This is a genomic window from Flavobacterium sp. 2755 (assembly GCF_031455715.1).
Lineage (GTDB): Bacteria > Bacteroidota > Bacteroidia > Flavobacteriales > Flavobacteriaceae > Flavobacterium.
In genome coordinates, this window is record NZ_JAVDTG010000013.1 from 115,344 (window position 1) to 157,189 (window position 41,846).

30 protein-coding genes (1 of these 30 only partly in view) are annotated in these 41,846 nt (G+C 37.4%); 12 read left to right on the forward strand and 18 right to left on the reverse strand.

The genetic code is table 11. The features are described from left to right. Window positions 1-490, forward strand: partial view of a mechanosensitive ion channel domain-containing protein gene (locus J2Y38_RS22915; RefSeq protein ID WP_309847270.1) — the 3' portion only. 371 nt of this gene lie to the left of the window's left edge; the window shows 490 of its 861 coding nt (coding positions 372-861); its start codon lies beyond the left edge, outside the window; its stop codon occupies window positions 488-490. 376 nt (window positions 491-866) lie between these two features. Here J2Y38_RS22915 and J2Y38_RS22920 read toward each other — a convergent pair whose 3' ends face one another. From J2Y38_RS22920 to J2Y38_RS22930, 3 genes are all read right to left on the reverse strand, one after another. Continuing rightward, window positions 867-1,625 carry an SDR family oxidoreductase gene (locus J2Y38_RS22920; protein WP_309847271.1) on the reverse strand — a complete coding sequence of 253 codons (759 nt, stop codon included), beginning with the start codon at window positions 1,623-1,625 and terminating at the stop codon, window positions 867-869. 140 nt (window positions 1,626-1,765) lie between these two features. Next, a complete protein-coding gene (locus J2Y38_RS22925) occupies window positions 1,766-2,242 on the reverse strand; it encodes a CinA family protein (RefSeq protein WP_309847273.1) in 477 nt (158 codons plus the stop codon). A 22-nt stretch (window positions 2,243-2,264) separates the two neighbouring features. Next, on the reverse strand, window positions 2,265-2,921 hold the full coding sequence (locus tag J2Y38_RS22930) for a DUF6766 family protein (RefSeq protein ID WP_309847275.1): 657 nt from the start codon (window positions 2,919-2,921) through the stop codon (window positions 2,265-2,267). Between the two features lie 551 nt (window positions 2,922-3,472). On the opposite strand from J2Y38_RS22930, the gene J2Y38_RS22935 reads away from it, so the two are divergent. The 4 genes from J2Y38_RS22935 (at window position 3,473) to J2Y38_RS22950 (ending at window position 7,845) form a co-directional block, all read left to right on the forward strand. Continuing rightward, complete coding sequence (locus J2Y38_RS22935) at window positions 3,473-3,847, forward strand: STAS/SEC14 domain-containing protein (protein ID WP_309847277.1); 375 nt, start codon at window positions 3,473-3,475, stop codon at window positions 3,845-3,847. After that, a complete protein-coding gene (locus J2Y38_RS22940) occupies window positions 3,831-4,553 on the forward strand; it encodes a DUF2071 domain-containing protein (protein WP_309847280.1) in 723 nt (240 codons plus the stop codon). Before J2Y38_RS22935 ends, J2Y38_RS22940 begins: the two co-directional genes overlap by 17 nt. 30 nt (window positions 4,554-4,583) lie before the next feature. Next, window positions 4,584-5,318, forward strand: coding sequence for a DUF72 domain-containing protein (locus J2Y38_RS22945; protein WP_309847281.1), 735 nt, complete (start codon window positions 4,584-4,586; stop codon window positions 5,316-5,318). Between the two features lie 352 nt (window positions 5,319-5,670). Continuing rightward, window positions 5,671-7,845, forward strand: a complete 2,175-nt coding sequence (locus tag J2Y38_RS22950) for a hypothetical protein (protein WP_309847284.1) — start codon at window positions 5,671-5,673, stop codon at window positions 7,843-7,845. A 173-nt stretch (window positions 7,846-8,018) separates the two neighbouring features. Here J2Y38_RS22950 and J2Y38_RS22955 read toward each other — a convergent pair whose 3' ends face one another. From J2Y38_RS22955 to J2Y38_RS22970, 4 genes are read right to left on the reverse strand one after another with little or no spacing between them, the layout of a single operon-like run. Next, entirely contained in the window at window positions 8,019-9,155 is a 1,137-nt protein-coding gene (locus J2Y38_RS22955) for a Gfo/Idh/MocA family oxidoreductase (RefSeq protein ID WP_309847287.1), read from the reverse strand. Between the two features lie 24 nt (window positions 9,156-9,179). Continuing rightward, on the reverse strand, window positions 9,180-10,289 hold the full coding sequence (locus tag J2Y38_RS22960) for a catalase family protein (RefSeq protein ID WP_309847290.1): 1,110 nt from the start codon (window positions 10,287-10,289) through the stop codon (window positions 9,180-9,182). 23 nt (window positions 10,290-10,312) lie between these two features. Further along, window positions 10,313-11,272 carry a gluconolaconase gene (locus tag J2Y38_RS22965; protein ID WP_309847291.1) on the reverse strand — a complete coding sequence of 320 codons (960 nt, stop codon included), beginning with the start codon at window positions 11,270-11,272 and terminating at the stop codon, window positions 10,313-10,315. A gap of 2 nt (window positions 11,273-11,274) precedes the next feature. Next, window positions 11,275-12,165 carry a PQQ-dependent sugar dehydrogenase gene (locus J2Y38_RS22970; RefSeq protein WP_309847295.1) on the reverse strand — a complete coding sequence of 297 codons (891 nt, stop codon included), beginning with the start codon at window positions 12,163-12,165 and terminating at the stop codon, window positions 11,275-11,277. 584 nt (window positions 12,166-12,749) lie between these two features. Between J2Y38_RS22970 and J2Y38_RS22975 the strand changes: the two genes are divergently transcribed. Next, window positions 12,750-13,175, forward strand: a complete 426-nt coding sequence (locus J2Y38_RS22975) for a response regulator (RefSeq protein ID WP_309847297.1) — start codon at window positions 12,750-12,752, stop codon at window positions 13,173-13,175. 290 nt (window positions 13,176-13,465) lie between these two features. On the opposite strand, the gene J2Y38_RS22980 is transcribed toward J2Y38_RS22975, so the two are convergent. Further along, complete coding sequence (locus J2Y38_RS22980; RefSeq protein WP_309847300.1) at window positions 13,466-14,878, reverse strand: MFS transporter; 1,413 nt, start codon at window positions 14,876-14,878, stop codon at window positions 13,466-13,468. Between the two features lie 710 nt (window positions 14,879-15,588). Between J2Y38_RS22980 and J2Y38_RS22985 the strand changes: the two genes are divergently transcribed. The 6 genes from J2Y38_RS22985 to J2Y38_RS23010 all read left to right on the forward strand — a co-directional run bounded on the left by J2Y38_RS22985 (window position 15,589) and on the right by J2Y38_RS23010 (window position 21,919). Further along, on the forward strand, window positions 15,589-16,005 hold the full coding sequence (locus J2Y38_RS22985) for an SDR family oxidoreductase (protein WP_309847351.1): 417 nt from the start codon (window positions 15,589-15,591) through the stop codon (window positions 16,003-16,005). Between the two features lie 750 nt (window positions 16,006-16,755). Beyond that, on the forward strand, window positions 16,756-17,262 hold the full coding sequence (locus tag J2Y38_RS22990) for a Crp/Fnr family transcriptional regulator (RefSeq protein ID WP_309847302.1): 507 nt from the start codon (window positions 16,756-16,758) through the stop codon (window positions 17,260-17,262). A gap of 59 nt (window positions 17,263-17,321) precedes the next feature. Further along, on the forward strand, window positions 17,322-18,062 hold the full coding sequence (locus J2Y38_RS22995; protein WP_309847305.1) for an SDR family NAD(P)-dependent oxidoreductase: 741 nt from the start codon (window positions 17,322-17,324) through the stop codon (window positions 18,060-18,062). A 634-nt stretch (window positions 18,063-18,696) separates the two neighbouring features. Then, entirely contained in the window at window positions 18,697-20,244 is a 1,548-nt protein-coding gene (locus J2Y38_RS23000) for a hypothetical protein (RefSeq protein WP_309847307.1), read from the forward strand. A gap of 4 nt (window positions 20,245-20,248) precedes the next feature. Further along, window positions 20,249-21,283, forward strand: coding sequence for a hypothetical protein (locus J2Y38_RS23005; protein ID WP_309847310.1), 1,035 nt, complete (start codon window positions 20,249-20,251; stop codon window positions 21,281-21,283). 24 nt (window positions 21,284-21,307) lie between these two features. Continuing rightward, the gene (locus J2Y38_RS23010; protein ID WP_309847311.1) at window positions 21,308-21,919 is read left to right on the forward strand and encodes a porin family protein; all 612 of its coding nucleotides are present in this window, start codon (window positions 21,308-21,310) and stop codon (window positions 21,917-21,919) included. Between the two features lie 2,602 nt (window positions 21,920-24,521). Here J2Y38_RS23010 and J2Y38_RS23015 read toward each other — a convergent pair. The 10 genes from J2Y38_RS23015 to J2Y38_RS23060 all read right to left on the reverse strand — a co-directional run bounded on the left by J2Y38_RS23015 (window position 24,522) and on the right by J2Y38_RS23060 (window position 41,612). Beyond that, window positions 24,522-26,324 carry a glycoside hydrolase family 2 TIM barrel-domain containing protein gene (locus J2Y38_RS23015; RefSeq protein ID WP_309847313.1) on the reverse strand — a complete coding sequence of 601 codons (1,803 nt, stop codon included), beginning with the start codon at window positions 26,322-26,324 and terminating at the stop codon, window positions 24,522-24,524. 31 nt (window positions 26,325-26,355) lie between these two features. Further along, on the reverse strand, window positions 26,356-27,777 hold the full coding sequence (locus tag J2Y38_RS23020; RefSeq protein ID WP_309847316.1) for a hypothetical protein: 1,422 nt from the start codon (window positions 27,775-27,777) through the stop codon (window positions 26,356-26,358). A gap of 113 nt (window positions 27,778-27,890) precedes the next feature. Beyond that, window positions 27,891-28,790, reverse strand: a complete 900-nt coding sequence (locus J2Y38_RS23025; RefSeq protein WP_309847318.1) for a PKD domain-containing protein — start codon at window positions 28,788-28,790, stop codon at window positions 27,891-27,893. 165 nt (window positions 28,791-28,955) lie between these two features. Then, window positions 28,956-30,050 carry an endo-1,4-beta-xylanase gene (locus J2Y38_RS23030; RefSeq protein ID WP_309847320.1) on the reverse strand — a complete coding sequence of 365 codons (1,095 nt, stop codon included), beginning with the start codon at window positions 30,048-30,050 and terminating at the stop codon, window positions 28,956-28,958. A 75-nt stretch (window positions 30,051-30,125) separates the two neighbouring features. Next, window positions 30,126-31,718, reverse strand: a complete 1,593-nt coding sequence (locus tag J2Y38_RS23035; RefSeq protein ID WP_309847323.1) for a RagB/SusD family nutrient uptake outer membrane protein — start codon at window positions 31,716-31,718, stop codon at window positions 30,126-30,128. 34 nt (window positions 31,719-31,752) lie between these two features. Next, complete coding sequence (locus tag J2Y38_RS23040) at window positions 31,753-34,779, reverse strand: TonB-dependent receptor (RefSeq protein ID WP_309847326.1); 3,027 nt, start codon at window positions 34,777-34,779, stop codon at window positions 31,753-31,755. Between the two features lie 427 nt (window positions 34,780-35,206). Continuing rightward, the gene (locus tag J2Y38_RS23045; RefSeq protein ID WP_309847329.1) at window positions 35,207-39,337 is read right to left on the reverse strand and encodes a two-component regulator propeller domain-containing protein; all 4,131 of its coding nucleotides are present in this window, start codon (window positions 39,335-39,337) and stop codon (window positions 35,207-35,209) included. Between the two features lie 556 nt (window positions 39,338-39,893). Then, window positions 39,894-40,496, reverse strand: coding sequence for a hypothetical protein (locus J2Y38_RS23050; RefSeq protein WP_309847332.1), 603 nt, complete (start codon window positions 40,494-40,496; stop codon window positions 39,894-39,896). Window positions 40,497-40,550: 54 nt separating this feature from the next. Beyond that, a complete protein-coding gene (locus J2Y38_RS23055; RefSeq protein ID WP_309847334.1) occupies window positions 40,551-41,201 on the reverse strand; it encodes a hypothetical protein in 651 nt (216 codons plus the stop codon). Between the two features lie 63 nt (window positions 41,202-41,264). After that, on the reverse strand, window positions 41,265-41,612 hold the full coding sequence (locus tag J2Y38_RS23060; RefSeq protein ID WP_309847336.1) for a hypothetical protein: 348 nt from the start codon (window positions 41,610-41,612) through the stop codon (window positions 41,265-41,267). Window positions 41,613-41,846 lie beyond the last annotated feature (234 nt).

Here is a 41,846-nt window from a genome sequence, read left to right on the forward strand (position 1 = left end):
GGATTACATTGAAGCGCAGGGCGAAGCGGGCACTGTTGCTGCTATTTTTATTTTCAGCACTAAAATCATTACGCCCAACAACCAGTCGGTGTATATGCCTAACGGCGCACTCTCCAACGGCATTATAAGGAATTTTTCAAAGGAAACGCTGCGCCGCACCGAAATTACGCTGAGCGTTCACCACAGTAGTGATATCTCATTTGTCAAGACCATTATCTCTGATACCCTTAAAGCGGACAAAAGAATCCTGCACCATCCAGAGCCAGTGGTAATGGTCAAGGATCTGACCGCAGAAGCCGTACTTCTTTCTGTCTTTGCCTGGACATCCAATGCCGATTATGGATGGGCAGTTTCGGATTTTTACCAGACCATTAAAAAAGCCTTCAAGGATAACCAGATTGAAATACCGGCTTCCAAAACCTATGTTACCCTAGAGAGTATCAGTCCGCTGCAGAGAGCAGATGAGAATAAAAAAACTGCCCGTGCATAACGCATCTGGCGATTAGTGCCTGCAAACCACGGTGATCCCCATTCTATCTCCCTTCATAAAGTCCTGGACGGTTAATAACAGGGCTTGTTGAGCAGGGATCTGCATTGGATAACCCTGGGCTGGATACTTGCCGTGCAGCCGCCGGGAAATTATTTTGTACAACCAGCACAGCAGCGGCACCGTTATTTAAAAAATAGGCAAAACCTTACACACCTTATCTTTTAAAACCTTCTGCCAGATTCTGCACGAGGTCTGCCTGCCTTAATCATTGGGATGACAGGCGCAGAGTCCAGTGCAAGATATCACGGGTACCGGAGGAATTAGATATTTTATTGTCCCCAGATCTCTTATGCTGTCAGAGAGCGGCCGCTCTTGTTTAAATAAGCTGCAGGTGAGGCCTTACCTGCATACTGATAATATCACATCTTGGAGCCTGGGATACAGCAAACAAAATACTCATTGCAATGTCTTGTGGATGCAGCATTTCCAGTTCTGCGATTTTCTCCCGGTGCTCTTCTTTTGTTCCAGGCTGCAGGTCGGTCATTACGCTTCCCGGTTCGATGAGTGTCACCTTGATGCCAAGCGGATTGACCTCTTTTCGAAGTGCGGCCGTAAAGCCGCGGATTGCGGCCTTAGTGGCCACGTATATGGTACCAGTTTGCTCTCTTGTCTCGGCGCTCATTGAGCCGATGTTCACAATATGTCCGGATTTCTGAAACTTCATTCTTGAAACGGCCTGCTGGGCAAAATCCACATAACCAATGAAATTGGTCTGGATAATATATTTCCATTCATCCCTGCCGGTGTTGGTAATACCCTCACCGGGCACTGCCGCATTATTGATAAGAATATCAATGCTTCCCATCTGCAGGTCCACAATATCCATTATCATGTTAATATCGTCTTCATTTGTCACATCCGCAGGCGCTCCGAAAAGCTCAGCTTGGGGAAACCTGCCTGTTATTTCATCGAAAGCCTGCTTAAAGTCAGCGGCATCCCTGCCGAAAATCAGTACACGTGCCCCCAGCGAAATTAAAAGTTCAGCAGCGGCCTTGCCTATACCGGTGGTACCTCCTGTGATCACTATATTTTTATATCTTATACCGGATCCCAAATATTCTTTTAGATTTATCATAGTATTTATTATATTAAAATCATGCCGGGCAATTTTGATACTGCTGTCTGCCGGTATCATAATAAAGCACGGAAGGGTTGGAAAGCTTAGGGCAGGTGAAAAACTTTACACCAGTGAAGCCCGTAATTTAGTATTTACCACTACCTTATTTTATCGTGAATCAGCGCCGCTGCCATGTCAGCTGCCTGCAGCACTATTTCTTCCTGGCTTCCGGAAAATACTTCCCTGCGGCTAACATCCCCCAAGGGCGTCATAATATATAAAAAGATGGTACCGACAGGTTTTTCACTGCTCTCACTTCCCCCGGGGGTGGTAAGACCCGTCAGGGCAACTGTAATGTCGGAGTTGAAAATATAGGCAGTGCGCTCCGCCAGTTCCCTGGTTACCTCAGGTGATTCCGGGGTGTAGGTCTCTATCAGGCTGCGGCGCACGTGAAGAATCTGTTCCTTGACAAAAACTTCGTAACATGTAATACCTCCCCGAAGAATTTTCCCAGAATGTTCAGTGAGCGAGAATTCGGCGCTGAGCCTTCCCGCTGATGCGCTTTCCGCAAAGGCAATGTTCCAGCCATGGTCGGCAATAACTTTGCTGCAATTGATAATAATTTCTGATGGCATAAACTGTTTTTTTAGTCAATAATTATTCCCCTGTTTCCATATTGGGAGCATCGACGGGTTTGGACTGTGAGGAGCCAATCTGACGCAAATAAATGGACAGGATCACGATGGCAAATACCGAGAGAAATTCACTCTGCCAGTTTTGAAATGATTCAAACCAAAATCTCGAATCCCCAATATAGCTGCCAGCTGTTTCAAGAGGAAGACCTTTTAGAGAAAGCTCCTGGTTTTCATCTTTTAAACTGCCGTAAAAATGGACTGCAAAAAAGAGCATGAACAGCAGAAACAAAACAATTGTTAATGAATGCTTATAAAATGCCAGAATCAGTCCGCCTTTCTTGACCGGCCATGGTGCATCTTTTGCAGCTGGCGAAGGTTCGCGGTCGACTTCCTGGGGCTTGTCAAAATCCTTGGATTCCGATGAGCCTTTCTGCTGCAGGAAAATGGTCAGCATCACAAAGAGCGCCATCTGCAGAAATTCACTCTCCCAGTTCTCAAAGGTGGACTGCAGAAAATGCCCAGAGGTTAAGTAAATACTAAAATCAACAGAAGAGGCGCCCTGCTGGAGAAGTTCTTTATTATGTTCTTCAAATCCAAAAACGACCTGCCCTGCCAGGGTCAAAATAAACAGCAGTAAGAAAACGATGGAGAGTCCGTTGTTGCGAAAAAATGTTTTCATAACTTATTTTTATTACAAATTTGAAATTTTTCGAGTAACTTTTTCTTACATTATTATTTTATCGTTTTATAAAATTTTATTATCTAGTAACAGTTCCGCGAAAAAAAAGATTATAAATCCCGGAGCTTGCAGATCAGCTGCGAACTAAGAATGTTATTTATAAACTGACATATATTTATAAAATTTCTCACAGCATCACGTGTATATATGAATCGAAAAATTATAGATTGGTCATAAAATAATGTAATGCTTATAAAGATTCGAGAAATAAAAATCCTGAAATCATCCAAATTCCCTGCTTCACCAGCAATTAAAAAAATCCGATTGGAAAAAAATGTACACATGATTTTCTCATCAAAGTCACAGATAGGCCTAACCTTATTATTTTTCGGCGCAGTTTACAAATCATCGTCTCATAATGTAAAAAATATAAATCTGGATTTTAATTCTGTAAAAAAAATACAGGCTTTAATTTGAAATTTATAGTACCAGAACAAATTTGCATCCTAAAAGAACTTTTGCATTTATAACACACATTTAAAACCTTATTTATGATAGAGATTATACGAGCTCCTGAGAATGTTGCCGCGTTCAGGGCATCCGGAGAAGTTACGGCAGATGATTATAAAACAGTTCTGGTTCCCGAGGTAACAAAACTGGTTAAGAGAAGAGATGAAATCAATTTTTTGTTTTTGATCGATACCGAAATTAAAAACTTCACCGCACAGGCCTGGATGGAAGATGCCTTGCTGGGTCTTAAGAATCTTGGAAAATGGAACCGCGCCGCAATTGTTACTGATAATGAGCGCGCTATTTCTTTTACAAACGGTTTCAGCTTATTTGCTCCCGGAGAATTTAGAGGTTATAGAAAAGAAGCTTTTGATGAAGCCTTAAACTGGGTCCACGGATATGAACAAAATAGATGAATTATTGGCTCATACCGGCAACAGGCAGTATGAACTTCCTAAGGAAAAATGGAAATATTTTCAGCAATGGCATCATACTTTACTCCTGCACTGGCAGGTGCCTGTTCCTTTTTTAAAAGAAAATATTCCTTCGGGGCTACAGTTAGATACATTCAATAATGCAGGCTGGGTTTCTATTGCTGCTTTTGAGGTAAAAGATATGAGACTAAGAAACTTTCCCCTTTTGCCTTACATTTCTAATTTTCAGGAAATAAACCTCAGAACCTATGTTACCAGAAACGGGATTCCTGGTATTTATTTATTTTCAATTGAAACCAATAAACTGATCGAGGTGTTGTTTTCAAGGCTTTTTATCGGACTTCCTTATGAGAAATCCAAAATGAAACAACTGCCCTATCATATTGCCGCTGAAAATAAAAAACGGAATAATTTTTTAGACATTTTAATTTGGCAGAAAGGCAATGTGATACAAAAAACAGCTTTGGATTTCTGGCTTACAGAACGGCATGCGCTCTATGAAGTTAAAAACAAAAAAATATTCCGTTTTGATATTCACCACAAAGAATGGAAACTTCGCAAAATAGACATCTCCATAACAGATATTCGATACAATTTTGGAAAATATAAAATTACCGTAAAGCCCGATAAAATACAATATGCAGAAAAACTTGATGTCGTTTTATGGGGCAGAAAAATAGTCAGTTAAAGATTCAACTGCTTTTACTTCTGAATTATTATGGAAAAGCATTCTATTTATATCGGTACATCAGGCTGGCTGTATAAGCACTGGCGCAATACCTTTTATCCTGCAGATCTTAAGGTAAAGGAAGAGTTTGCCTATTATGCCGGCAAATTCAGTACTGTGGAAATCAATAGTACTTTCTACGGAGTTCCTTCTGACCAGACCCTTATGAACTGGAAGAAAAATTCTCCGCCACATTTTGTATACACCGTCAAAGCCAGTCGTTTTATTACCCATCTAAAAAAATTGCATAATACAACTCAGATTTTACATTCCTTTATTCACAAAATGGAACTGCTTGGCAGTAAACTTGGGGTTATATTAGTGCAGCTTCCACCCTATCTTAAAGCCGATACAAAACTTCTGGAAACCTTCCTGAAGGAACTTCCCAAAACAAACCGGTTTGTAATTGAGTTTCGAAATGCAGAATGGTATACTGCAGAAGTTTTTAATCTTTTAAAAAAACACAACGTTGGTTTTTGCATTTATGAATTGGCAGGACATCTTTCCCCTTTAGAAATTACTGCTGATTTTGTTTATTTGAGATTACATGGGCCCACTTCTGATAAATACAGGGGCAATTATAGCGGCCAAGCCTTAAAAAAATGGGCCGATCAATGCAAGATATGGCTACAAACCAAAGATGTGTATGTTTATTTTGATAATGATGAACAGGGTTATGCGGCTTTTAATGCCCTGAAACTGGAGCAACTTGTGAATTCAGAATGAAATCAAGATTTTCATTTTAAGTAAATAATTATGCAGAATGCTTTCGTCCAGACATTCAAACCGTCCTTGCCGGGCAACTTGATAATCAAGGAAAAGCGTTTCGGGATCGGTATCTTTAATCTTGTTTCGGATCACCATGAACTTAACCCTTCTTCGCCCGGGTATTGGAAAATTTTATAAATAAAGAGCAAAATTATATAAAAAAAGAGCCTCCTTTTTTCTGAAATTTGGAGCAGTCAGATAAATGGGCAATACACTTCGGGCGCTTGCAGCTCACAGTTATTCCGCTGGCTGATTTTGTACGCCGTTATCTGCTGATATCATTTTTTTCATTAACCTAAAACTGGTCATTATGCATGCAGTTACTCCGTGGAGCGCTACGGCTCAGGCAGATATAGAAAAGAGCGAAATACTTTTAGAGAGAAAAATACTCAATTACACCTATCAATTTTACAACACGGGAGATTCCCTGTGGATCGTTGCACTGATGCCGGAGAGCGGAAAGATAGCTTTTCGCGCCGCATATGCAATGAACAGCTGCTTTGAAGTGGGAAATCTTCTCGATGATGGGGATACCATTGTTATAGTCCTGAATTCAAGGCTGGGAAATTATGAAGTCCGCGTAAGCTTTCCCGGTTCACTATTGCATTATACCACGAAATTTACTGCCAATATGCCGCTGATGATTCCATTTTCACCTCGGGATATACTGCCCCTCACCCAGAATGGAAGCGTTGGGAACACCGCTGGGAAAATCCATATGGAACAGTTCGGGTCCCGGTCCGGATTACTCTTTGCAAGTGTCACCAGACCCCAGACAGGGTCCTTTTTTTATTTTCAAAATCTGACTTCGCTCTCTGAATATTGCGAAGTTACCAAAACCGAGTCAATGAATACCGTCGGCGGTACCTGGCCTGAAATCGGATTCCAGCTTCCGTCCACGGATGAATTGCCCCTCCCTGCAGGCAAAACCTTCACCATTTCAGATGTTTATGTAATACCTGATGCTGAAATTTTTGACAAGACCCCAATGATTTGTGAACGCTTTTTAAATAATCTGGTTGCCGTCTATAAAGTCCTTGAGCAGCCGCGGATAGAGTACCACAACTGGCCGGAAATCGCCCAAAGGGTTACAGCAGACTTAACCCGCAACAAAGGCTCCTGGACACAAAAAGATGGACTGTCTTATTTAAATGCCTACTTGTGCGACTACGAAACACCGCCTGAAAGCATGGTGCAGCTTGCCGTACTGACCCCGTTTAAGGAATATGAAAAATGGAGCTCGGTGAAACAGCCGATTTGCGATGATTTAATTAAAGGTCTGCCCGCTTTTTATGATACAAAAATAAACTGCATCAACCGCTGGCTTCCTTCCATGACAGAGAAGCTTGACCAGTCTGAAGAGCAGAAGAAAGAGATGGTAATGGATTCATGGTACCTGCATCATCCTTTAATGAATCTGGCAAGGCTGGCACTGGCCGGGGATAAAACGGCTGAGAAACTGGTACTGGATTCTGTCGAATATGTCATAAAAACCGCCCATCATTTCAAATATGAATGGCCTGTATTTTATAATATGCAGACCCTTGAGACAATCAAGGAAGAAACCGCGCCGGGTGCCGGAGGAGAAAGGGATGTTCCGGGATCTTACGCGCATTTAATGCTGCTTATTTTCAAGTTGACCAATGATAAACGCTATTTTAAGGAAGCAGAAAAAGCAGCGAAAAAACTGGAAGATCTGGGCTTAAACATTTTATATCAGGCAAATAACACGGCTTTTGCTGCTGTTGCACTGCTCGAATTATATAAAATTACAAACAAAAAATTATACCTGGAGCTAAGTTATACCTGCCTTACGGGATTATTTAAAAATATCCAGCTGTATGACTGCAAATACGGTTTTGGTAAGAATTATACCAATTTCTTTTCGATCTTTCCCCTTAATGACGCCCCTTATACTGCTGCATATGAAGAACTGGAAGTTTATGCCGCCTTATCGGAATACATGATCCAGGCCAAAGATGTGGAAATTTTACCGGCATTAAAAACACTGCTTCCGGAGTTTATCAAATATGCGGTAAGCAGAATGGCGTATTATTATCCCGAAATGCTCCCTCAGGAAATGCTCTCCGAAGAAGTAAAAACAGGAGAAATACAACGGGATTTATGGGTTCCGCTGGAGGATCTGTACAATGGCTGGAAAAAAAGCGGCCAGGTGGGCCAGGAAGTATATGGCGCCGGCATGCCCTTTGGGGTAGTGCCAAGGCAGTATATCAAAATTGAAGATGATTTTCTGCTTTTTATAGATTATCCCATTACTGAACAAAACAAAAGAGGAAAATCTATAACTATACATCTTGAAGGTGATCCACAGATGCACTGCAATTTAAAGATCATTAAGTTAAGGGATAAGAAAATTAAAATGAAACTTTTTCAGGATAAGGAGCCCCTGGACGCCTTTCATGAAAATGCCGGCATACAGGAATACAAAATTTCAGGCAGGGCCATAATTAAAGTGCAATGGTAAAGGTAAACTGCAATCATTGCGGGGTCATTTTTAAATCTGTTTTCTGCGGGATCCGCCGCTGAACAGAAAATATGTATCGTGGAGCCCACAATTACTGGAATCGTACTTTCTATGCATTAAAAATGAAACCGGGAGTAAATTTTATTTAAAGCTTTTTTAAGTTCTTCACACTGTCATTTAGATGCAAGCATGGCAGTTTTAAGTGCTTCAAACGCATCTTCCAACGTTATCTTAAGTATATGATCCTGATCTTCAATTTTTAAAATCATATCAGCGAGAATCTGTTGTACACAGCTGCCATACACCTCCCCTTTAGTAAGTGGGATTTCAAATGTTCCCGATACAATTTGGTCAACCTCGTACAAAATGCCCGATACGGAAGTGGATTCTCTGCCGGTCATGCCAGCAGATTCTGATGCGCCCCAGCCTTCGGGTCTTGATACATCATTGATTTTTTCAAAATCCTCAGCCTTCGTTTCAAACCATTTGGGTAAACTGGCAAGCTTTTTCCTGCTCTGCGTATTTACAAGTGCTTTAATGTGTCCTTTCATCGGCATCCATCCCTCTATTGTGACCCTTGCAAGATCAAAAACCAGTTTGATTGTCGTCTGCTCAAAAAAGCCAGGCCCGGAGAACGCATGGTAATAACTTGCTATCAGTCCCTCGCTGTATAGAACCATTGCCGCAACACGGTCACGCTGTAAATCATTTCTTTTATGGGAAACACCATATACTTCAGTATATTTTTGTCCACCAATTGCATTAATGATATCAAAAAAATGTACACCATGCTCTACCATAATTCCCCCAGACATACTTTCATCCCAGAACCAGTGCGTTTCAGGCAAGGATTCATCTTGTGCATAGTTGTTGACCACCGCATGACGGAGCCTGCCCAGCGACCCGTTTTGTGTCAAATCCACAACTGCATTTATTATGGGATTGTAACGGATCATATGATTAACTGTAATTACTCTCCCTGTCTTTCTCTGGACTCTGAAAATGTCTTCCGCCTGCTGTTCTGTTACTGACAGCGGCTTTTCAAGCAGTACATGCTTTCCAGCTTCCATTGCCGCACAAGCCATTTCACTATGAAGATGGGGAGGTGTTACAATACTTACAATGTCAATCTCCGGGTCATTCAGAAGCTCCTTCCAATCATAATACACCCTGCAGTTCTCCGTTTCCTTTATATGGGAACCGTGGTCTGCAACTGCTGTGACCTGCACATTTTCAAGTTTTGACCACCAGTGGTGCAGAAATTTTCCAAATCCTCCGTATCCAATAATTCCAACTTTATATTTTTTCATAATCTACATTTTATTTCATACTAATTAATCCGGCAGCTCTTCTATAATTTTTGGTTCCGTTATAGGCTGAGCATTCATATGATGCCGATACCGGGTCGAAGTTTCATAGGCCAGTTTTCTTATTCGCATTATATTTCCCAAAGGGCGATGTTCCACCAGACAGTGAAATGGGTTAAAACTCAGTACATCGTCTGCATAGACCCTGCGCTTCGGGCTAAAAGTTTCCTGAGGCAGAAAAGTAAGTTTTGCGACAGGCTGATACAGGCTTTTATCTTCTGGCCATTGTACCGATCCGTCTTCAACAGGCATAATGCTGAGATCTGTACAAAGCTGCGCGCTCATTTCATATTCTGCAATATTTGACTGGAAAAAGTCAGCTGTGATTTTAGTTAAAAAGGCATTTTCATCAGCTTCAATTATTTCCTTATCAATTTTCTTTCCGGATAATTTCCTGACATTTTCTGATAACGGTTTTACATTTATTTTGGCAATATAATCCCCATACCTCAGCGCCGCCATACTGAAATAAATATCACCCAGAAGATGCGGACCAGGAGCACTTAACTCGTTGGTATCATCTGCAAGACCTACTGCCGCCAGTACATTCTGGACTCCTACCGCGGCTTTTTGTGCAATTTGCTGGAATAACTCCCCGCTGTCTGCCTGCTTTTCCAGATTCTCCTGAAGCTTTAGATATTCATTTATGGTTCCGGTTGGAATAACAGGATAATTGACCAGCAAAAAATCTTGCGTCACGGCATCGGAGAGTTCCGGCAATAGTTTCTCGCCTTCCACTCCTATAATCTTTATAGCCATACCCCGAAATGCAGACATCTTATCGGGCATTATTGCGCCTTGTGCCGTAGAAAAACGGACAATAACCGGATAGGTTTTAGGCTCCGCAAATAATCCCTGCGCCAGATGCTCAGGCAGATTCTCGTAAACCTGCAATTGTCCTTTTAAGATGGCATGGCTTTTTGCATGTGCATCCCTGATGGCATGACGGTGTTTCTCGTACATTAATCGGTTTACCCTTGCCATAGAATCTACAATTTTCTGGCTGATTTCCTGCTCATCGGGCTGTTGTACTTCGATCGCATCACTGTATCGTATATAAGAGGTGGATTGTGTCATAAATATAATTTTAGTGGACTGATTTATTTTTTTACCGGATTAAACACGGCCAGCTGTAGTGAGAATTTTTTCGATGGTACGTTATTTCCTTCGACAAGTTCACTGAAATTGGCATTCATGATCCATGTATCTGAACCAGCCATGGCAGCAGTTGAGGGAAATGCAAAACGATCTTCTACAGAAGTGGATTCCGTCACTTGGGCCGAAGTCCAGTAATCAGAGGTTTTGATTTTAAAAACTTTATTTACTCCTCCATTTTGCACTAGCGTCAGCGTGTTGTTGTCATTTAGAAGCATTCCGTCTGCTCCTGGAAAAAACTGGTCGATCTTGACCTTTGTTCCGTTATTAGGACTGGCAATAGGTAATTTTATCAGTGCTCCTGTTCCATTATTGACGACAAGGAGAAACCCCTCGGGCTGGAACACAATACCATTGGGTCCCACTCCTGCTGTCTGCAGCAGTTCGCTTTTGCTGAAAACGGCAGCATTTCCTTTTACATCCACCTTATAAACTGCATCTGCAAAACTATCGGTAATATAAGCATTGCCCTCTTTATCAAAAGTAAGGTCATTAGGAAAATGCTCACCGGGAACTAATTGCGATAAATCAATATCATTAATTTTTTTACCGTTTTTCAGGTCAATGATAATGAGTCTTGCCATTTTCTTTTTGGTATCAGGGGTACTGAATTTGCTGTAATTGGCATCACCGGCGCACACAAAAAGCCTTATTCCATCTGGATGCACTTTAAGACCATAGGTAGATTTTAATGTTTTATCTGCATATAATTCAGAATATTTTCCTTCTTTGGTAACTTTTCCCACGGTTCCCAATCTTGCCGAGGAAACATAAAATACATTGGCGGCCTTATCAAAAGCGACTCCTTCAGGATAGGATTCCGGCGCTTCAAATTCAATACGTTTGGTTGGTTCCTGTCCCCAGGTCAGCTGGGATAACAACAGGAATATAATATACTTTTTCATCTTTATTTTTGTTTAAGGGCATAAATAATTCCATTTGCATCGTCAGATACATATACTACATCGGTACCAATCGCCAGTCCTGCGGGTCTTCCAAAACGTTGATTTCCAATCAGGAACCCCGTTAGAAAATCTTCAGAACCGGTAGGATTTCCTTTGCTGTCGAATTTGATACGCTCTACTTTATAACCGCTTGGGTTCTGCCTGTTCCATGAGCCATGCCAGCAGACAAGCGCATCGCCCTTATTTTTTCCGCTATCAAAAAAGGCAAACGCTATAGGGGCACTGTGGGCCGGGAATTCCAATACTGAAGGCTGTGTTTTTGAAGCCCAGCCTTCCTTCGTATTACCTACCGGATCTTCCCTGCTCTGGTCAACTTCACGCTTGGCGTAAGCAAACGGAAAACCATAATTGCCCCCCATAACAATATGGTTTAATTCTTCGGGCGGCCATTCATCTCCTTTTGCATCACCTCCATTATCTACACCCCACATTTCCTTAGTCTGCGGCTGCCAGTCAAAACCAATAGTATTGCGAAGACCTGAGGCATATAGAATTCTTTTCCATGTAATAGGATCTACCTGCAGCATTGTGGCGGTTTCCTTGTCACTTTCCTTGCAGTCATTACAAACGCTGCCCACTGAAATGTATAATTTCCCGTCAGGACCAAAATCCATAGTTCTGTTGGCGTGCTGTCCCCCGCTTGGCAGATCCTTGATCAGCGTATCGGCTGCTTTGCCTAAAGTGCCGTCTTCATTCATGGCATATCGAAGCACTTTGTTATTGTTGCATAAGTACATGTAATTATCTTTCGAAGTGATGCCGTGTACTCCGGGAAAATCTGCCACACGGGTCATGTCGTCAAACTTTCCATCTTTATTGGTATCGGTGAGCATCAGCACATCACCTGCATCCCGTCTGGTCACATACAGCTGGCCTTTTTTGCCGATGTAGAGCATACGGGGCTTTCCGAGTCCTGCTGCAACAGGAGTTATCTGCCAGTCCTTAGCTGTTTTAAGACCGGACGCCAGCGATGAGTTATATTCCAAATGTGTGGGATAATTAGTTATGGTTACTTTTTTGGTGTCTTCCTTCGGCGGAATTCCTTTTTGTCCATACGACAGCACGCCAACAAAACACAGAAGCGGTAAAAGTGTGTATTTAGTTTTCATAAATAATGAATTTATCGTGTAAATAGTTAACTCAATTACTTTTAAATGAACACATTGCCATTTTTAAGCGACCTCAAATATATTAACATCATCTTTTAATATTTTATAAGATATGCTGTGAAAATTATAGGATTAACATCGGATTGTTTTTACATTTTGGATTATTTACTTAAATATTACGACATACCGCTAAGACATTCCCGAATATTCATGAAGTGTAATTATAATTTTTTGAAGTGTAACATATACGCTGCCTTAATTATTTCTTAAACCTTGTGTCTTATCACTATTTGTATTATCTTTAAGATATGAGAAGAAACGGAGAAATAATAATTATAGAAGACGACGAGGACGACAGAATGCTGCTTCAGGATATTTTTGAAAGCCTGAACTATGCCAATAAAATAACATTTATTGAAGATCCTATGGATGCTTTATCTTATCTTGCAAATCCCCTTGTAACTCCATTTATCATACTTTCCGATATTAATATGCCAAAAATTAATGGGTTTGAATTGCGCGATCAGATTCTTGCCGATGATACGATCAGGACAAAGTGCGTCCCGTATATTTTCCTATCAACATCGAAGACCCATGAAAATGTCCTTAAAGCATACGGCTGTCGTGCCCAGGGCTACTTCAAAAAAGAAGATGACTTCATGACATTTAAAACGGTAATAAAAAATATAGTAGAGTACTGGCGCACAAGCCTTACTCCCACTAATTCTTTGTAGCTTGGCCAAATTCATAATGCAGCGGAAAAAGTACATTCAATACTATTAACGACACCTACTTAATAAGCGATAACCTAGACAAATTTATATTTAGGGTGTACAGTTTTAACTGGTGTTCCAACGTACGACAAATTGCCTCTTTTAAGAGTGATCTTCCACACCCTAGTCTCAAGACTGCAATATTTATGCGCCTAAAATCAACGCCGGCATCTTTGCCATGATGTTCATACTACCTTGAAAGCAGACCTGCGGGGTTCTCTTAACCGGCAGGCAGCCTCGAGATAATTATCTTACATATAACCCCGCCCGTCAGAATCACTAAGTCTGCGGAAAGCAGTACTGGAAAGAATCGTTACAACTGCCAATACAATAAATGTATAATGAAAAGATTCTGTAATACTAAATCCCATATGTTCCGACCCAAAGAAAGAAAGCACAAGACTGGCTGCAGAAACTCCAAAACTAATGGAAAGCTGCTGCATGATCACCAGCATGGTATTACCTCCGCTTTTGGTATTCTCATCTAAGTCTACAAGTGTAATAGTATTCATTGCCGACATTTGTATGGAAGTAAAAAAACCGTAAAAAACCATTAAGACAATATAATAGGCTAGTGGCGTGTCTCTTTCGACAAAACCTAAGATAATTAAAACAACTCCTAAAAGCACAGTGTTGCTGATTAATACATTTCGATACCCTAGAGATTTAATAATACGGACCATAAAAGGCTTAACAGCCACATTGGCAAGAGCCGACGGAAGCAGTAATAATCCCGAAACTGAAGCCGAATATCCAAAACCGGTCTGCAGCATAAGAGGCAGCAGTAACGGCAGTCCGCCAATTCCTAACCGGGTAATAAGACTTCCGGTAAGTCCCACTCGCAGTGTTTTAATATTTAGGAGTCTTAAATCAATAATGGGGTTTTCTGTTCTTTTATAATGATAATAATACAGCACAGCAAGGGCATTAAAAAGAAACAATCCTCCCAAAATAATGAACCAGTTCGTCAGACCGCTGCTTAAGAGTTCTAAAATCATTGTTATGACGATTAACGCAAAACTGAAATAGATCAGTCCGCGAAAATCAAATTTCCCGACGGCTTTCTTGAAATTGGGCATGATCCTTTTTGCCATCGAGATCCCTATAAGCCCGATTGGAACATTCACTAAAAAAATCCAGTGCCAGGAGAGATTATCAGAAAGAAATCCGCCAAGACTAGGCCCTGCCACCATACCCAAAAGGCCAAAAATGGTAATAAAGTTCATGGTTTTTAAAAGCCTGCTTTTGGGATATTGATACAATATGGCCAATCGGGCAATAGGAACCATCATCGACGCACCAATAGCCTGCAGCACCCGCGATAAATTAAAGGTCAGCAGACTTCCAGAAAGCGCACAGCATAGCGAGCCTGCGATAAATAAGGCAACAGCAGTCATGAACATGGTCCTTGTACCGAATTTATCGGCAAGCCAGCCGGAAAGAGGAATAAATAAAGCAAGAGTGAGTGCATAAGTTACTATTACCGAATGCATCTGGGTAGGAGAATATTCCATATCTCTGGCAATAGAAGGCAACGAAGTGTTGAGAATGGTCCCATCCAGCGATTGTATAAACATGGCCACAGCAGTCACCCACGGAAGTAAATGCACAGCAGTTCTTTTTTTCTTTTCTTTGGCAATTTTCTTTTCTTCTTTTGTAATCATAGGCAGTAATTAAAGGAAACAAACAGCACATTGTCACTTATAAAATTCCACAAATCAAATCCGTTAAAATTACAGTTTTCTGATTTTTCAATTATATAATTAACATCAGAATATTTACGCTTCAAATATGCAGTAAAGTAAATATGTTAAACTCCTATTACATTTGATGTTTTATAGTGTCATATGGGTATATTATATAAAAATGATTTATAATATAAAATACTGATATTCGGTTTCATTATTTTTATTTTATTAAAAACTTTTAATGAAAATAATTAAGACAATAAGAACAAAATTACAAGGCGATCGGCAATTAGCGCCATGGGCGCTATTTGTCTGACGACAGCTTTTACTCCTGTACTGGGAGCAGATTTTTCATCAGAAGAAAAAGGGACTTCAAAAATTCCTGAAGATCCACAAACGAAATACCCGCGCCCGCCCTTTAAAAAGCAAAACAGCCATGGCCGGGACTGGTAAGCAAAATGGATCCAAGACCCGATCATGGCGAAAAAAAAAAGTTATAAAGGTGGAAGGCTCAACGGCAGAAAAGCACTGATCACCGGCGGAGATTCGGGTATGGGAAGACTGCTGCTATTGTTTACGCCAGAGAGGGCGCAGATGTAGCGATCAACTATTACCCCACCGAAGAAGAAGAAGATGCTAAAGAAGTAATTGCGCTTTGAAAAGCTGAAGGAAGAAAAGCAGTTGCGATTCCGGGAGATTTAAGAGATGAAAATTTCTGCCGTTCACTGGAAGAACAGGCTGTAAAAGCACTGGGCGGTTTAGACATTGTAATTAATAATGCGGCAAGACAGCAGGCGCATGATTCCATTCTGGATATCTCTACAGAAGATTTTGATGCTACAATGAAAACCAATATTTATGCTCCTTTCTGGATTATTAAAGCAGCGCTTCCGCATCTCAAACCAGGCGCTTCCATTATAGGAACAAGTTCGGTTCAGGCGTATGCCCCTACTGAGGATTTATACGATTATGCACAAACCAAGGCGGCAACTACCAATTATATCAAATCACTGGCTAAACAGCTGGCTCCTAAAGGCATTAGAGTAAACGGCGTTACACAGGGACCCGTCTGGACACCATTGCAGGTAAGCGGGGCGCTTTGATGGAAAAATTAAAACAATTTGGAGGGCAAACACCTCTGGGCAGACCTGGACAGCCAGTCGAATTAGCTTCGATTTATGTCCAGCTGGCAGCCGAAGACGCAAGTTACGCAACGGTCCAGATCTACGGTTCCAGCGGTGGGGAAGGTAATCCTTAATATTTTAGGATTTTCTAAAACTATGTAAAAACAACTTAAATCATTGATCATGCCGTGATACAATGGAGATTACCCCCCATCTTATAAAAATCAGCCCAAAGCATTACGGGAAAAAGCGGTTGAAATAACCAATGCGCTGCTGATAGATGGCACCGAAGCAGGGATTGCAATTGCAACGGGACTTCAACAAGCCCGTGAACTTATAATCCAGCGCCGGATCGCAGCATAACACAAGCGCATCGCTAATTTTCATTATTTTTTCAACGCCGTGATAACTAAGTGTAAATCTTAATTTAATATACACTGCCTGAAGGGTTACGTATTTTGGAAAATGACATTTAGTATTCATTTTTTATTAGTTATGAAAACCAAAGATAAAATTTAGTCGTAGATGCGACAGAACCTCTTTTCCAAGATCGGCCGATAATTAATTTTTTCATAGTAGAAAATCAGAAAGTAAATAGTAATTGTATGGTCCCGCAAATATTTGAGTAATTTTGTGACAGTATATAAATGAGAAATTGTGGTTGAACCCTCGGAAATAAAAAGTCTTTTATCCCAAATAAATATTCCCGAAAAGGAACAGGAAGATTTATTGAGTATTTCCAAAATCAGACAAATAAAAAAAGACGAGTTTTTTATCTCCGAGGGGCAGGTGCCTAAAAAATTCGGAATTGTCATTAACGGACTGTTTCGCTATTATTACATCAGCGATAAAGGCGATGAGTTTACCAAAGGATTGATACTGAAGGGAAATGTACTGGCCGCCTATTCCGCAATGCTGCATCAGCAGAAATCGCTGTTTTACATTCAGGCCCTTGAGGATGCCGTTGTTCTTGAAATTGATTACAATTTGTGGTTGGAGCTGCAAATGCAAAATTCATTTTGGGATAAACTTTTAATCACTTTACTACAAAAGGGATATTGTATTAAAGAAAAAAGAGAAAGAGAATTGCTTCTGCTGGATGCTGAAGCGCGTTATAAAATCTTTCTGGAAGAATTTCCAACACTGGAAAAACAGATCAAACTGCAAATTATCGCTTCTTACCTCGGTATCAAACCAGAGAGTTTAAGTAGAATCAGAAAAAATATTTCCAGCTAACATAGGTCAATTTTTAAACGGATTGACCTAAATACCTTTGTATCATAAAAATATTCATTATGATACTAAAGAACAATGTAATACTGATTACGGGAGGTACTTCGGGGCTAGGGCTGGAAATGGCAAAACGGTTTGTTGGGCTTGGCAACCAAGTGATTGTCTGCTCAAGAGACCTTAAAAAATTGGAAGAAACCAAAAAGCTGCTTCCAAGCGTAAAGACCTGCCAGTGCGATATTTCCAATGAAGTGGAGCGGATACAGCTCTACAATCGGATAATGGGGACTTTCCCAAAACTCAATGTTTTGATTAATAACTCGGCAATCGTTTACAGAACAGACTTTATGAACGATGGACAAAGCTATGAAAAAGCTGTTGAAGAAATAAACACCAATTTAATTGCTCCGATACATTTATCCAAATTATTCTTGAGCCACTTATCTGCCCGGCCTAACGCAGCGCTCATCAACATAACAACGGGCCTGATTTATGTTCCCAGATGCATTTATCCATTCTACAATGCCACCAAGTCGGCATTGCACTCCTTTACCCAAACATTGCGGCACCAGCTGCAGGGCAGTCCAACCAGTATTATAGAAGTCCTTTTCCCTGCCGTAAATACGCCTTGGCATGCAGGCGCGCCTCCTAAAATTGCTATAAGCGCCGAGAAAGCCATTGACGAGATGATATTAGGGATTGGTAAAGGCAATACAGAGATTAAAGTTGCAGGTGTAAAAAAACTATATCTGCTATCGAGGCTTCTGCCTAAACTAGCATTTAAGAAAATAAACGCGTTAGAATAACAACAGCTATGATTTCAACCCCTACCAAAATGGATTGGCGATTTATTTGTAAATACACTTCGCACCAATGTCAAAGTTTTAGAAACCTCATACATCAGTCCCGCCTTTTTGAGGATAAAAAATTTTACCGGAAAAGGATTATCACAGGGCTGTAAAGCCCCCTCGGGACCTTCATGAGATCCTTCTTGTGCAGAAAATGTAAAAATGGCCTGCGCAGCTGCCGCAAGGATAAAATAAACGGATAACGCCGTGAACCGCACACCATTTTCAGACCCCGGCAGGCAGTACGTGTTATAACGCCCTGGTCCGCAAAAATATACAGGCTAATCCCAGCCTGGCCCCTTGGCCGGTTCGCTTATGCCCGGGTGGAAAACAGCAGAACCAACATCCCAAAATAGCGAGAGTGTTTTGCAGGCGGGCCACCTTCACTTCTACAAAGCCAGAAACTTATTAATCATACAATTTCAAAACTGATTTGCAGCAGATAAAAAAATATAAAATAAATAATATTTTATTATTTTTGAAAAATTTAACATATCAGACGTTAAAATGAATCCATATAAATCCATTGGATCTGCCATCAGCAATAGTGTATAACAATTGAAAAGGTGCTCTCGGAAAAAAAATAAACCATATGCAAAAGAAAATTTTCACTTTATTTTATCTCCTGCTGGGAACATTACCGGCTTTTGCGCAAAGAATAAACATTGCTGTTGAACAGGCCGATCCGCGTTTTACACTCTCGGTGCAGCGCAGCAGCTCCCTGGCCGGGGGAAGCGAGTATTATTATTTCAATGTCCAAAATAATACCAGCAGCGAATACGAATTAAATGTCCAGATTACCCTTGAACTGGCCTGCGCCGGAACCAAAACAGTCTCCCTGCGCTCCGGGGTTTCAAATGCCCTGCATTTACTGCCGGGCGGCAGATACAATTCAGAGAACCAGGCCCAATTTATATATTTCGGCAAAAAAGAGTGCGCAGTACCCTTGGGCAGTAATAATTATACGCTTTACAAAAGCATCAGCTACACCATTAGCAATGTGGTTGATATAAGCAGGGAAAAACAAGACGCGGGCGCAAAAAAGAAAACTGAAGATGATGCCAGAGCAAACGCAAGAGCAGATGCGAAGGCGCAAAGGGAACAGCAGGCCCTTAATGAGCCAAAAGCTGCAGAAAACAAAACAGACAGCCCGAAAAGTTCACAAAGCACCATTGCAGCAAAAAGCAATCCAGCAGAGATCACTAATGTCCAGTTTTCTCAAAAAGTGATGGTAAACGGACAATACATGCAGGTATTCAGGCAGAACGGCGTGCCTTATGTCCGAAATGCAGACGGTTCCTACCATAAGACAACAGAAGAAGCCTACAGCCGGATTCTGGCGGTTTCAGACAAGCAGACACAAACACGCGCCACACAGGAAATACCAAAACAGCAGAATGATCCCCAAGTACTAAAACTTTCTCAGGACTATGCCCGAAACCAGCAGTACCAAGCAGAACGCACTGAAATCATCACAAAAGGAGTCAGCGATCTTGGAAACCTTGTCGGAGGCTGGATCCAGCAGAATCAGGCAGACAAAGCAAGAAAGGAAGCCCTTGAGGAACAGCGCGCAGAAGAAGAACGCCAGCGCCAGTATGCTCTTTACCTAAAAACGAGCAGCCGCAAAAATGCTTTTGCTGAACTGCCTTCAAAGGATATACCTCTTTCTTCACAGGAAAAGGCGGCAAGCATCTATTTTTTCATTTATTCCTACAACAATTTAGACAGTGAATACGGAGCATCAGCCTATATTTCGAATGTTTTTGAAATCGGAAGGTACAATGACGGAACCCGCGCATACACCGCAACGGTAAAAAATGACATAGAAAACCTAAGCCCTTATGCCCAGGTCCTGCATGGGTATTATTATACTGCCCAGCTGGCAGAGCAGAAAAGACAGGAACTTATTGCCGTTTTGCAGAACACCGGCGTTACTGTAAATAATGTTTTCTACAAAGGAAAGGCCGCTGCAGCAAAAGCAGGCAGCGCCTCTGCCGATAAGCAGGAGTCAAATTACGGCACCGTGATCAGTGCGGCGGCAAAAGTTGACATGCGTCCAAATAACGGGACAGCGCCAAACCCGAAGCCAGATAATTCAAAAGAAAGCCAGCCAAAAAATTACGGAACAATTATTAAATAGCCCTATGAAGCAAGCACTACTTTATCCCCTTCTGTTATTGAGCATTAACATCTTCTCTCAGAATGCCCTGGCCGAGCTGAAATTTGAAGAAGCCGAGACGGCATTTAACAATGGTGATTATGAACTGACAATCCAAAAAGCCGGCGAATTTGAAAATACGCTGGGAGGCATCACCGATAAGTCACTGTATCTGCGGTTAGTATCTCAAAGCAAGCTCTTTAATGCTGCTGATTTTTACACAAGCGAAAAGCAATTCACGCTCTACAATTCATTGGCGGAAAACATCGCAAAATATCTGAAGGCCACTGAAAATAATGGGCTGGATGATAAATTCAAGGAAGTTTACGCTATTGGTGAAAACCTGAAAAAGCTTAATCTGCCAAAAGATAAAACAATTTGGAAAAAAGAACAACAGCGCATTGAAAAGGAAGAACTCGACAGACAAAACGCAAAACTTGAGCAGCTCGAACTCGCCAAAAAAACTTTTGAGGAATTTACAATAGATGATCTTCCATTTGGACAAACTATAGAAGAATTTCAAAAACAGCATCCAGATATTCTTCCTGAGAATTACAAAATGTCAAAAACCAAATGGGCGGCAGGCACAGAGCAAGACCTTATCTATGCCTGCCATTCCAAAAGTATTGGCTTTGAGAGCAAAGAAAATTTTCTGCTGCCTTACAATTCATCAACAGGTGCCCCAATTTATGATACCAGTATTCATCTGCTACTGGTAAAAAACGGCAGAATCGCCGGATTTCAGAAAACGATTTTCTACTGCAACAGCAAAGGCCAGGGCAGCCTGACATACCCAGAAGCGGTTTCGCAGACCGATAAATATGTTGAAGAATTTAAAGCGAAATTTCAGTCATACGGCAATAAGGCTGCCGATGTCATACCTTATTATGGTTCCCAAAATCAATGGAGCTGGATTATACCGGACATAAAAAGCGTGCATCTATACAGCGACTGCTATATGGACGAAAAAAATCCAAAAAGATGGAAGAGCTCCCTCACATTACGAGTATTCAAAAACTAAATAACTTTAAAAACAATTATGATTATGATGAGAAAACTATTTTTAGCCGCTATGTTAACGGTAACAACATTTGCATTTTCACAAGGTGAGCTTTTTGGCACGATAGGAATCACTAAATTCAGCGAAAAAGACAATGGGCAGAAATTCGACGGCCATAAAGGTACAATATCTGGTAAACTTGGATTTACCTTCTGGATACCTTTTGAGGATGCGCGATTTTCAATCAATCCCGGTATAACTTATGGCAGCATGGGAACCAAATTTAAGGATGGAAATGACGATACTACCATAACACTGGGATATGTTAGTGTTCCTGTTGATTTTGTATACAAAATCAAACCTATCGGAAGCACTTTCTTTTTCTCTGCCGGCGGTTATTATGGATATCTTGCTTCAGCTGAAACACAAGATGCCGAATTAAAGATAAATGATGGCGACTATTCATACAAAACAAGTGATTACGGTGTAAATGCAGGGGCCGGATATTTTTTTGACAATGGCCTTACGCTGCGTTTAACCTATACACAAGGTCTGGCTAATATTATGAATTATCCAAGCGGTTTGAATGACAGCCATATTAAAAATTCAAATATTGGATTATCGATAGGTTATATATTATTTAAAAAGAGAATCTGATAAACCATTTTTTTAGCTTAGCGGAACAAAATTATTAAGTGATCTTAAATTAATAATCTGATCATCGAATTTTGACTGAATAATCTCAGACACATTATTAATTTACTAAAAACTGATATGGATTGTTCTACCTATTAAGCTATTTATTTTATTTACTTATAATATCCGGGTCATTACAAAATTAACGTTAAATCCTATGATTTAGCGTTTTTTTATGCACTTTTAATTCATTTTAATCAGTTTAACCTATATCGGCAGGCATCCCGCAGCGGGCACCCAAAAGCCGCCTGCCTTTTCGAGGATAAAAAATTTTACCAGAAAAGGACCATCACAGGGATTTCCACCCCCTCGGAAAACCTTAATGAAATCCTGCTTGTGCAGAAAATGGAAAAATGGCCCGCGCGGTACCGCAGGGATAAAATAAACCAGTAAGGCAGAGAAGCAGGCCCACTTTCAGACACCGGCAGACAACAGCACCTATAGGGCGCCGTCATTTATCAAAAAAACGCCAGCCCACAAGCCCCGATAGCAGCGTAAATCCTTTTATGGCGGTGTTCTCCGTAAAAGATTGAAACGGATAGCGGGAAAAAGCTCCAAAAAAAAATTCCAGCCCTAAAAAATAACCTCAAGGACAACTGGCAGTGATGACCAATTGTATTGCATGCCATGCAGCGGTCCCTGTAAACGGAGCTCCCATATCGCTGGTTACTTATGAGCAGGTAAAAAATGCCGTTTTAAAGCGCAGTCTCATCATCCGGATTTCGCTGGAGAACGGCAATAATGTACTGATGCCCAAAGGAGGACCCAGAATGCCCCAGGAAACAATAGACATCGTTAAGAAATGGGAGAAGGACGGATTATTTGAACAGTAATTTTAATCCCTTGTACCTTTTTGCCACAAAAAGTTAAGGCGTTTTTTAAAGATATTTCTCCCGTCTAAGTTTTGTGGCAGAATCGTGGCGCATAAGTCTTGACCTAGTACTAAATTCATTAAAATCAAACTCTTCTCTACTGAGGTTCGAATGGCGGATCGATCGTCTCAAAAATTTGAAAATATGTAAATTTCCTAATACCATATGTGTTTTTTCTTTCAAAATACTTATTAATTTGCTGTTCTACTAAAGCTAATTTTGATTTATTTCCGTTTGAACCTGCGATAAAATCCAAGTGGGGCTCTGTGTTTTTTATAAAATTTTTCGAACGAAAATTGTAAATGCTATTAGCAAAATTTTATGCGAATTTTGGCAGAGTCGTTATCTATTTTGATTTCATTAGCCAGAAAACCGATCAGAGTAAATACAGTTAATTTTACTGCTGTCTAATTTCTATTTTATGATGTTGTGCTTATTCTATTATATCTTGTAGTGCTCAATCTATTAAATGCTGCTATTCTCTCGAAAAATTTCTTCTGTTTTTTTCGGCATATTCGCGCCAAATTCGCGCCAAAAGGGATACATTCACGCCAAATTAGAATAACTCATATCGTGTATTTTTACCAGTTCCAATCTTTTTAAAAACCTTAATTCAATTAAGTCATGTAGATCACGTGTAGCTGTTCGTGCAGAAGAAAATGTTTCTCCTTGATAAATCATATTTGTTATAAACCATTTTCTTTAACATAGTCCACCCCAGCCATCTGACGTTTATTTAATCCTAAAGCCACTAATAAATCCTGGCTCGTTTTAGATCTTATTTTTTTGTAAAATAAGCGCCTCTTAGATGCAAAATTTTGTGTAGAGCAGTTTTTTAAGGTTGATTGGCATGAAAATTTAACAACTATATCATTAGCATTATTGGATTTTTTCCATCAAAAGCATCAAACAGTTTTTAGTTGTAAAATATTTTCCAATAAGAATTAAAGTAATACTTTGTATGTATCAAAATAACTTTACAAGATGAAATTTACAAAATTAGAATTTTATCCCTGCAAAACCTCTCATGTTCAATTCGTTGAATATAGCCTAGCTGATTTGTTACCAAATTCGTACTGCTAATTTTAAAATCCTTAGTATTATAATGACTATGTCCATATATCCAGCACATTGGCTGGAGCCACTCAATAAGCTCTGAAAGCTCAACCGAAAAAGCTTCATTCACTCTATCATCAAACCCTGCACATAGTCCTTTATGCTTAAAAACTTAACAACAACTACATTCTATAAAAATTGACTCTACCTTAATAATATTCAAGGAAGTTGTTATAGTTTTTATATATTTTATTAGTACAGAATATAAAATATCCATATTTTTGTCTTATTACAAAAACAAAATTATAACCAGTTAAAAAACAAGGTATTACGCGCCAAATCAGCACATTTTAAAGTTCGTGGCAGAATCGTGGCGCGATAGAAAAAAAATATTAGAAATGCAGTATATGGGCGGGCTGCGGGCTTAAGGTTCGAATCCCTCTTTCTCCGCAGAACTTGAAACCCCTAACATCTGTTAGGGGTTTTGTTTTTTTTATCTTTTCTCTTTTACTGCAACTTTTGACATCTATTTAAATGAAGAAAGAGAGATTCGAATCCTCGGAGAAAATAAATCAAACAAAAAACCTCCAAAATCATTTCTGACTTTGAAGGCTCTTTAACTTTTAAACTTATCTCTACTTATACTCCTCTTCTTTCTGTTCATACCAATTTTTCATTACATAAAAAGCTTTCTTTTTAATTCCTGTGTTTGAAATTAAGCCTTTACGGTTAAAGAAATCCTGAATGTTTGTTAATTGTCTTCTTGGTGATCTAAAGTCGACTAAAATCCATGGAGACACTCCCGATAAGCCTTCAATTCGATTGAACATCTGCGTATTTTGAATGTATAATTCTTCTTGGTATTCTTCGTTCCAGCGTTCTTTTTTATCGCCGTGTAATCCTTGCAAAGCTTCACCTCCAAATTCGCTGATGATAACCGGTTTATTATACGGAATTACCCATTCCATGTCTTTGCAAGATTCATTCGTTCCTCTGTACCAGCCTAAATATTGATTGAAACTTACAATATCTACATATTCATTCATATTATCCTGCAGCGTATTGACATTGTTCGGACTTTTGGTTACTTCCATCGCCATACTTATTAAACGGGAAGTATCCTGCGTACGGGCGTATTTTGCCAATTTGCTTAAGAAAATATCCCTGTCGTCGCCATGCGGTGTTTCATTTGCTATTGACCAGATTACGATTCCGCAGCGATTTTTATCTCTGTAAATCATATCATGTAACTGATGTTCGGCATTGGCGTATGTATCAGGATTTGTCCATGAAATGGTCCAATACACAGGAACTTCTGACCAAATCATCAATCCCATTTTTTCGGCTTCTTTTACCATGTTTTCGTTATGCGGATAATGCGCCAGACGAACATAATTACAGCCTAATTCTTTTGCCCAGGTTAATAGTGTAACTGCGTCTTCCTGCGACCAGGCTCTTCCTGATCTGAAAGGCGCTTCTTCGTGGATACTGATTCCTCTTAAAAAGACTTTTTTTCCGTTTAACAGAATTTCTTTCCCTTTGGTTTCAATTGTTCTAAAACCAATTTTGTCGTTTATATTTTCGCCAGCTTTAGTTATAGCTACATCGTATAATTTTGGTTTTTCCGGAGTCCATAAAACCGGATTAGCTTTTATTTCAAAATAGGCGAAACCTTTAGCATCGGTTGTAATGTTCTTTTTGATTTTCAATTCAGGAATGGAAACAGAAACCGATTGATTTGCTGTTTCACTATTCAGCTTAATCCAGCCGGAAATTTTTCCTTTTTCTTTTTTATCTAATTGAACCAGATAATCTTCAACATAGGTATTTGGAACCTGTGCCAAAGTAACATCTCTTGTAATTCCGCCATAGTTCCACCAATCCATATTTACTGTTGGGACATTATCTTTATGGCGTTTGTTGTCTACTTTTACTACGACAAAGTTATTTCCGTCAACTAATAAATTCGTTACATCAAAATTAAAAGGTGTGTAACCACCAACGTGAGTTCCTGCAAGTTTTCCGTTTACATATACTTTTGCATCATAATTAACTGCTCCAAAATGAAGAATTCCTTTGGTTTGTGCATCTTTTTTATAATTAAAGTCTTTCTGAAACCAAACCGTTCCTTCATAAAAAAACAATCTTTCGTCTTTTGAATTCCAGTCAGACGGAATGTCCATCGTGGCAGAAGTCGCAAAATTATATTCGGTTAAATCTGTGGTATTGAATTTTTTATTTTCGAAGAATCCGTTGTTTTTAAAAGGCATTAAACGATAATCGTAATATCCGTTTTCAAGCGGATCTACGATGTAACTCCATTTTCCGTTCAAAGTGATATTGTTTCGGGATGAAATATTAGATACCAACGGCACTTCCTGAGCCATCATTTTTCCCATTAACAGAAAAGTACAACACAGCATTACAATTTTTCTCATACTTAAAATCATTTTATTTTTAATCGGTTTTCTATTTCTTATCAAAATAACGTGTTAGTTCAAAAGCATTATCATTGATTAATTTCATCTCTTTTAATAAAGGCATATAAGGCTCAAAATTACTGTTGACAATTCCTTTATTGGAATCTCTGTTTGAATAATCGGTACTTAAATCCTCGGGATCATTATCCATATATTTAAACCAATGCCATCCAACAGAATTTTTATTTTTAAGCAACTCTAAAGTGAAATTCTGGTAAAAAAGCCCTCTTTCTTTTTGCGTTCGAACAAGCCATCCTGCACCTGTATTATTTGGTAAACCTGAATCTTCTCCTTTGGTATACCATTCTGTAATTAAAAATGGTTTTCCAGACCACTCACCCCATTTATTCATTAAATCCTGACTTGGTTCCCATTTTCTGTAATGGTTGATCGAAATGACATCCATATACTTTCCGGCAACCTTAAAAATTTCCGGATTCGTTAATTCCTGTTCTTTATCCTGATTAAAACGACATCCTAAATAAAGATGATTGGGATCTGCTTTTCGAAGTGCTTCGGTAACCTTTTTCATATAGGTTTCAAAGTAAAAAGCCGTAAACGCCATTCGGTCTTCCTGAGTAATATCTGAGGCTGAAGCGCTAAAACCTTTTCTTTGATCGAGCCATTCTTTTGCAGCAATATATCCTTGCTCATCTTTGGCCAATAAAGTTAAATGTTTATCTAATGCGTCGTTATACCATGGCAGTTCATTATCTGTAAAATAACCCATCAAATACTTATCATTTTTGTACTGAGAAACTTCTTTTACGGATTTTTCGACGTAAGCATCAAATTCTTTATCAAAAACCATTACGAGATCAAAACGGTAATTCTGCCAGCTTGCTTCTTTATATTTTCCTCCGTATTTTTTAATATGATCTGCGTGGTACATTCCCATTGGAGAAATAATTACCGTATAAACCAGCGGATTTTCTTCTTTTCTAACCAAGTCTATATTTGACCACGCACCTACTCCATTAAATCCATTATCGCGAAGTAATTTTGATTCTTGTTTTAACCAATTTTCCGGGCTTCCAAATTTTTTATCAAATGCTTTTTGCTGATTTACAGACCGGCCGGCATTAAAAACGGCAACTCCTTTATAAATAAACGGATAACCTTCGGGATCTATAATCCACCATCTGTTGTCGATTTTTTCGGTTCTGAAAAATCCGGTTGCTTGTTTCTGCCAGGCTTTTGAGCCTCCAAAAATCGAAATTGGCCCTTCTTGTTTTTTTATCTTAAATCCGGGAAGTTTGTCAATCGTTTTGGCTTCATACGATACCCATTTTGGATCTAAGGCATTTTGTCTGGCTTCGACTTTTTGATATGAAATTTTATTCTGTGCGTGTGTTTCAATCAAACTTATAATACAGAACAATAGGTAAATGGGCGCTTTTTTTAAATTCATTTTAATTATTTTTTGAGAGGAAATACTGTCTCTAATTTTCAACACATAGAACTAGTTTCTTTTATACTCTCTTTCAAGTCTAAAAAACCTATGTCTCTATGTGTTAAAAAAAATTATTTCGATAAATAAATATGATCAATATCAAAAGTGTAATTGTTCAGCGATCTTACATCTTCCGGATCAACACTTCTTAAAACCAAAATATCTTTGATTTTAGTTAAATCTAAAAGCGGGTTTTGTTTTTTATAATCTGCAATTGGAATTTTAACCATATTCCAGTTTCCGTCTCTTTTTAGTCCATAAAGATTGTTTGTCGCGTTAAACTCTACATAACCTGTATTACTCGCATCTTTCATTCTGAACCTGATTTTTCCAGTACTGTTTGTTCTTACCGCGATGTTTATATGCGTATAAGATGAAATATCAGTAACGTTTACAAATTGAAGAATTGCCATTGCCCATTTTGCTTCTGCAGCGGGTGGAGTCGCCGGGAGTGAAAAGGTTCTGTAAGCGCTTTCATATCCGCCATCAGCAGTTTCTTTGATCACAAACTGATTGCTTGAAACCCAGTTTAAAACGGGTGCTGTTTTAGTAAAATCCGGATTATCAGAATAGATTTTTAGTCCATCTACAGGAACTACTACCGGAGGAATTACCGGCGCTTCAACCTCAACAGCAAATATTTTCTTTTGGATTGTATTATCAACAAAAGTGATTTCTAAAGTGGTTGTAAAAGTTCCGCCTTTGGTATATTTCACCTCAACATTTGGGTCTATCGATGAACCCGGCGATCCGCCTTGGAAAGTCCATTTTATAGCACGGACTTTTGTTGAAGAATCAGTATACGTTACAGTTTCTCCCGCTTTAATCGAGGTATCTGTCGAAGTTGCTTCTAATTTTCCTTTGTTATAAAGATATATTTCACGCACATCTTCTTCGCAGGAAAACAAACCTATTGAAAGCACTAAAAAGAGGTATTTTAATTTTGCTATATGATTTAGTTTTATGGTCATGGTTTTATTTTTTTTGGTTAATTTTTTTGAGAAGAAATAGAAGAAAGAAGTAAGAAGAAAGACTTTCAAATCTTGTTTCTTGTTTTTTTTTTAGAGAAAAGAAGAAAGAACAAAGACTTCTCTTCAAATCTAGCTTCTTGCCTGTTGCTTCTATTTTCTAAAACTCTACTTCAATCCGTCTAAAAATCCTTGGTAAGCTGGTTTTTTATTATAATCGGCGTCTAAAAGCAGTGGATATTCTTTTGAATGCCAAAAGCTTGTCAGCCAAGTATATTTATCGGTTACGCCCCATGTTGAAATGGCGAATTTTTGAGTTTGAGGCAACTCTTCATACATTGTTGTGATGTATTTATAAGTTTCTGACTGCTTTTGAGCTTCGGCATCATTAAATACATACGAATCAGATTTTCCGGTATTTACTTTAATATCTAATTCTGAAATATGAATTAACAATCCTGTTGAAGCAAGATCTGTAAAACCCGTTTTCATAGTTTGTCGGTTTGTGTCGGTTGCATAATGAAACTGATCTCCTACACCATCAATTGGAATTCCATTGGCTTTGAATCTTGTTACCATTTTTTTGATGGCAGCTCTTTTTCCGGCATCAATTACTACGCTGTAATCATTGTAAAATAATTTAGCATCAGGATCGGCTGCTTTTGCATATTTGAAACATCTTCCGTAAAACCCAATCGGATCTTTAAAAAGCGGATTTATAACGGCTTCGTTTCGTAAAGCTCCGCCATCTGCAAAAACTTCATTTACTACGTCCCAGCTTTTTACTTTTCCTTTGTAATGTCCAACGACATTGGTAATATAAATTTTGACTTTGGCTTCGAATGCAATCGAATCGTATTTTGCATTTTTAAACCATTGCGGGAATGAGTCGTACCAAACTAAAGTATGTCCGTGAACTTGCAGATTATTGTCTTTGGCAAAATTTACCAGATAGTCGCCGGCTGTATAATTATATGTTGTTTCAGAAGTCCAGATGCTTGCCATTTTCATTTCATATTCGGCTGTAATTTGACTGTAGTGTTTTAATACTGCATTTTTAAAATTAGGTTCTCCCTGAAGATCTATCATTTTAACAGCTGCCCCAATTTTAAACTTTGCTTTTTCTTTTAAAGTCAACGTGGGAGTTGGATTTACTGGAGTTTCATTATCATCAGCACTAATAAAAACTACTTTTTCGTCGTTGCTGCAAGAGGCAAACAACAAAACGGTTAATACACCTAAAATATATTGTTTCTTTATCATCGTGTTATTTTTTATTTGATCCGGAAATCGAATTTTACTTTAATTCCCGGATCGGGTTAATTACTAACTTTAACCTTAATTATATCCTACATTAAATCCTGCTGGTTTTCCCATTAAATCAATCTGACTTTGCGGAATTGGCATATTTACCATTGCCGGTGTCATTTTTAGAGGTACTTCTCCCGAAATCGTTCCGGATGGACTGGAACGGAAATATAGATTTTGCCTTTCTACCAGAAGTCCTAATCTTTTCAGCAGAAACCATCTGTTATTTTCGAAAGCTAATTCCCTCGCTGATTCATCTAAATAATTGTTCAAAGTCCAAACCGTGATGTCGTAAGTAGTTACATTACTGTCCGGATTTCCTGTGTAACCTCTTCTTCTCACTTTATTTAGGTAAGCCAATGCTTTTGTATCGTTGCCCAGATTATGATGTGCTTCTGAAGCCAATAAATACGTTTCGGCTAATCTGTAATACATATAATCTTTGTAACTGTTAGAGGTCATAGGCAATTTTTCGGTATCGTGGTATTTTTTCAAACTCCAGTGCCAAGCTCTGTAATTTCCGTTTGGAGCCGCAATTGCGGGATTGGTAATTGGCTGTCCGAATTTTGGATTTCCCGGCACATTGATTTTATAATCCTGATAATTATCTGAATAATAATAAGTTTTAAATCTCAAATCGTTTGTCTGATCGTAAAGGGATTTCAAATAATTATTTGGATAAAACCATCCCAGAGCCTGACCTCCGTAAGCTACATCCTGAACCAGTTCACTTGCGTTTAATTCGTAGGTTCTTTGTGTAAAAACACTTCCCAGCCAAGAGCCACCGCCTCCGGCTAAATTATCATCGGGACCTAATAAAAAGTCTTTTTGATACGTAAAAAGTGACTCTTTGTTATTTCCGTTTTGTCCCCAAACCTCAGCTAATGGCACTAAAGTGTGTGTTCCGTCATTGATAATGGCATCAAATTGTGCTGCTGCTTCTGTCCAGTCTTCCTGCCATAAAGCGCTTTTTCCGCGTATGTGTCTGGCAACACCTTGTCCGTAACGTCCTGCATCTACCTTAAACGGAAGATTGGCAATCGCGTAATCTAAATCAGCATCAATTAATCGGTAAACATCTGCATCGCTGGCTACTTTATATTCTACTGCATCATTAATGTTTTCAGGAGTTGTTGGAATAGTGTCGATTAAAATTCCGCCATACATTTGTTTTAAATCCAAGTATAATTCACCTCTAATAACACGTGCCTGCGCTACTAATCTTTTTTTGGCATTTTCATCCATTTTTATAGATCTTGCCGAGGTTATAATAGCAGAACATCTGTCGATAATTTTATAGCCCTGAATCCATTTTGAACCTGTAAAAGCTGCGGGATTATGACCTGTTCCATAAGGGGTATTCCAGGTTCTGTGCAATCCTAAATCGGTTGCGACCATAAAGAAAACATTGGCCCATAAATCGCTGTTGTCTCCAGATGGCACGTTGTAGTATCGCATTTGGTTGTAAAGTGCATTTACCCCAACTTCTAATCCGGCTGGGGAACTGTAGATATAATCTACTGAAATTTGATCTTTTACCTCTTCTTCCAGAAAATCTTCACAAGAAGTAAGTCCTAAAGAAAGCAGGGAAATCAAAACAAATAGAAAATTTATATTTTTCATGATCTTGTCGTATTTTTTTATTTATAAAATGCTTTTAGAAACCAACTTGTAAACCTATTACACAAGTAACCGGTTCTGGATATTCGCCTACGTTTTTCTCCGGACTATACGATTGGAAATCTGTAATCGTGATTAAATTACTTCCAGTTACATACAATCTCATATTGTTTAATCCCAATGATTTAAGAGTGTTTTCAGGGAATTTAAAACCTACTGAAACGTTTTGTAAACGAACGTATGAAGCATCCTGCAATCCTAATGTATAAATGTATGGCGGGTCGTTACCGTCTCTTGGTCTTGGCCAGTTTCCGCCCGGATTTTCAGGTGTCCAGTAATCTTGTTTCAAACCATTTTTAACTCCTCTTAAAGATCCTCCCTGAACGTAGCTATATAAAAACGGATTGTCTTTTGTGATGCCCTGAACGGTATAAATATCTGCTGAGAAATCAAATTGCTTGTATTCTAAGTTTATTGAGAAAGTCCCGAACCAATCCGGCATTTTTGATGTAATAACTCTGTCCTGATCCGGATTTGGATTGGCTCCATTTGACGGATCTGCATCGTATAATTTTATATCTCCGGGAAGTAATGTTGTTCCTGTAACTAATGGAATATTTTCGCCTTCCTGATAAATCCCAACGGCTTTGTATTGATAATAAACATCGATTGGTTTTCCAATGAACCATAGGTTTCCTACGGCATCATCTTCTTTTCCATCGCCGTTGGCATCTTTTCCATAAATACTTACAATACTGTTTTTGTTTTTGGTGAAAGTTGCTCCCAAATTCAGTTTAAAATCTTTCTTTTTGATTACGTCTCCGTTCAAGGAAATTTCTAAACCTTTATTGTTTACTTTACCTAAATTTGAAAGTTTGGTTGTGTAACCTGTATTGGCATTTAAAGTTTCATAAATCAATAAATCTGAAGTATCTGTATTATAAACCTCAACAGTTCCGTTTAATCTGTTTTTGAATAATCCAAAATCAGCAGCAAGGTTTAATTGCGTTGATGTTTCCCATTTTAAATCAGGATTAGAAAGCTGAGAACCCGGAACATAACCTGAAACTTTTACTCCGTTTATTATATAATCTCTCTGCGTTGCAGTTGCCATACTTTGATATGGATTTTGAGGCTGGTTCCCCACTTTTCCATAACTGGCTCTTAATTTTAAATTGCTGATTAAAGGAACATGTTCTTTCATGAAATTTTCATTTGAAACATTCCACGCCGCGTTTACAGCCGGAAAAAATCCCCATTTGTTGTTTTTACCAAATACTGATGATCCATCAGCTCTGCCTGAAACTGTAAAATAATATTTGCTGTCGAAATCATATTCTAATTTTCCTGCAAATGAAATTAAGGAGCGTTCGTTTCCTCCAATTAATGGAGTATTTAGAAAAGCACTTTCTAAACCATAAATTCCTAAAATATCACTCGGGATTCTGCTTGCTGTATTTACAAAATCATTGTATTCTGATGATGTTATTTCGTAAACTCCCGTTGCGCCGAAATGATTTTTTTCGGCCAGATTGAAGTTGTAATTCAAAATATTACTCAGCTGATATTCTACATTATCTTTATAAGTAATGCTTCCGCTTCCCTGACCAGAATTGGCAATTCCCGAAAGTGATTTTGACGAATTGAATGACATTCCTTTGTAATTCCAAGATCTGCGGCTTGCATTTAATTTATAGGTGAAACCTTTTAAAATATTGATATCTAAAAAGACATTCATAATGTCATTTCTATTTATTTCATTTGTATTGGTTTCATAAATATCAATCAACGGATTTGGTGTTTCCTGAATTCCTCCCGGTAAATGACGGAAAGTTCCATCGTCATTATAGATTTTTCCCAGCGGTGAAGTGTTAATGGCATTGTTCAAAATATTCCCAACATTCGGACGATTTGATTCTGAATACTGAAGCGAAAGATTCATTCCTATTTTCAGCCAGTCAGAAATTCTTTGGTCAACATTAATTCTCATCGCAACTTTATCAAAGTCGGTGTTTGGAATAACTCCCAATGTATTAATATAGTTTAAACTCGTAAAAATGCTTGATTTATCATTTCCAGATGAAACGCTTAAACTGTGGTTATTCGTCACTCCGGTTCTAACGATATATTTTTCCCAATCGATATATTCTCCTGATTTAACAGATTCTAATTCTAAAGGTGAAAAAACCTGTTCATCTGGTCTGTAAACTCCATTGTTGCTTGTTCTGTACGCTTCTCTTTTTAGCTGGGCAAATTCTTCTCCGCTATAGATATCAAAATTTCTGTTTATCGTTTGCACGCCAGAAAATCCATTATAAGCGATTCTTGCTTTTCCTGTTTTTCCTCTTTTTGTAGTAATTAAGATAACTCCGTTTGAGGCTCTTGCTCCGTAAATAGATTGTGCTGCTGCATCTTTTAAAATTTCTAAAGAAGCAATATCATTGGCATTAATATCGTTGATGTTTCCTATCACGATACCGTCTGCAATAACAATGGGTTCGTTACTTCCGTTAATAGATTTTTTTCCTCTAATTTGTATGGATGAAGAACTTCCAGGACCGCCATCTGCCAATGTTACCTGAACTCCGGCTGCTTTTCCTCTCAACATTTCTCCAACATCAGAAGTGGCCACTTTGGTCATGTCGCCCGGTTTTACCGATGCAACAGAACTGATTACGTCGCTTTTCTTTTTGGTGCCGTAACCCACAACGATAATTTCGTCTAATGCCTGAGAACTTGCTTTTAATACGACTTTTAAGTTTTTGTTATTTTCGGTTTCTACTGAAACCTCATCCATTCCGATAAAAGAAAAAACGAGCGTGCTTTTTGACGGCGCCGTTATGCTAAAATTACCGTCAAAATCAGTCTGCGTTCCTTTTGTTGTTCCTTTAACATGTACGTTTACACCTGGTAAAGGCAATCCGGAATTGTCGACTACTTTTCCTGAAACCGAACTTTCCTGTGCATTAATTGTGGTTGAAAGAATACACATAAAAAGTAATAAAACTAGTTTAAGATAGTTTCCTCCAAGAAAAAACATCTTTTCATGTTTGCTTTTTTTCATAAGTTATTTTTTTGGTTAGTTAGATAGAAATCAGTCATGATTTCATTGCAAATGTGATTAATAAATGACGGTTTGAGGGGAGGAAAACATTCGCTTTTGGGGGCGTCAATGTGCTTATTTATAGTTTTAAAGCTTTAAAAAATGATATTCGTAATAAAAACCTTAAAATTTTCAGGAAACATAATTTTGGAGATTTTAACCGCAAAGCACGCAAGGTTATAAACGCAAAAAGTGCGCAAAGCTTAAATTAAACTTTACGGACTTTAAAACCATGCTTAAAATTAGACGCGGATTTTACTGATTTGCTTTCGCAAAGACGCGGATTATAAACGGATTTTTAATTTAAAGTTTTAAATAGAAAATCCGTTTATAATCCGCGTTTTCGCTTTAGCGAATCTGTTTTATCTGTGTTCTATTAATCTTGCAATTAGTTTTTTAGCTGAGAACTTTTGTATTCAGTAGGTGACAAATTGTAAAACTTTTTAAATTCTTTGCTAAAATGTTTTCGGTCATTAAAACCAACCATATAGGTTACTTCTGATACGGAATAGCTGGTATTCATTAATAAACTGGCTGCTTTTTTTAATCTCATATTTTTTATAAAACCAGCGACTGAATAATTGGTCAGGGTTTGTACTTTTTTATAAAGTACGGTTCTGCTCATTCCAATTTCCCGAACTAAATCATTTACATCAAAATCTGTATTATCGATGTTGGCTTCGATTATCTGGGTTAATTTTTTTACGAATAAACCTTCGGGTGTGTTTATATTTTCTTGTTCCGAATCTGAAATAAATCTTTCGCCGTATTTCTGGCGCATTATTTCTTTGGCTGACAATAAATTGGCTATCGTTAGTTTTAATTCTTCAATGCTGAAAGGTTTTGAAATATAAGCATCTGCTCCTAAAGAAAGTCCTTCAATTTTATTTAAAGTTGAAGATTTTGCGGTTAACAATATTACCGGAATATGATTGGTATTTTGGTTTGTTTTTAAAATTTTGCACAATTCAAAACCATCCATTTCGGGCATCATAACATCGGTTACTATAAGATCTGGAATTTCTTTTTCCATGTATTCCAAAGCTTTTAAGCCATTTGTAAATTTGAGAACTTTGTAATCGCTGTGTAAAATATCATAAACAAAAGAGAGTACTTCTTCATTATCTTCAATTACGAGAACTGTTTTTTTTGTGCTGTTTTCTTGTTCTTCGAAATATTCTGCTTCATAAGTTTCAATTTCTGTTTCAACATCAGAAATCGGATTTGAATTTTCTTCTATTTTAATGGCGTTTTCAACAATCTGCGATTTTTTAAAATGATCTTTTCCTTTCTTTAAAGTAATGGTAAATATGGTATTGAAGTTTGCATCGGCTTCTGTCTGTACTTTGATTTCTCCATGATGGAGTTCTACAATACTTTTACTTAAAGCCAAACCAATTCCGCTTCCCATATTGGTACTTCCTCGATCGTCTAATTGAAAAAAGTTTTTGAAAATTTTCTTTTTTCTGTTTTCAGGAATCCCAATTCCGTTGTCTTTCACTTTAATTTCTATCGAATCTGATTCTTCTTTTTGTTCGACTGCCAAAGTAATTCGGCCATTTTTACTGGTAAATTTAAAGGCATTTGAAAGCAGGTTATAGATCACTTTTTCCATTTGATTTTTATCAAAATAAATCAAAGCGGTATTGATATTGAGAACAAATTTGTAATCGATTTTTTTCTCGACAGCAAATCCGCGGAAAGATTCATAAATATCAAAACAGAAAGAAACGATATCCTGCTGTTCGCAATAAATTTTCATGCTTCCTTTTTCGGCCTTTCTAAAGTCCATTAATTCATTGACCAATTTCAATAATCGGTCTGAATTGTTTTTTATAACTTTTAGCTTTTGCTCGAGGTTTGAATTCTTTTCGGCTCCGCTTAGCAATTCTTCAACTGGTCCGCTTATAAGTGTTAACGGCGTTCTGATTTCGTGCGAAACATTGGTAAAGAAATCCAGTTTCATTTTATACAATTCTTCCTGTCTTTCTTTTTCAACCTGTTCCAGATAAAAAGCTTGTTTTAATAATTCTCGATTTCTCAAAAATCTAAATAATAAAACAGAACCGGCAAGCAGTAATCCGAAATAGAAAATGAAAGCCCACCAGGTTTTCCACCACGGCGGCAGCATTATAATTTTTAAGGTTTTAATGGCTGGATTCCATTTTCCGCCGCCATCTGAAGTTTTGATTTTTAAAAGATAAGTTCCTGAATTTAAATTAGTCAGATTTATATAATGCTGTGAACCAATAATATGCCAGTCATCTTTATTAAAGGAACTTTCTAATTTATAAGCATATTCATTTTTTTCGGGAGAAACGAAATTCATGGCACTAAATTCTAAACCAATATATCCCTGATCATGATTTAGAGTAATTTCCTGAGTTTCACTTATATCTTCCTGAAGATTTACTTCTTTATTTCCGGGTCTGATTTCTTCGTTGTTTACAATAAGTTTCGTTAGAACTATTTCTGCATTATCCGGCGTTTTAATTAATTTGAACGGATTAAAATGAATTAAACCGTTTGAAGATCCGAAAACTAATTCGTTATTATTGAGTCTCAAACTGCTGTTATTTGAAAACTGTTTTACTTTTAAACCGTCTTTTGCAGAATAGGAAGTTATCTCAAAATCAGAAATATTGGGATTTGTTTTAAATTTCTTTGTTCTGATTTTATACAGCAAGTTGTTGTCGCTGACCCAGATATTTCCTTCTGAATCTTCTGAAATACTTTTGATGGTTTCATCTGTAAAACCTAAATTTCGGTTGATTTCGAAAAAATGTCCTAATTTTTCATTTAATAAATTAATCCCGCCGCTTTCAGAACCAACCCAAAATCTATTTTTAGAATCGGTAAACATAACTGTAAGACTGTTATTCGGCAGTCCGCTTACTTTTCCTGATTTATAGATTTTAGTAACGCGTTTTAATTTTTTATCAAAATAGTTTAAACCATATTGCGTGGCAATCCACAAACCATTTTCTCGGTTGGCTATATCTGTAATAAAATTATCGCTGAGTGCGTTTGAAGTGCCGTCGGCCATATAACTTTCTATGGTTCCGTCCGGCAGTATTTTTTTTAATCCGTTTCCGTTTGTTCCCACCCATAAATCTTCATGATCTAATAATAAAGAAGTTATAGGTCTGTCACGGTCTTTTGGATTTGGCGAAAGCGGAATTTTACTGAAGATTTTACTGTTTTTATTAAACTTATATAATCCATTAAAAGTACCGCAAAACAAATTCTGTTGATTCTGATTGACCAAAGCGGTAATCATATTTACACTTTTATCAAAATCTTTGGTATCAATTAAATAGGAAGAATTTTGGTTATTTCTGAAATCCAGAAAATTTAAACCGCCGCCATTTGTTCCGACCCATAAAGAACCGTCGGTTTCTTTTGCAACGGCATTTACCAAAGCGCTGTTTAGCCCGAAATTGGGTTTAATAACTTCTCTTACGTTTGTAAAATTGGTATTGGTTTTTTGGAAAAAATTTACGCCTCCGCCATTGGTTCCAATCCAGATATCATCGTGGCGGTCTTTTAAAAAACATTTAATATCATCGTCTGACAAACTGTAACTCGTTAACGGATTGTGCTGGTATTTGGTAAACTCCTTTTTGTCTTTTTTATAAGCGCACAAACCATTTTTTGTGGCAAACCAAATAGTATTGGCATCGACCGCAACAATATCATTTATCCAATTTGAAGATAAACTTTTGTTGCTATTAGGATTTTGCAGATAATTTATTACTAAATTTTTGGCTGTATCGTAGTGAAATACCCCATTGGCTTCGGTGGCAAACCATAAATCGCCGTTTTTTTCTTTGATTATTTTCCAAATTTTGGAATGAATCAGAACGTCATTTTCTTTTAATGTTTTAGGAAGTTCTTTTCGTGAACCATTTTTAGGATCAAAACATTCCAATCCTTTTGATGTTCCTACCAAAACGCCATAATTATGATCATAAAACAATGATAAAACCCTGCTTTTTCTAAAAGGCGAATTATGATCGTTTGAGATTTCTTCTAATAAATATTCTTTTTTGTTTAAGCGTTTGATTCCACCAAAAGTTCCAATCCAAATTCGGTTTTGATCGTCCTGAATGATTGATGAGATGTAGTTTCTGCCGCCTTTTACCTTCTGAACATCAACTCGTAAAAAATTATTTTCTTTTTTATTGAAGAGATTCAGTCCGTTATTCGTTCCTATCCAGAGTTCCTTTTGATTGTCTTCTAAAATTACATTGATGTGATTGTTGCTAATCGTATTTAGAATGTCTTTGTTGTAAACATATCTAAGGAAATTATATCCGTCGTAACTAATTAATCCGTTTGCAGTTCCTATCCAAATAAATCCTTTTTTTGTTTGATGAATACTGGAAATCATACTTTGCGAAAAACTCACATCGTAGTCTATATGATCGAAATATAAATCTGATCCCTGAGATTTGACATCAAACGGAATTGAAAAAAATAATATAAAGCTTAAAAGGTAAATTTTAATGTCCTTCATAAATTGATTTACTGAGATCAGTGATTAAATGTAATTGGTTTTATTTCATCTAAACTTAGAAAAAAATAAACGAAATGCACTGCAAGATAAATCTAATACAAAAAATGAGAGTGGCTGTTTTTTCTTTTGTAGGGGTGTATTTGTGTTTTTTTTTATTAAGTTGTTGGAAATTTTTATAGACAAAATATAACAAATTTTTTTTATCAATACTTAATCCGTATGAAAATTATTTGCGACACATTAATACCTGTAATCAAGTTGTTAACAAGAAATAAAATAATTATATGCACAAGATTACTACAATTTCATTACCTACAATTTCACTTTGATTATAGTATAATGGAAAAGATAAAGAAAAAAATAATAAAACAACATAGCATTCTAAACCAACGCCAAGATAGTTTTGAAACTATAAAGTAATTAAAGAATTTTCGAACTAAGAACCGGAGATTTTTTAGACATTCAAATTTTATATAAAAAAACTGCGCAAAGATTAAAAATATTTTGGCAGTTTTTGTTTTTTTTAGCATTAAGAAATAAAGCATTTAAAAGTCAGCTATTTTATTTTTTTGAATAGTAAATCACCAAAATCAGATTTTAGTACTAATTCTTTAGAATTTTTTATTTCAAAATACAATGCCGAATAAATTTTTAATTCTGTTACTTCCCATTTTTTATTTCCTTTTAATAAAGCTTCTTTAGTAGATAAAATGGGCGGTTGAACAGGTTTCTCTAAAACATCCGAAGGGTCTAGAAATACGTTCACCTTTAACAAATTATCTTCAAATGGTTCAACTTTAATTTTTGCTACAAAATAACCTAAATCATAACCTTCTCTAGCATTCATAAAAAAATCCGTATTACCATAAAAACCCCCAATTAGAGTTCTCTCTGTAACTTCTCCTTTTTCATTTTTGTCTTCCCATGAAATTCCTTCAAAATTACTTTCAATATCAATTTTTTTCAACATCAAAAAAAGGCTCTCATCTGGATTATCATTATTTTTACATTCATATTCTCCAATGAAATCATTTATCTGATCATTTTTGACTGATTGAATTTTATCTTTAACTACTGAAACTTTTGTTGTTTTAGCTTCTTTACAACTAATTATTGAAGATATAGATAAAAGGATTAAACTATATTTTAATATATTCATTTTTTTTATGCTTTTTATAATCTCGAGAAATCTTGTTTTCCTGAATACTTAATTTTAATAAGGTTTATTTATAGACAGGTATCCACTAAAAACAATTCCCTCTATTCTTTCTCCTTCTTTATCATAGTATCTCACATTAACTAAACTACCTTTTTTACCATTTATATATTGGTAATCATGAGAATCTGATATCAATTCAATTCTGGTTCCTTTGGGAATTTTGGCAATTAAAAAATCTTTGTTCCCAAAATTATCCTCACTTTCTAAATTGCTGTACAATTCTAATCCTTTTGGGGCTATAACAAATCTTTCTCCTTCTTCATGAGGATCAAACACTTGTATATTTTCAATTTCTTTAAGATTTACATATTTAATACCTTCTTTAAGTGAAATTTTGGCAAAATATTTTAAAACAACACCATCTTTAGCTACTTTTATATCCCTTAAATATTTAAATGGAATACTTGATGAGATTGTTTTAAAATTTTTTGTATTATGTGGTTCATATACTTTTAATGAATCTTGACCGACATAAACCTCACTAGCCATACTTTTAATATCATACAATGATTTGGGCATTTTTTCAATAGGAAAATTAGCTTTACTCAGCAAAATATCCATTGATAAAAGATCATATATGTATCCTTTTGATGGATTTTCAGAACTTTTAAAGTAGTTACTTATTTTTTTGCCATCAAATGACATATAATTGAATGTGTAATTCTTTCTATAAAAATTATAACGTTCTTCATACTGAATTGGATAATCTTAAATGACCTTAACTTTTAAAGTGTCAGTAATATAAACATTTGCATCCAAAAAGTTTTCCTTGTTAATATGATAACCTATTCTTCTATAGCTTGAAGTTCCGTCTCCTCCGAAACTTTCACTAAAAATAACTTTTTCAACCCTATTTAACTGATTTCTGTTGTAGTATAAATTCAGCGTATCTGTCTTATATTTTAAAACAGAGCTTTCTTTTTTGGTGTAAGCGCTAAAATATTCTCCTTTTTCAACTTCTCTTTTTTGGGCTTTTTTGGGCTCCTTTATTTCTTTAGTTTCTTTCCTTTGGCAAGAAAGGAAGCAAATTATTACTATCAGAATTATTTTTTTCATTAATTAAGTATTTTTTTACGAATATACTAAATTTGAATATGAATATGATCTTTGTGATCTGATACTGGAATCCAATTTCCTCCCCTTTTTCTTAAATTTTCGGTATCAATCCTATCTTGCTTATGTCCTGATCTATAAGTGTAAAACTCAGTGATATTGACCACTGTTTTCCAATTTAAAGTGACCACTTCGTTTCGGTTTAAAGTGACCATCTAATTTCGGTGCAAAGTGAGC

What these genes read in the sequence shown, in the direction of transcription:
- J2Y38_RS23040 (WP_309847326.1), bottom strand. Translation starts at nt 34,779, where the DNA reads ATGAAAAAAAGCAAACATGAAAAGATGTTTTTTCTTGGAGGAAACTAT.
- J2Y38_RS22970 (WP_309847295.1), bottom strand. Translation starts at nt 12,165, where the DNA reads ATGCTCACCGATACCAATAAAGATGGAAAGTTTGACGACATGACCCGT.
- J2Y38_RS22935 (WP_309847277.1), top strand. Translation starts at nt 3,473, where the DNA reads ATGATAGAGATTATACGAGCTCCTGAGAATGTTGCCGCGTTCAGGGCA.
- J2Y38_RS22925 (WP_309847273.1), bottom strand. Translation starts at nt 2,242, where the DNA reads ATGCCATCAGAAATTATTATCAATTGCAGCAAAGTTATTGCCGACCAT.
- J2Y38_RS22920 (WP_309847271.1), bottom strand. Translation starts at nt 1,625, where the DNA reads ATGATAAATCTAAAAGAATATTTGGGATCCGGTATAAGATATAAAAAT.
- J2Y38_RS22995 (WP_309847305.1), top strand. Translation starts at nt 17,322, where the DNA reads ATGATACTAAAGAACAATGTAATACTGATTACGGGAGGTACTTCGGGG.
- J2Y38_RS23010 (WP_309847311.1), top strand. Translation starts at nt 21,308, where the DNA reads ATGATGAGAAAACTATTTTTAGCCGCTATGTTAACGGTAACAACATTT.
- J2Y38_RS23015 (WP_309847313.1), bottom strand. Translation starts at nt 26,324, where the DNA reads ATGAGAAAAATTGTAATGCTGTGTTGTACTTTTCTGTTAATGGGAAAA.
- J2Y38_RS22940 (WP_309847280.1), top strand. Translation starts at nt 3,831, where the DNA reads ATGAACAAAATAGATGAATTATTGGCTCATACCGGCAACAGGCAGTAT.
- J2Y38_RS22960 (WP_309847290.1), bottom strand. Translation starts at nt 10,289, where the DNA reads ATGACACAATCCACCTCTTATATACGATACAGTGATGCGATCGAAGTA.
- J2Y38_RS23035 (WP_309847323.1), bottom strand. Translation starts at nt 31,718, where the DNA reads ATGAAAAATATAAATTTTCTATTTGTTTTGATTTCCCTGCTTTCTTTA.
- J2Y38_RS23020 (WP_309847316.1), bottom strand. Translation starts at nt 27,777, where the DNA reads ATGAATTTAAAAAAAGCGCCCATTTACCTATTGTTCTGTATTATAAGT.
- J2Y38_RS23005 (WP_309847310.1), top strand. Translation starts at nt 20,249, where the DNA reads ATGAAGCAAGCACTACTTTATCCCCTTCTGTTATTGAGCATTAACATC.
- J2Y38_RS23025 (WP_309847318.1), bottom strand. Translation starts at nt 28,790, where the DNA reads ATGACCATAAAACTAAATCATATAGCAAAATTAAAATACCTCTTTTTA.
- J2Y38_RS23060 (WP_309847336.1), bottom strand. Translation starts at nt 41,612, where the DNA reads ATGAAAAAAATAATTCTGATAGTAATAATTTGCTTCCTTTCTTGCCAA.
- J2Y38_RS23000 (WP_309847307.1), top strand. Translation starts at nt 18,697, where the DNA reads ATGCAAAAGAAAATTTTCACTTTATTTTATCTCCTGCTGGGAACATTA.
- J2Y38_RS22975 (WP_309847297.1), top strand. Translation starts at nt 12,750, where the DNA reads ATGAGAAGAAACGGAGAAATAATAATTATAGAAGACGACGAGGACGAC.
- J2Y38_RS23055 (WP_309847334.1), bottom strand. Translation starts at nt 41,201, where the DNA reads ATGTCATTTGATGGCAAAAAAATAAGTAACTACTTTAAAAGTTCTGAA.
- J2Y38_RS22980 (WP_309847300.1), bottom strand. Translation starts at nt 14,878, where the DNA reads ATGATTACAAAAGAAGAAAAGAAAATTGCCAAAGAAAAGAAAAAAAGA.
- J2Y38_RS23045 (WP_309847329.1), bottom strand. Translation starts at nt 39,337, where the DNA reads ATGAAGGACATTAAAATTTACCTTTTAAGCTTTATATTATTTTTTTCA.
- J2Y38_RS22930 (WP_309847275.1), bottom strand. Translation starts at nt 2,921, where the DNA reads ATGAAAACATTTTTTCGCAACAACGGACTCTCCATCGTTTTCTTACTG.
- J2Y38_RS22955 (WP_309847287.1), bottom strand. Translation starts at nt 9,155, where the DNA reads ATGAAAAAATATAAAGTTGGAATTATTGGATACGGAGGATTTGGAAAA.
- J2Y38_RS22965 (WP_309847291.1), bottom strand. Translation starts at nt 11,272, where the DNA reads ATGAAAAAGTATATTATATTCCTGTTGTTATCCCAGCTGACCTGGGGA.
- J2Y38_RS23050 (WP_309847332.1), bottom strand. Translation starts at nt 40,496, where the DNA reads ATGAATATATTAAAATATAGTTTAATCCTTTTATCTATATCTTCAATA.
- J2Y38_RS22945 (WP_309847281.1), top strand. Translation starts at nt 4,584, where the DNA reads ATGGAAAAGCATTCTATTTATATCGGTACATCAGGCTGGCTGTATAAG.
- J2Y38_RS22950 (WP_309847284.1), top strand. Translation starts at nt 5,671, where the DNA reads ATGCATGCAGTTACTCCGTGGAGCGCTACGGCTCAGGCAGATATAGAA.
- J2Y38_RS23030 (WP_309847320.1), bottom strand. Translation starts at nt 30,050, where the DNA reads ATGATAAAGAAACAATATATTTTAGGTGTATTAACCGTTTTGTTGTTT.